Below are 57,671 nucleotides of genomic sequence, written 5' to 3'. Positions count from 1 at the left end.
CCTTTTTCTTTGGAAGAGGAGGTGGCTTTTATCGAAAACTTCCCTGTAAATGGCATTTTTAATTTAGCGATCCATCCAGAAACTCAGCAAGTAGTGGGTTTTCAAGTGATAGAACCCTTTGCAACCTACACCCATGCCTTTGATCATGTGGGAGTCATTGGTAGTTTTGTTGATTCTGGATTTATGCGACAAGGTATTGCATCAAGTTTATTTCTAGCAAGCTTCGAAATAGCGAAAACAATGGGTTATGAAAAATTATTTGCCTATGTCAGACAAGACAATAAAAGGGCACTTGCGACTTATTTAAAACAAGGCTTTGAGCAAATAGGGCTTGCTAAAAAGCACGCAAAAATACGTGGCGAGTACATTGATGAAGTCTTAATTGAGAAGTTTTTGTAATTGATTTTGAAATGTGTAATAGGTCCAAAGCAAGTGAGTGGTGATAGTGTTTATTTTGATAAAAAGCTGATTTTTTCTGAAACAGCAGCGTTAGCCTAAGGATAAAAAATGGTGCGTCACTTTTTGATAATCAACTTTCTACTTTTTCTGTCATTAAGTCTAAATGCCGAAGAAAGAATTGTATTTGAGCATCAGGAAGCCACATTGGCAGGTGTTTATTTACCCCAATTAAATCATGATGAAGCAAAAGCAGTGATTTTGTTTGTTCATGGTGATGGCCCTCTTGCATATGATGCTGAGGGTTACTATGAGTTTGTTTGGCAACCCTTAAGACAATTAGGGTATGCAATATTTAGTTGGGATAAAGCTGGAGTCGGCAGCTCTTCTGGTAATTGGCTTAATCAATCTATGCTAGATAGGCAATCAGAAGTGAATGCCGCAATTCAATTTATCCAAAGTAAATATGGTTATACCAAGGAAACTACAGGGCTGTTGGGTTTTAGCCAGGCTGGATGGGTTCTACCTGCAATTGCTGCACAGCCCAATGACATTGGATTTATGATAGGGATAGGTTTTGCTACTAACTGGAAACAGCAAGGTCAGTATTATTCAAAAGTTAAACACACACTTGCGAATAAAACCTCTAAAGAGATTGAACTTGAATTAGCGAACTATGAACAAGATTTTAGCTTTTTAAAGACTCAGCCTAGCTACGATAAATATGTTGAAAGCAATGAATACGTTAAAGACGATGATAAGCAGGCAATGTCTCCTGACAGATATCAATTTGTCTTAAAAAATATGGATGCTGATGCGTCAAAGGAATACAGCAAAGTCTCTGTACCTAGTTTATTCATGTGGGGGGAGGATGATTTAAATGTTGATGGAAAGTATGAATTTGGGTACTTAGAAGAGATTGATAATAAATGGTTAACCTCGAAGCTTATTCCAAACGCAAGTCATGGCATGCTAGATTCGTCTATGTTTAATACTCAAACCTTTGGGTTAACTCAGTGGTTGAAAATGATGTGGTATGAAGAAGACTCTTTTGCAACTTCATTTTTACCAGAATTAGTTCAATGGTTAGAGGTGGATAGGTTAGAAGTTTATCAACAAAACGTTAATCATAAGGCCAAACATTAAAATATTTGGCCTTATTCATTTATTAACTAGTGATTATCAAGTTAAAAAGGACTGTAAATAGTCTCTTGTCTTTTTAGATAAACTCGCTTTTTCATCTTCACTGATAAAGCTGGCTTCAATAGCATTAAGGGTAAATTGCGTGGCCTCTTCTTTACTCATTGGGTGGGCGTTGGCCACCGCAAGAAAATTATCTGTCATATAACCACCGAAGTAGGCTGGATCATCAGAGTTAATGGTGACACATAAGCCTTTACGCATAAGCTCTATGATGTTGTGGTCTTGCATTTTCTCAAACACTTTAAGTTTTGTATTTGATAAAGGGCAGACGGTAAGAGGAATTCTTGTTTCTGCTAAGGTTTTAACCAGTTCCTCATCATCGGTACAGCGAACGCCATGATCTATGCGGGTGATCTTAAGTAAATCTAAGGCCTCTGTAATCCAGTTTGCTGGACCTTCTTCACCCGCATGGGCGACTGTAAAAAAGCCTTCATTAATTGCTTGATTAAATACTCTTTCAAACTTTTCAGGCGGGTTACCTAACTCAGATGAATCTAGACCGACCCCGATAATTTTATCTTTATGAATAAGTGCAGAGCCGAGTGTTTCAAATGCAGAGGCTTCATCAAGATGACGTAAGAAGCACATAATGAGTTTACTGCTTATCCCTAGATGAGTTTTGCCTTTTTCTAATGCCCTATGTATGCCATTAACCACGATATCAAAATTAACTCCCCTTTGAGTGTGTGTTTGAGGATCAAAGAAAATTTCAGTATGAATGACATTATCTTCTTTACAGCGCAGTAAGTATGCCCAAGTGAGGTCAAAAAAATCTTCCTCTTGGATGAGTACGTTCGCTCCTTGATAGTAAATATCTAAGAATGATTGTAGATTATGAAACTGGTAGGCGTCTTTAACCTCTTCAATACTCTTAAATGGGATGCTAACTTTGTTACGTGTTGCAAGCTGAAACATGAGGTCAGGCTCTAAAGTGCCTTCAATATGTAAATGAAGTTCTACCTTCGGTAGCTTTTCAATAAAGTTTTTCATGACAGAATCCTTAATAAACTAATTTATTAAGCACTTATCTTCTTAGTAAACTGAGGCTGTTTGGTTACAAAGAGAAAAGCGCATAACGCAAGACTCTTCGTAATCAGGAATTATCGGTTCCTGGTAGAGACCCCCAAACCATATCATTGGGGTTATACGAGAGGGCTTAAAACATTTAAGCTTATTTACTATTACCTGATTTTGTTGATGAGTCAATATTTTCAATCCAAATTCATTTCACTAGCTAAGCTTTTCTCTTTATTGATATCCTGATAAAGAGAAGTATTGATAAGGAATTACCATGACTAATGAGATGTTTAACCTATTTTGCCAAGGCTTCACTGGAACTAGCCATGTTGTGCAATGGGGAAATGCTGACGTGTGGAAAGTCGGAGGAAAAGTGTTTGCAGTTGGCTGGCTTAAAGAAGGGAATATGGCAATTACTTTTAAAGTATCCGATACTAATTTTGACTTTTTAGGTCAGCACCCAGATTACCAACCAGCGCCTTATTTTGCTAATCGCGGTATGAAGTGGATACAAATTATTAATAGTCACTCTGATAATGATGACGACTTAAACTACTACTTGTCAGAGTCTTATCGTCTAGTCTCTTTAAAGTTGACTAAGGCAAAACAGAAAGAGTTAGGTTTAAATCAAGTTGCAAAATAGTATCTGATATTTTTTCTATAGTTGAATGCTTATATCTAAGGGAATAAGAATGAAAATAGCGGTTTTTTGTGGTTCAAGTAATGGTAACAATCCAGAATATGTTAAAGCGGCACAAGCTCTTGGACGTTACTTTGCTGAACAAGGCATTGACCTTGTTTATGGTGGCGGAAAAGTTGGCTTAATGGGAGCCATTGCTGATTCAGTTTTAGCTCATGGAGGTAAGGTTTTCGGGGTTATCCCAGAACATTTGAAAGAAAGGGAAATTGCTCATAGAGGGTTAACTGAGCTAAGGGTTGTTGCTGATATGCATGAGAGAAAAGCTATGATGGCGGATATGGCAGATGCATTTGTTGCTCTTCCTGGAGGTGCAGGAACTTTAGAGGAAATTTTTGAGGCTTGGACTTGGGCTCAATTAGGTCATCATACTAAACCTTGTGCGTTTTATAACGTGAACGGTTTTTATGACTTATTGAAAGAGATGATTAACAAGATGAGTTCTTCAGGATTTGTAAAGCCTCATTATGCCGATATGCTGATTCACTGCTCTGATGCAGAATCCTTGGTTAGTTCAATAAAATCGTATCAAGCTCCGCAAAAAAAGTGGCATTAGTCACGGATTAAAGTAGGTGATTTTTAGGGTATGGTGAAGGCTCTTAAGGGTTTAATTTAGCTTTACTTTTGTAGTGGGGGGAATATAGGCGACCATCCTTGATGCGCCATTCGTCGAAGACTGCTTTGATTTAATTAAGGTATTGACGACTATATTTAGACGATTTAGCGAACAGAATTGAGCAAAGTAGGCAAAAAAGTATACCAAAACCATAAACCAGCGCTTCATTCTCTATTAACTGATAAATACTAAAGAACATAACTGAGAAAACAATCACCAAAACTAGACTATGAAGCATTGGGTTATTTTTTGAAAAAATTGCATAACTTCTGAACATACTTTGATCTCATTCTTTAAAACGCGTTGTACTTTTGAAGCACCATCTACTGGCTGTTAATTAATAACAGATATATTAGATGAAAAGTTGTTTGTTTTTTATGCTTTATCTATCAAACTCGCAAATTTTTACATAACTAATTTAAATCGGGCTGTAATATTTCGTAATAATGTTAGTTTTGTATCTTTGTGTAACTTTTATGAGCGTAATATCATGTAATTGATAAGTTGAGTTTTACTCAAGGTTAATTTGAACTCACTTTTAAAATATTTAAATTAAGTTGTTGAATTTAATGGTTTTTATATTTTTTAAAAAACTTATGTTTCTTTGATTAGAGTCATTTTCGTTTTTAATTTTTATATTAATTACCTCTTTACCCCTTGATTTAACGCATGGCTTTAACAATTGTTACATGAAGATATTTATAAAACGCTTTTCGCTTGTTGAAATAATGAACTATGTAAAAATTAAGGAAAAAGCCTCTAAAAAATAATCAATATCTGCTAATTAATCAGATAAATACGTTTAAGAACCGTTTGGTTTGGCATGATGAGAATAGGTACCACTTTAATTTTTGTATAAATATCACACAAAAATATTCAGTATTAAATGTTTAGTATATTAATTTATTACATTTGGTAATTTCTGTTATTCAAAATTTGATATATCTCGTTTTTTTATTTAAAAATTCAATTTAACCACTCTAAGTCTAATCAGTCTCTAAATACTTGGTAACAAGTGCGCTTCCTAAAATGTTACTTAATATCAAGGATGATGATTAAGTAAGTTTCTATAATGATGCTCCTATATTCAATATATCTAATAAGCTCTTTTATTCGTGTTTGATGGGGAGTAGAGCTTGATAATGGCTAGCGAGCAAAACTTGAAATATGAAAATGGAATTTAACTTTAAGGCGGCCGGTCAAGGAAGGTTAGCCATTCAACTTAGTACTATCTCTTTGTTTAGTATATTGGCTGGTTGTGGAGGATCTTCAGATACTGGCACAAGTAACAATGCCTCAAGCTCATCTCAAAGCACAGGGTCCTATATTTTTTTTCGAGATCAAGATAGTGAGGTTGCTGAAATCGGAGGAAATTTACAGCTGTTAGTTCCAGAAAACAGTTCAGAAAAAGTTGAATCAGTTTCTTTGTATTGGGCAGACTTTTCTGGTAACAGATCTGGTGATTCATGGCTAACTGTAACAGTACCAGATAGCGGTGAAATTACTATTCCTGCAAATACCTCATTGCCCAATAAGATTAATGCGTTTCTTGTTTACCCTATCAATGCTGAGGGAGTTGAAGGTAGGTCTAATCTGATAAAATTTCATGACTTTATTGGTAATTCTTTAGTATCTGGCCCTGGTGGGATAGCAGACTCTTTAAATAACTCAGGTGATGACCATCCAGACTCTGGTGACGGGTTAACTAGGAACGGCGCTTGGTATTATGGTGGATTAAGCACTAAAGATAGGCCAAAAATACCCGCTTACAGATCTAACCTAGGTGGTGGTACTTGTGTCTATGACAATGGTTTGGTTGCTATCACTGATATGGCCAATGGCAGAGATGCCTATTGGGAAGCAAACTCGTCTAACGGGAAAGCGAATATTGTGAATGAAGTGGATTTCCCCGCCTTTTCATTCTTATGCGATGAAGTAACACCAACGAACCTTTCATTTGAAGTGCCTAGAATTAAAGATGAGCACGGGGCTTGGAGCTATTCAGCTATAAATGACGCTATGTCATATGGGACTTTTGTTTACGATTTTTTCCTTAAATACCTTGGAGAGCCTCCTCTCGATGACAAAATAAGAATTCGAACCCACTATGGTCCTGAAATAAGCCCAACAGGTTATGAGACAGCCCATTGGGATGGTGCTTATGTCAATATTCATGGAATCATAGATGTAAGTAAAATGGCCACATTAGACATAATCGCACATGAAGTCGGGCATGGCGTCTTAAGTCGTATTTCACAGTTAAAAGCATTTGATAATGAATTAAGCCATGATGCCTATACATTGCATGAAGCTTTTGGTGACATCTCTGGCGTTGTTGCAAAGTTTGAGTTTGCAGGCAAATTAGATTGGGTACATGGTGCTGAATCGAGAGCTAGGGTAAGGCGATTAAATCAAATTAAAACTGAAGCGACAGCAATAGAAAGTTATTTAGATTATGACGATGCTGATAAAAATTATTATTTAAGAATCGGTATGATTACTTATCCATTTTACCTTCTTACAAATAAGTGGGGAATTGATAATAGCTATGCAGTTGTACTAGATGCCGCTAAAGGGTGCTGGACTAGCCGCTCAACATTACCTCATGCCGCAGCTTGTATCGAGCAGGCTGCAATTAACAAAGGCTTATCTGAATCTGATGTAGAGGAAGCATTTAAAACAGTTAAAATTAAGTTGTTTGATGAGGGTGTCTTAAGCCATTTTACTTCGAATAGGAATAACCTCACCATTAATTTTAGTGATAATAGTAAAAGTACAGGCATTGTAAACGCTTGGTTTTGGGACTTTGGTGATGGTCAGAATTCACACCTTATTAACCCAACTCACACTTACACTAACGCAGGAACCTATAAAATTAAACTCACTGTGAGCGACAGCACAGGGGATAATGATAGTTTTGAAAAAGAGATAACAGTGGGGGAATAATCGATGTTAGGTACCTTTTGGTCAGTTAGTAACAGACAAACCTAATGTATGTTTTTAATCAATAGAATCCATAGAGAGTTAGAATGTGTCCTTTGTCCTAATTCGTGAGATCTTAAAGTAAGTTTTGATCTTTACTGAATAATCTCTTTGTTTAATACCTAACATTTAACTTTATGAAAGAGTATTACAAAGCGTAGGGACTCTGTGAAAATGGATTTTTCTTCTTTTCGTTGCAATCAAGCATCATATATTTTAGTCGTTAGTATTACGCTTGTCTCTTGTGGTGGAGGCTCATCAGACAGTGATCCAGTAACGAACACTCCGATTAATTTAATCGCATCTCCTCATTATTTTAGGGATTTAGATTCATCTACAGATGAAATAGGTGGCACATTACATTTGCAGCAAACCAATGTGGCTGATGAACAAGTGACTAGTGTTCGCTTATATTGGGCGGATGCATCAAACCATAAAAATGGTGGTGCTTGGTTAAATTCAGTTGCTTCAAATGATTTTAAAGTCACGATTCCTGACAATACGCCCATCCCAGCTAATACCAGCGCCTTTTTAATGTATCCAATAAATGAGGATGAAGAAGAAGGGACGCCTAGTGTTATTAAATTTCATGACTTTATCGGTAATACACTCGTTTCAGGTCCTGGGGGAATTGCAGATGCTTTAAAAAATACAGGTGATGACCACCCTAGTGCTGGCGATGGTGTCACACGTGATGGCGCATGGTACTACGGAGGCCTGAGTACTAATGATAGACCAAAAATTGAAGCCTTCCGTTCTGACTTAGGAGGAGGCACATGTGTTTATGACAATGGATTAGTCGCTGTTACTGATATGGCGAATGGCAAAGATGCTAACTGGGAAGCAAACTCTAAGAATGGAAAAGCAAATATAGTTAACGAAGCCGATTATCCCGCTTTTTCGTTTTTGTGTGATGAAATGGCTCCTGAAAACTTTTCATTTGAAGTCCCTAGAGTGAGGGATGAACACGGTGCATGGTCATACTCTGCTTTAAACGATGCAATGTTTTATGGAACAGAAGTGTACGATACTTATTTAAAATATCTAGGTGAGCCGCCTTTAGAAGATAAAATAAGGTTAAGAGCGCATTATGGTGAAGAAAATAATCTCATTGATGTTGTTTATTGGGATGGAGTATATGCGAACCTAAATGGAATAATGGATAAAACTAAGATGGTGGCTCTTGATATCATTGCCCATGAGGTTGCCCATGGAGTGTTAAGTAATATCTCTTCACTCAAAGCATTTGAATCAGAATTAAGTACTGATGCATTCACTTTGCATGAAGCTTTTTCTGATATATCTGGCGTGTTAGCTAAATATGAATATACAGGGCAATTAAATTGGATTCATGGAGAAGAGAGTCGCTCTAGCAGTCGTAGTTTAGATAAGATAAAAACAGAAGTTGGCGCTATTGATAGTTTTTTCGATTATGACGATGCAGGTGCTGATTATTATAAACGAATAGGCATGATTTCTTATCCTTTTTATTTATTAACAAGTAAATGGGGGATAGAAGATAGCTATAAAATCATTATTCATGCTGCAAGAAATTGTTGGACGAATCTATCGACTTTAACTCAGGCTGCAACTTGTATTGAGCAATCAGCCGTCAATAATGGCTTTTCTGAATCAGATGTTGAAGACGCTTTTAAAGCGGTAAAAATTAAGCTTTTTGAGGAAGGTGTACTTAGCCATTTTAATACCAATAAAGATAAGCTTACTGTTACCTTTACAGATAATAGCCAAAGTACAGGAACAGTAGATACTTGGTTGTGGGACTTTGGTGATGGAACAAATTCAAACCTAGTTAACCCTGTTCATACTTATGCTGTCGCTGGTGATTATAAAGTGACTTTGACAGTGAGTGACAGTACAGGGGATCAAGATAACTTTGAAAGAAGTTTAACAATCAGTACTGAATGATGCAGGATTACTCAACGTGATTTAGTTTCCGTACCTTGAATGAAAGTAAAAAATCATGTTAAAACTCTCCACCATTAAAGCTTAATAGAGCTTACAAATTAGCTTTATTTAAACCTGTTAGTGTAAAGGGGACGTTTTGTCGGATCAGGGTACTCATAGTAATGAGACTGAAGACGTGAGTAAGCCAATCGGTATTTTGATTTCAATTGGTTTTTGTATTGTTTTTATCGCTTTCTTTGCAGTTGTTATCATAGCAACTCAGTTTGATCTATTTCCTGCTTATGCAGCTGAAGGTTACTATTTTCAACAAACTGGTTTGTTTGTTAATTTCCTTTCAAACATGCTAATTTGCTTAGGGTTAGCTTGCTCTCTATGTCAACTGAAAAAAGATGCCATTTACTGGGCTCTTGGTCTATTTTTATTCGACTTGGTTTCTACTAGTTATTGGGTGTTTACTCATAATTGGTTTGATATTGTCGGTTTTAAAGAGCTTGTTGCAATTTCTATTTTCTGGACAGGAGTCTGTATCATTTTTGTCTACTGTCTGAATCTTAAAAAGAAAAAACTGCTTAGTTAAGCTGTCTATTAAATGTTGTTTCTGTTGAATTTTGCTAAGTCAGTAGCTTCTGATTCTTGCTTATTTTAGAATATAAAAAGCGTGAAGTGATAATTTTAAATATTTGATTTTAGAGAAAATATTATGCCAAAAGCCAGTGAGATTAAAAAAAATACAGCTGTTGAATATAATGGTGAAGTATATATCGTAAGGGACATAGAACGTTCTGTACCTCAGGGGCGTGCCGGTGGAAGCATTTATCGTATGCGTATGTACAATGTGGTTAACAACCACAAAATCGATGAATCTTTTAAAGATTCAGATATGATCAATTTAGCCGATTTAGTAAGACGTGCCTCTGCTTTCTCATACTCTGATGGTAATGAGTATGTCTTCATGGATAACGAAGATTACTCTTCATACAGCTTAGATAAAGATGCAATCGAAGATGAATTATTGTTTATCACAGAAGAGACAGCTGGCATTCAAGTAATTATGGTAAATGATTCGCCTGTTGGCCTTGAGTTACCTATTAATGTTGAGCTAACGATTGAGCAGACTGATCCATCCATAAAAGGTGGTTCAGCAACAGCGAGAACAAAACCTGCTGAATTAACGACAGGTCTTATTGTTCAAGTGCCTGAGCATATTTCGACAGGTGATAGAATTAAAATTAATGTGGAAGAGCGTAAATTTGTTGGTCGCGTAGACGCCAAATAAATTTATTATTCGCATCTTAAAGAGCAGTTTGTAATAAGACTGCTCTTTATTTGAGAGTCATTACTCTCCATCTCGTATTGTATCTTCAAAAAACTGAATAAATACCTGACTTGCTTTAGAAAGATAATGGCTCTTTTTCCAAGCTAACCCGAGTTTGAAACTCATTTTTGGGATGAAAGGAATTGCTTTTATCTCATGTTCACCAACTAGCGTTCTTGCTAAGCAAGTTGTGATGCCGACATCATTTTTAACTAAGCTTTTTTGTAATTCGATTAAGTTCGTCTCCATACGAATATCTAACTTAATTTGATTCTGCTTAGAAAAGTGGCTGACAGATTCTCTGAGGAAATAACCTTCGTGGAATAAGACAAGAGGGTAACGACAAAATTCAGCTAAATTCGTATGAGTGTTTAGGGCAAGCTCATGAGTGATTGCCATTGCTGCTACGACTTCTTCTTCCATTCTTGCTGTATAACGCAATTGATCATTTTCATGATCACATCTGACAAGGGCTAAATCTAACTCACCATTAATTAACATGGTTTCAAGAGCATCAGTGCCCTGATCGATAAGGCGTATCTTAATATCTGGATATTTTTTCTTAAACTTTGTTAGTAGTTCAGGAAAGAAGTAAGAACCCATCATGGCGGATACGCCAAGAGATACCTCGCCTTTCATGCCACCTTTAAGTTCCTCTAGGGCTAAGCTCATTTGCTGAGATTGCTCTAACAGGGCACTTGCATATTGATAAAAAACTTTACCATCTGCAGTAAGGAGCGCATTTTTTTCAGCCCTATTTATGAGTTTTAAACCAACTTCTTGCTCTAGCTTCTGCATAGCAATGGTTAAAGCTGGCTGGGCTATGCCTATTTTTCTGGCTGTACGGGTAAAGTTACCTAATTGAGCAAGTTGGCAGAAATAATCAAGACGTTTTAAGTTCATGAATAGGGCCTAAGTAGATCGAATTTAAATATAATAAATTTATTAAAAATATAAAAACTATATATTATATTTATTTTTTGTAAGTCGGTAGACTCAAACTAAATAAAGATAACATGTCTAATTCAGGAATTAATTATGAGCAAATCACTAACACCTTTTAACTGGCAAGACCCAATGATGCTGGATGCACAACTGACAGAAGAAGAGAGAATGATTCGAGATAGCGCTCATGATTATTGCCAAGAAAAACTCTTACCAAGAGTGCTAGAGGCAAATCGGAACGAACGCTTTGATCGTGAAATCATGAATGAACTAGGTGAGCTAGGTTTATTAGGCGCTACATTGCCTGAAGAGTATGGTGGAAGCGGCATTAACTATGTGAGTTATGGTTTGATCGCAAGAGAAGTTGAGCGAGTCGATAGTGGCTACCGTAGTGCGATGAGCGTGCAATCTTCTTTAGTTATGCATCCTATTCATACCTATGGTAGCGAAGCGCAGCGACAAAAGTATTTACCTAAGTTAGCAAGCGGAGAATGGGTTGGTTGCTTTGGCCTAACTGAGCCAGACTCTGGTAGTGATCCTGCTTCTATGAATACACGGGCTGTTCAAGTGGAAGGTGGTTATCGTCTAACAGGTAATAAAATGTGGATTACTAACTCGCCCATTGCAGATGTCTTCGTCGTTTGGGCCAAACTTGAGGGTGTGATTCGTGGATTTATTCTTGATAAAGGTATGTCTGGTTTATCTGCTCCAAAGATAGAGGGTAAATTTTCTCTGCGAGCTTCTATTACTGGTGAAATTGTCATGGACGATGTTTTTGTACCGGAAGAAAATATCTTCCCTGACATTAAAGGTTTGGCAGGACCTTTTGGATGTTTGAATAAAGCAAGATATGGCATTGCTTGGGGGGCGATGGGCGCGGCTGAATTTTGCTTTGAAGCAGCGCGTACTTATACCCTCGATCGTAAACAATTTAACAGACCACTTGCGGCCAACCAATTAATACAGAAAAAGCTCGCAGATATGCAAACTGATATTAGTTTGGGGCTACAAGGCTGTTTACAGATGGGCAGATTAATGGATCAGGAACAATGCCCTGTAGAGCTCATCTCCCTCATGAAGCGAAATAATTGCGGTAAAGCTCTAGATATCGCACGTGTGTCCCGTGATATGCATGGGGGTAACGGTATCAGCGATGAGTTTGGTGTTATCCGTCATGTGATGAACTTAGAAGCGGTCAATACCTATGAAGGTACACATGATGTGCACGCATTAATTCTAGGGCGTGCGATAACAGGCTTACAGGCATTTTGCTAATGAAAACGCCATTAGAGAATATTCGTGTATTGGATTTGAGCCGAGTCTTGGCTGGTCCTTGGGCATCGCAAATGCTAGCTGATATGGGGGCTCATGTTATTAAAGTTGAGCGCCCTAAAAAAGGTGACGATACTCGTTTTTGGGGGCCTCCATTTATAAAAGAGGCAAGTGCTGATCAGCCGCCACAAGCCGCATACTTTCATTGTGCTAATCGTAATAAAGAGTCGATAGCAATCGACATTCGTACCCAGCAAGGTCAAGCCGTTATTAAGTCTTTGATTGCCTGTTCTGATGTTCTGATTGAAAACTATAAAGTCGGCGGACTGGCTAAGTATGGGTTAGATTATGAGACTGTTCATAAACTCAATCCTAGACTTGTTTATTGCTCTATTACCGGGTTTGGCCAAAGCGGCCCCAGTGCACATAAAGCTGGGTATGATGCCATGATACAAGGCGAGGGCGGCTTAATGAGTCTGACAGGTGAGCCTGATGGTGAACCAATGAAAGTAGGCGTTGCCCTTGTGGATGTGATGACTGGCCTCTACGCCTCAAATGGAATACTTGCAGCGCTAATGGCCCGTCATACTACGCAATTGGGCCAGCACTTGGATATAGCTTTGTTAGATGTACAAATGGCGACATTGGCCAATCAAGGAATGAACTATCTTGCTAGTGGAGAGAACCCCAAACGGCAGGGTAATGGTCACCCGAATATTGTTCCTTATCAAACCTTTGCAACACAAGATGGTAATGTGATTTTAGCCATAGGGAATGATGAACAATTTGCCAAATTTTGCACCCAAGCTAAGCTAGGCTCACTACTCGATAATGATAGGTTTAAAACCAACGAACAAAGAGTCATACATAGGGATAAACTCATTCCTATTATTGCTTCCAGATTAGCTGAAGAAACCATGTCTTTCTGGATTGAGTCCTTAGAGCAGGTTGCTGTGCCCTGTGGTGCGGTTAATACACTTGATAAGGTTTTTAATCATCCACAGTTAAAACATAGAAAAATGGTAAGAGAACTTCCTGATAAAAAAGGGGTAAAGTTTGCCAGTATCGTATCGCCTATTAATTTGTCATCAACGCCCCTTTGCTATAAAAGTGCACCGCCAGATTTAGGGCAAGATAGCCAGAAAATTTTGCAACAAACCTTGGGGTTAGAGCAGGATGAGATTCAAGCCCTGTTTGAGTCTGGCGCAGTGGGTTAATTCAAAACATCTGGCTAGCCTTTATGGTAAGGGTTTAAAGGCTAGCCATAGCCCAAAACTAGCTTAACCAAGGGCTAACGAGATTTATGCTTTTAGTATTAAAGTTATCTAATAAATAGTTTCAATTTGCTTACCACAGCGTTTTTCAAAAAGTCATGGTCATTCTAAATGACACTCGTTTTACCTTGCCTGACATTCATCTTCCTTGTTGAAATCAGTTACCTATGAGAATTGAATTAAAACTTAATTTGCCTGTCTTTATAAGGCTCCATTTTCAATCAACCTCTAGAACAGAGTAATTTATGAAACGCAGGAAAGAATATCCAATGCAAAAAAGACTGATATTTCTATGCTTAATAAAAAGTGTGTTTTTAAGCCAATTAACCTTTGCAGGTAAGCTTGAAAATACCGCTTATACACTTGATCGTGATGACGAATCTAGCATCACTTTTTATCTAAAAAAACAAACTAACCCAGCTGAAAACTTACTCTTACTCATTCAAGGGTCCGACTGTAATAGTGTTTATCACAACAACACTATTAATAACGTTTTCTCTGTGAGTTTGAAGGATAAAGATGTATTAACCATAGAAAAATATGGCATTGATAAGAGTCTTAAGTGGCGAGTTGATAATGAGAGACAAGACTGTCCACAAGACTACATAGATCAAGATTCTCCATCTCAAAGAGTAAAGGATATTAAACACGTTTTAGAGCATGTTATGGCCGCTAAGCAGTATAAAAACTTGGTTGTTTTAGGCGGCAGTGAAGGAGCCTTGGTAGCAAATATCTTATCAGCTCAATTTGAGAAGGTTACTCATACCATTGCCATTAATGGTGGAGGAAGATGGTTTCTAGATGATGTTCTTTATAATATTGAACACACTTCGATGGGTGGAAGTGATGAGTCACAGAAACAGGGCTTTATAGGTTTTACTCAACATATTTTAAATAGCCCTAAATTTGATCTAACAATGAGTGGTCATGGCTATCGCTGGTGGCGTGAAATGCTTGAAATAGATCAAACTGAGGCGATTAGGCAGATAGATAATCCTATATTAATTATTCAAACTGAAGATGACAAAAATGTGTCTCCGAAACTTGCCTTGCAACAAGCTCAAATTTTAATGGCAACCAAGGATAATATCTTATATAAAGCCTATCCAAATTTAGATCATGGTTTTAAACGAGCAAGCGGTGTGTCAGAAGCCCATCGTGTTGTTGCTGATATACAAGCTTGGCTTAATCAAACTCTTGATTGAATAAAAGCAGTTGAAAACAAATTTAAGGATGAAGGAAGTGAAAGAAGGTAAGGCGTTTTTAGAGTCTAAAAGACTGAAACTAAGGCAATGGCAAGAAAGTGATTTAGTCGCTTTTGCCAAACTCAATAGCGACCCTAAAGTCATGGAGTTCTTTCCAAACCCATTAGGCAGAGAGCAAAGTGATAAACTGGCAGAGCGATTAAAGGCGAATATTAGTGAAAATGCTTATGGTCTTTGGGCTTTGGAGCTATTAGAAAGCAATACCTTTATCGGCTTTGTTGGATTAAATAAAGTGGAGGTAGGAACAGGAATTCCAGATGCTCCTATGGTTGAGATAGGCTGGCGTTTAGATGCAAGTCATTGGGGCAAAGGGTATGCACCGGAAGCTGCGAAGTTAGCATTAGATTACGCTTTTAGAGAACTAAAACTTGATGAGGTATATTCCTTTACCAGCTTATTAAATGAACCTTCTCAAAGAGTGATGCAAAAGATTGGTATGCAAAATACGAATCAAGATTTTGATCATGGGATGTTAGAAGAAGGGCATAGACTAAGGCGTCATTGCCTTTACAGAATATCATCCGATGATTGGCTATTAACAAAGTGATTTTTTAGGCTTTAATTGATTTAGAAACAAAATTAGTAAATTAAAACATTAACTTGCCAGCATTGTGCTAGCCTTAGGTGAATCGATTGCTAGGGGGATGTTGATGAAGTACCTATCTTTAGTTTTAATGCTATTTTTTTCTTGGCCACTTTTTGCTCAAACTCATGAAACATTAGATTTAACTCAATCCTGGGTAGGTTATACCGCTCTTGGAATATTTACTTGCGCCTATGTGTTCGTCATCTTAGAGGAGAAACTAGGCTTACGAAAATCCAAACCCGTTTTGATTGCGGCGGGTTTAATTTGGATTCTATTGGCTTATGTATACAAGAATGCGGATAAATCAGAACATATTGAAGATGCCATCCGTCATAATTTTTTAGAATACACTGAGCTATTCTTCTTTTTATTGGTCGCAATGACTTATATAAATGCCATGTTAGAAAGAGGGGTATTTGCCCAACTGCGTAACTGGCTTATTAATAAAGGCTTTTCATATCGGTCTTTATTTTGGGTTACTGGCATACTTTCTTTCTTCATCTCACCTATTGCTGATAATTTGACCACCGCCTTGATTATGTGTGCAGTGGTGATGGCTGTTGGTGAGGGGCATAGTAAGTTTATCGGTGTTGCCTGTGTCAACATTGTTGTTGCGGCAAATGCGGGTGGGGCCTTTAGTCCATTTGGTGATATAACGACTCTCATGGTTTGGCAAAAAGGCGTGATTGCTTTTACGGGCTTCTTTGACTTGTTTATACCATCACTTGTTAACTATCTTGTGCCTGCTTTTATTATGCAGTTTGCAATCGCCAAAGGCTGCCCTATGTCTTCAGTTACCAGCGAAAAGGTAATGAAATTTGGCGGAAGCACAACGGTATTGCTCTTTCTTCTCACCATATTGACCGCTATCTGTTTACATAGTTACCTTCATATTCCACCTGTTTTTGGCATGATGTTAGGTCTTGGCTATTTAAAAATTTATAGCTTTTACTTAATGCGTAAATCGAATCAATGGACACTGCAAACAGCAACGCCACCAGGCTCAGCCGATGATCCATATAACTTTGATGTGTTTGATAAAATTGCGCAATCAGAATGGGACACCCTGTTTTTCTTTTATGGCATTATTCTCGCGGTAGGCGGTTTAGGCTTAATCGGCTATTTAGGCCTTACTTCGACTTTTTTGTATGGTGAGCTGGGAGCAACACAGGCCAATATTCTTGTTGGTATTTTGTCTGCTATTGTTGATAACATTCCTGTCATGTTTGCTGTTCTGACTATGGCGCCAGATATGGCATACAGCCAATGGCAGTTAGTTACTTTGACCGCGGGTGTTGGCGGGAGTTTATTATCGATAGGTTCAGCTGCAGGGGTGGCTTTAATGGGTCAGGCTAGAGGCCAATATACCTTCTATTCCCATTTAAAATGGACACCTGTAATAGCACTAGGTTACGGAGCGAGTATTTATTGTCATTTACTCATAAATGGATAAAGCCCAGTTCGCTGAACTTTATCCATTAGTTTAAGTGGCTTTTATACTTTAAAGCGCATAACAAGCTGGTTTAACGCATGCGATAACCCCGTTAAATCCTGACTACTGTCTGAAAGCCCATTAGCCATATCTAGGCTAGCGTCTACAGAGCTTTGTATTTCAGTTGCATTGCGACTGATTTCATTCACTGCAATAAGTTGCTGCTCCGTTGCCACTGCGACCTGATGATTAGTCTCGTTCATTGATACAATCTGTTCCGCAATCTTATTAAGAGAGGCGGTTGACTGCTGAACTGACTCGGCTCCTTCAACCGCTTTAGAGCGACCATTCTGAGACGCTTTAAGCGCCTTGCTTGCCTCAGCTTGTAATTGATTGATCATCTCTTGGATTTCATCTGTTGACTGTGCCGTCCTTTGAGCTAAGGCCCTTACTTCGTCTGCGACAACTGCAAAGCCTCGTCCTTGTTCGCCGGCACGAGCGGATTCAATCGCAGCATTTAAAGCAAGTAGGTTAGTTTGCTCTGATATGTTTCGGATTACCTCTAAAATGCTACCAATCTGATCTGTCTTTTTAGCAAGCTCTGAAACCGTCTGGTTAATTTGATCACTTTCATCAGCTAAGTTCTCTATGATGTTCTTAGCTTCTGACGCAAGTTTTAACCCTTCGTTTACTTCGGTATTAACTTGACTCGCTGCCTCCGCGGCGTGAGATGCATTATTTGAGACTTCACGTACTGTTGCTTCCATCTCAGTAATGGCTGAGACGACCAATAAGGTTCTATCACTTTGTAATTTAGCATCTTCACGAATTCTGTCAGAAGTGGCAGAAATACCTTGTGATGCTTGGTTTAACTTATCACTATCTTGCATCACTTGTTTTACAAGGTGTTGAATCATTTGCACAAAGTTATTAAAGCCTTTACCTATATTGGCAATTTCTAGCGCACCATCTGTATTTAATCTATGGCTAAGATCCCCATCACCTTCGCCAATTTCTTTTAAGTTGTCTGCAACGGCACCAAGTTGGAAAACTAACTTAGCAGCAATGATTGACGCGGCTAGGGCACTGATAGCACTTAAGGCAATACCAAGTATAAGTAAAATTTGCCCCATACTGGTTACAGGGCCATAAATTGAATCATTGGGGATCTCGGCAATAAGGTACCACCCCATAGAAGGAAGGTAGTTACTCGCAATAACGCTATGGCCATTGTCCAAGATATTAAGCTCATTCTTGCTTAATAACTTGGTGCTGATGCTCGTATCATATAGGCTGGTTAAATCTGCTTTTTCTAGTAGTTGACTGTCTTTATGAACTTTTACTTTGCCGTTTTCATCAACGAGGTAAACAAAGCCTGAATCGCCAATTTTGAAGTTTTCCAAATAATCTGTCATATGGTCTAGCTTCATTCCAAATCCAGCTAAGCCACGTCCATTTAAATTTTGGTAGTTAGCAAATAAAATAACGCTATCACCACTCTCACTTCTATCCACATTCATATTTGAATCAAGACCTGATTCAGTGAAATTGAAAAACCATTGATCTTTATCTTGTCTCATTTTTCTGAGAAAGCCATTCTGATCCCAGTACTTACCAGTTTCTCTATCTGCCCAAGAGGCTACCTCAAGATTAAATTGCTTTTTAATGTCTTCAAGTAAATGAACTAAATTTTGCTCCTCACTTTCTGGAAACCCTCTTTCAACCCAGTTAAGAATGAACCGGTTATTGGCTAAGGTTTCAGCCGTTGCGGTTAGCAGTTCAATTTCGCTGTCTATTTCGCTTTTTATCTGAGCGATTTGAGCAGGTAGTTCTGACACCATAACTCGCTCTAATAGAACGCTTCTTGCTTGATAAAAACTAAGAAGCCCCATTGTCATTGTGGTGATAATAACGGCAAGGACAAAAGCTAAAATTAGTCTGAGTTTTAGGGTCATAATGTGCTCCGAGGAATAAAGAGGCTGACCATAAAAATTCTAATAATCACAAAATCTGATTTAGGTCATTGAAAATTATGGCTGATGAGGTTTTAAAGCATAGCGATAATAATAAATTAAAACAATCTGACCGATTGGTCCAACTTCAAAAGAAAGAGAAAACGAAGCCAATTAAATCTTAAGTAATACATAAATATCAATTGCTTATGTCTAATCTGAAGGCAAAACGTAAGAAAATGTAACTCATCCGAATAGATGTCAAAACGCATAGTATTTTGCTTAGTAAGTAAACTCACTATTTGGAAGGCTTTTCGTGTTTGGAGTTAGCAATATAATTTTTATCTGTAATCAGCTAAGAGTTAAATCGAAGGAGTGTAAGGCAGCTTTGACTCGATTTGATTGATAGGTTTATTCAAATAGTGACTTTTAAAAAGTAAAGGTTTTCGTAAAACATGCTTTTTGTCATACAAAATGAAAACCAAAATGTGAGCTTTTTGCCATCAAAACTGTCTAAATTTTGAGCTTGTTTGATAGTGAGTCCTGTTCAGTAGTAATTCAAAAAACCGTCTTTTAGAGTAATTAGCAGCTTTTTATGGCGACCTTTTTTAGATCTGTTAGATCTTATTCTTCTTTAAGTGAAGAAAGTATTAGGCCATCAGAACAAGCAATTAAGCGAATAAATCTAGATATTCTTTACTCAAAAAGTAAATGGAATTTTGGGTTTAAATATTCAAACCAGATGGATAGGTAGTATCAAATGACACTTAATAAAATAACAGCTGCGATATGTACTTTACTGGCATGTAATCTTTATGCTGAAGAAAAGCAGTCTTGGATTGTGACTGATGGAAGTAATGAAAACACCGTTAAGCAAATGATGATAATGGGTTCAGCGCCTAGTATTCAAAGTATTTCAAGTAATAAGGGTATAAATATTTATAAGATGGCAAGTTCAGAAGTGGCTACATTTTCTGAAATGCTACATGTAAATAACCACAAATGTGGGGGTTATACTAGCCACAACAGTCTAGAAGAAGCTCAGCTAGCCCTAGTCGAAGTACAAGCATCACAAGCAGATACCTTGATCGCAACAAGTTACAGTATTAATAACGCAACAAATGTTAGGCCTATGCTTGAGGCTGTTAATGCTTCTAATATTGCAATGACAATTGAACATCTATCTACTTCATATACTAACCGTTTTTATACAACAAGTTCAGGGTTAGAGTCAGCACAATGGATTCATGATAATTGGGCTTCTATAGCATCAAGTCGTAGCGATATTTCTGTTGAATATTTCGAGCATGCCAGTTGGGATCAACCATCCATCATTTTGACAATTAATGGTACTGACGACACGGATGAAGTGGTTGTACTAGGTGCTCACATTGATTCGACTGTAGGTAGTTCAACCGGTGAAGGTACCTATGCGCCAGGTGCCGATGATGATGCTTCTGGTGTTGCTGTTTTAACAGAGGCCTTAACGGTTCTTGTCGATCAAGATTATCATCCGCAAAAAACTATAAAAATTATGGGTTATGCAGCTGAGGAGGTAGGTCTTTTAGGTTCTGATGCCATTGCCAAAGATTATAAGGATCGCGGCGTAAATGTGATTGGTGTCATACAGTTTGATATGACCAATTTCCATGGTTCGTTTGAAGATATTACCATTTTTACAGATTACACTAACAGTTCGCAAAATAGCTTTGTTGTTGATCTAATTGAAACTTACCAAAACATTGAAGTCGGTTATTCTAGCTGTGGTTATGGTTGTTCTGATCACGCGTCTTGGTATCAGCAAGGTTTTGCTGCTTCCATGCCATTTGAAAGTAGTATGAGTGATATTAACCCTAATATTCATACTTCACGGGATACCTTGGCGAATAGTGATGCGAACGCGACGACCTCTGTGCCATTTACTAAATTAGCCTTGTCCTATATGGGGGAGCTTGCAAAAGGGAGCATTGGTAATAATCCAAACCCTGAAGAGCCAGAGGTTGAAGTCGTTAACTTCTCAGGTTCTGTGAGTCGTAATGAAGAAACTCAGCTAGGTTCAGTTCCAGCTAAAGCGGGCACAGATGTGATTGTTGAAATGACAGGTACCAATGATGCTGATTTGTATGTGGCCTTAGGTAGTGAAGCGTCAACTAGCAACTGGGAATGTCGCCCTTATGCAAGTGGCAGCTCAGAAAGCTGTACTGTGACAGTGCCTGCAAATGGTGATGAGCCATATATCATGGTGAGAGGTTATAGCAGTCGTTCCTCAAGCTACAATATCAGCGCAACATATACACCAAAATAGTTTAACTTATTCGCATTGAGATCTCGCTTTTTAAAGCAATAAAAGACTCTTATAAGCGAAAGTAAAACCTGAAGAGCACCTTATTTTGTAAGGTGCTCTTTTTGTTCAGGTTAAAGACACTTAGCAAGTTCTGATGGTTAGTTTGGCAGAACTGTGAATTGAATTATGTTTAACTTAAACAGGATAATTGAATTAGCTTGACCGAAGTTACAATTGCATGGAGACTTTCTGCAATGAAAATGCAAAATAGGAGCTTGTTTGGTACATAAAGAAACCATTAATTGGGATGATGTTAAATTCTTTTTAGCTTTAAGTCGTTCTGGTAGTGCGAGGGCGGTAGCAGAAGAATTTGGCATGAGTCATTCAACGATTTCTCGTCGTATTGATCAGTTAGAAAAAAGTTTAGGTAGTAAGCTTTTTAATCGTAATGTTTCTGGCTATCAGATGACAGAAGATGGTTTAGCCTTATCTCACTATGCCAAAGAAGCTGAAGAGGCGATGAGAGGTGCAGAACAAGTTCTAATGGGCAAGGATGCCAAACTGGTTGGGAATCTGCATTTAACCACGCCTGATGTAATTGCTAATAAACTTCTTATGCCGGAGCTTGCACGTTTTAGCAAAGAGTTTCCCCAAATCAACTTGAATATCACTGTTTCTAGCAACCGCTTTGATTTATCTCGTTATGAAGCCGATATTGCTATCCGTTTTATTGAAAGAGGTGCTGTACCTCCAGAAAACTTAATAGGACGTAAGTTATCAGATGTTGCAACCTGTTTATATGCAACGCCTGCCTATTTAGCTGAGCATACTTTTCAAGGTGAAACTATTACTGCGCGTTGGCTAGGTTGGACCGCAGAAAAGCAGCCTGATTGGGTGTTGAAGTCACCTTACCCTGATGTTCCTTGTATTCATACATTTAACCAAGGTTTACTTCACCTTGAAGCCGTTAAAGCTGGGATGGGAATGGGGATGTTCCCTTGTTTTTTAGCTGATAAATGTGATGAATTAATACGTATTCCTGATGCTAAACCACAACTTAATTATGAAATTTGGCTATTGTCTCATCCAGATTATCGAGAAGTAGCAAGATTAAGACGTTTTAAGCAGTTTATCTTGGAAGTTTTTGCTAGCAAACAAAACACCTTGGTTAATTACAGCTAATAAACAACTACCTTGGCTTGTTATTTGCTGAGTCCTATAACGTGTAGTTTTTAGGAGAAGTATAATGACAATTTATAATGTGCTGTCAGAGACTAATTATAAGCAAATGGTATCCAACTCATTTGTTTTTGGCTTGGTGAGTGTCACTATTTCGACACCTGTTTTTGCTAGTGATTTTTTAGATGACTGGCAAGATCAACTTAACGTGCGAACTTATACTGATGCTAGAACGGACGATAATGCAAACGAAGATGCGAGTTTATGGAATATAGATTTAGGCGCGGATAAATACAGAAAAGAGCTCTACGAGCGGCCAACCTCATCGATGAATAGCGAATTAGGCGGTTTGCCAGCCGCTGAAACTTATTATGAGTTTTTAGATATTTCAACGGCAAGTGTGGCCCTTGATAAAGAGAATAAGCATGCTTATTTTTCTATCGATTTGGTGGGTGATTCTTCTATTAATTCGGGTGTTTCTACCCTAGAAGGTTTCAATGAAACTTATAGGGTGAGGGTTTCTTCTCGGGATAATTTTGCCGCGTCTAATAATGAATCAGTAACGGGTTATATGTTTGCAGTAAGTGGCGCTGGAGATAGCCTAACTGATTCATTTTTAAGTGAAAATGCTTTTGATAATACACAAGCTTGGTACGACGACCCACTTGATGGAGGGGTGACTGGTACTGGTCTATCTGTCACAGACGAGGGCACGTTTGGCTATGCTGAGATGACAAGTCTGGGTGGAACATCAGATATTAGCGCTCGCTTAGTAGATAACTCGATTCAGTTAGCAATTGATTACGGTAATTTGAATATCGATAAAAGCGTATTTAGGAACCTCTTATTTGAAGCAAATGCAGGTGATACGGATCCTCTGAATGTGTTTTTAAATGATGAGTATAGTGAGATAGAAGCAGGGTCGCCTTATGAGATAATGAATATCCCAGATAGTATTTATGAGATTGATACACTTAAAGGTTCACGAGGAGGTGGCGGGTTAAAAGGTGCTCCAGCAAGCGCAATTGGCTCCGGCTCTACTGTCATTATGTTTTTCATTAGTCTATTTATTTCAGCTCGACTTAGGTTAAAAAAGCTAGGTGTTAAGTGTAAATCTCGTTTTTCAATATGACTCTCATAATGCTACTTAATTTGTATAAGTCTCAATTTGAGCAAAATATGAAGAAAGATTAGCTTAGAGTTATAGTAAGTTTTCTAAATGAAACTAGATTGGATAAATTCAGTGCTATTACATATATTGATGACAGTTTTGTCTCTTTTGCAGCATAAATTAGATAAAACTGATTCATGGTAACTGCACATTATTGATATATGCTTCGAAAATAATCAAAATAAGGTTTTTGGTTTTAAAAATCTTATTTTTTTAGCCACTGATAAATTCATAAATCTGGGGAACCCAATTATGCCGACCACAGGAACAAGCATGACATTAACACCCTTGTATGGCGCTTTGTTAGAAGTGTTTTCAAGCAGCAAGTTGGTGTGTGATGAAAGAACGCCAAGAGAAAAAGTTCAGGAAGAGCTATTACCTTTGGCGTGTGATTTTGGTGGTAAAGTTAACGACTTGTACGATGGCATTAGCAACCTTGCAACCGGAAAAGATGGTTATATAACACAAGGTGTTGACTTAGTTACTGCAATTATTTCCAAAATCAAAGAAAAAATCGTTGCTTATATAGATGTTCTAAAAATCGGTGAAGCATGTGGCGCTTTTCTCGATAGAGTATGTAAAGAAATCTTCAACTTGATTCCCGAAGCTGTTAAAAAAGTAATAGGCGAAATTGCACCAGGGATAGGAGATCTTAAATCAGCAACAACAGAAGTAATAAAAGCACTAGATAAAGTTTTTATTAGAATTAAAACTGAACGTTTATCTGATCTAGCTAAATACCCAGTTGCCAGTGACGTTATTGAAAGAATTCGCTCAGAAATTGCAAGCGTAGCCATTGAATCTGGTGGCAGAGCATTATTTAGTACTGTAAAAGGTGCTGCTGCTATTGCTACTGCAGGTGGCTCTGCTGCTATTTCAGCTGTAGTTACAGCGGTCGTTGAGCTGTTTTTATTTTTTAAAGGCATCATCGACAAAGAGAAAATGCGTGAGAAATTCAGATTATACGTACTTGATTGCAATAAAATGAAAAATAAAAAACTCACAGACAAAGAGTTTAGATTGTGGTTTAGAAAGGCAATTACTGATATGCCAGTTCTTGCTTCTTATGTTGTTTGTATGCCGTCTTTCGGCTCACCATATAATTTTATTAATTTAATTGAAGCGAAAAAAGCTAAACCCACAAGAGCCATGAAAATGGGGTATTCGATTAAAAAAGCGAAAGCTTGGGTAAGACGCAAGAAGGTCGGTAATTTTAATGAGTACTGTCAGAAATCAACTTACAGTGCTTATCGTGATTTACAATCAGAAGCGAAAGCATTTATTGCTGAAGGCATTCAAATTACTAGTAAAAAACCAGGTGCTATGCAGGCTTTAAATGCGGCGAGAGGGGAAACCAACTTTATCCCAGGCACAGACCAAGAAGCATTTGAAGCAGCGGTTAAGAAAATTAATCGTGAGAATTTAAAAAATGGGACAACCATTAAAAACTTTATGGGTGATCAAATCAAAGGGATTCCAGGCAAATTAGCTGGTGCTGTTGCTGAGGGCGTGGGTGATTTGTTAGTACCTGAATAGGCCTTTATCAAAGCTATTTGAGTTTCATCTCTTTTTAGCCCCTTGTTGCGAGTTAAACCGTAACAAGGGGCTTTTTTATATTCTGAAATACGGTTCAGTTTAGTCAAGTTGAGATGCTTTCAAGGTTCGCACCTTAGCTAAGTTAATGTTATCTTTATCATTATTGAGCTGAATATGACACGATATTTAAGGGAGTAAATATTTTGTATTACCGTATTTTCATTGCTATCACTGCGACTTTAGTGATGAACTCACTTGTTCAAGCTAAAACAATACGCCTTGTTACTCTCGAATATCCTCCTTATGAATATACACAAGATGGCCAGCTTAAAGGGCTGGCTGTTGATGTTATTCGACGTACTTTTAAAGAGATGAATCAGCCAATAACCATTGAGGTGTTACCTTGGGCTAGGGCAATGCGTTATATCAAAGAGGGGAGTCGTGATGCCGTCTTTACTGCCTTTAAAACCCCTGAAAGAGAGCGCTTTGCAGATTTCTCAAATCAGGTTTTGATGCAACAGGCCGTGTCCTTATTTGTGAGAAGAGACTCTAAGATAGCATTTGATGGAGACCTTAGGGAATTAGATACCTATAGCTTAGGCGTAGTACGCAAGATAAGTTATGGCTTAAAACTTGATAATGCCATAAAAACTGACACCTTTAGGCGGGTTGAAGAAGCGAATGAAGGTACTCAAAACTTAGGGCTCTTATTGAAGAAGCGAGTTGATATGGTAGCTAGCACCAAGTACGGTGGCTATCACATCCTAAAAAAACTCGATAGGGAAAGTGATGTTAAAGAGCTCACTATTAGTGTTCAAAACTTGCCAAGTTATATCGCTTTCTCTAAGGAGCGTAAACTTACTCAATTAAGAGATGAGTTTGATAAAACATTGGCCCGCTTAAAGCAAAGTGGCGAGTATCAAAAAATCATTGATGATTATTTCGCAAGGCAATTATAGAAGAAGCCTTTCTGTTTATCCTGAGTATCAAGGGCTTACGACTAAATTCTTACACCTTAGTGCGTGAGGTAAAGTGCTTGAACTTATGACGAGATATGCACTTTGATTTTAGGTTCCCCATGTGAAAAGGCTAAGTCTTGTATTATGTTATCGAATCGATAGAATTGTGAACGCATTTAAGCTCATGGGTTGCTCGTTTATTTTAAGTAAACTCCCACCAATCCCATACGAATTTTTTTCCTATTTGATATGACAAAAACATCTCAATCAACCTAAGCGAGTAGCTATGATTAATATAGAAAATACCGGTCTAATTATTGTCGATATTCAGGGTAACCTTGCTGAGCAGATGTATGAAAAGGAATCCTTGTTTAAGCAGACAAGCATTCTAATTCAGGGAGCAAAACTGCTTGATCTTCCTATTATTTGGGTTGAGCAAATACCAGAGAAACTAGGAGCTTCTCATCCTGATATTGCAAAACACTTAACAGGCGTTGCTTATGCTAAATCAAGCTTTAGTGCATTGGGTTCTGAAGAGATAAAAGAGGCAGTTTTAGAAACAAATAAGACGGATTGGATAGTTGCTGGAATTGAGTGTCATATTTGTGTGTATCAAACTGTTCGAGACCTGTTAGCAATGGATTTAAAGGTGCATCTAGCAACCGACTCGGTCAGCTCAAGAACCATGGAAAACAAACAACTTGGGATTAATGCAATGCAAGCGGCAGGAGCAAGATTAACTGGCTCTGAAATGGCTCTGTTTGAACTGCAGCAAAAGGCTGAAGGTAGCGTCTTTAAAGAACTAATTAAGTTAGTCAAATAACCAGTTTTTACTGACAGTAAATAAGATAAACCCGCCCCAGGCCAATGGAGAGCAGCCCTAGCTCTCCATTATTGATATTCCATCTGACATCTAGGTTTAATTTTATTCAAGGGAAAAGGCGATTTGACCCAGTTCTAAAGCTAATTCCAAGAATGAAACTAAGCGTAAATTTTCTGAAATCCCCTTATTAAAACTGGTTAATAGTTCACTTTTTTAATAGAGTTAATGGTGTTTGATCATTTCGTTAGTCTAAGGAAGACCATGACTTAATTCGTCATATAAGCTCGCTACACTATTCTTGTTTTTGAATTACAAAAGGTAAGCAAGATGCATAGAAAGGGAATATTGCTATTTCTTATGTTTGCTCTATCAGCGAATACTTTGTTAGCAGATACGCTTAAAATTATTGGCATTCCAGGTGCACCTTATCGTTTTTACGATGAAGACAATAAGCTAACCGGTTTTGACATTGAAATTCTCGATGAAATTATGGGTAAACTGAATCTAGATTACCAAGTTGAACTTGTTAGTTCTTCAACCCGTTTGACCAAAATGTGGCAAGATTCAGATGTTGATATGGTATTCACCTTATCGAAAAAGCCTCAGCGATTTAACCTATTAACCTATGCTGAAGAGCCTCATATTAATCTCAATTGGAACTTCTTTATCCGTAAGGAAAGTATTGGGAAAATACATTATAACTCTTACACTGATTTAGCTGGTTTGAGAGTGGGGGCTACAAGTGGGTTTGCTTATACTCCTGGCTTTTGGAAAGCTGCCGAAGAGGGAGTATTTACACTAGATACCGTAGTAAATAATAATCTTAATCTTAAGAAACTGGTACATGGGCGCTTTGACACCTATGCCAGCAATACCGTTGAAACCTTGTATAAAGCAAAATTAGAAGGTTATTCAGATGATATTGTCTATTTAGAAAAACCTTTAAAACAAAAGCCCTACTACAACACCTTTGTTAAAGCATCAGATTACAAAGGCTTAGAAAGGGTGATGAAGGGTTACAATCAAGAGCTTAAAGCGATGAAGCAGGATGGTCGCTATCAAGCTATTTACCAGTCATATTTCGGTCAGATTAGTGGCTTACAGTGATAACTAGTTTATATAAAAAACTTCTATACTTTGGACTTTTATTTAGCGCTTCTTTATCTGCACAAATATGGTTTCAAATCGGTCTTGGTAACACTGAACTTAGTTGCCCTGATCAAATTCATATTCAAGGCAATACTTATCAAATCAAAAATGAATGTTACGGAAAAGAAGCTTACGACTTTCTGTTAGAGAAGGGGCTGATAGCCTTATCAAAAGACAGTGTTGAGTTTAGAGAACGCGTTATAACACAGCGTTCTTTTTTACAAGAGAAGTCTAAAACTATGACATTTCGCTTTAAAACATTATCAAGCGGTGAAGTCCAATTAGAACAAGGGCAAAGAGTTTTCTCCTTTATTCCTGTCGATCTTTGACTTCACAGAGAGCGCTTATCTTAAACTTGGACGTTTATGGATGTAGAAATACATTTCAAATGCTCCTACATCCATGGCTAAATAAGCTACTAAGTGCTTTCAGTTTCAGCACTGATTTGCTCTAGTGCTTGTTTAAAGGTTGCAGCCGCTTGACCACCACTAATGGCATACTTGTCATTAATGATAAAGGTTGGGACTGAAGAAACACCTAACTCTCTATATTTTTGTTGCTCACTTCGTACAATGTCCGAGAAGTCACTATTAGCAAGAAGTTGTTTAGCTTCGTTTAGAGGTAAGCCTACCGATTCAACAATTCGTAAGAGCTCAGTCTCATCATTTAGGTAAACCTTGTCACTAAAATGTGCTTTAAAGAGTGCTAGTTTCAGCTCTGTTTGCTTGTTAAAGCCTTTTGCCCAAGTTAGGAGTCTGTGACAATCAAAGCTATTAATCATTATGCTGTTTTCATCAAAGTTAAAATCAAAACCAGCATCTTTACCAAGCTGAGTAAGATGAGCTCTGTTTTCTACGCTTTGCTCCTTAGTTTGACCATACTTTTGCATTAGATGTTCTGATAAGTTTTGACCTTCAGTTGGCATGTCTGGGTTAAGCTCAAACGCTTGCCAGCTAATGTCGGCAGTTAATTTAGGCGATAGCTCTGATAATGCTTTTTCTAAATTTTTATAGCCCACAACACACCAAGGGCACATTACATCTGATACTATTTCAATTTTCAGTTGAGTCATTTTCTTTGCTCCAAAAATTTGCTTTTTGCTTTTTGCTTATAGCCATTGAATGGCCAATATTCTAACGCCAGAAAATGTTGAAGAATTAGATTTAAATATGAATTCTTGTATTACTAAGTGCATTTATATAGGCTTCTTGCTTATTTAGCGGAGCAAATTATGGCAACCCCAGCAAGACGAGATATCCAAATTGGTGCTCAAGTTAATATTGTTCAAAAGCAAGATCAGGGTAGTGGACAACTAACCCAAGGAAAGGTGCAAAACTTACTCACCAAATCTCCTAGTCACCCACATGGCATCAAGGTGCGTTTAGAGACTGGTGAGGTAGGTAGAGTTCAATCTCTTGTTTAAGAGATTAAGCTGGAAAGATAGCCATTTCTCGCTTTAAAGAAGGCCTCTAATCTTTCTGGATAATCCTTAGCTACAGCGGTTTGCACGGACGTTCTTTGTGATAAGGCATGTCGCCATGCACTTATTTTTGGAAGAGCTTCAAAAAAGCGGCAATCAACATATTTCTCTAAGGTATTGAAATACCTAAAGATAGGGCTGTAAACCGCATCTATAACCTGAAATTTATCACCCGAAAAGAATGGCCCTTGGCTTAATTGCTTCTCTACCTGGGACAATTTGGTTTGAATACTCTGTAAGCTTTGCTCAAGCCCTGCTTTGTCTATAGCGTTATACACACCAACAATATCGCCTAAAATACCTGAACCAAACTCTATCCAAGATCTGTGATGTGCTTTTTCGTAGGCATTGTCTGGATGCATACTGGATGTGTTGACTTCATTTAGGTATTCACAAATCACCTGAGACTCGAAAAGGCTGTTTTTACCCTCAAGCATTAGTACTGGCACCTTACCTAAAGGGGATACTTTGGCGAACCAGTCAGGTTTGTTGGCAAGGTCAATATCTAACCTCTGGTAAGAGGTACCTTGCTCCTTTAATAAAATGACTGAGCGTTGTACGTAAGGGCATAAGACATGGCTTATCAAGGTGATTTCGGCATCGCTTACATCTAAGTTTTGCTTATTTAATTCTGCTAAATGCTGAGTCATATTTTTCTCTCCAACTAATGCGTTTTATTCTGGATACTATTTTTGAGTGATATTCTTGAGTGATATTCTTGAGTGATATTCTTGAGTGATATTCTTGAGTGATATTATGTTTAATGCACCATTGCATGAAAACTAGCAAAATATGCAAAACCAATTTGCGCATTTGCACAGAGACTTTGAGTGGTGAGATCGAATACTCTTAAGTTACCTAACTTTAGGCAGGTGTAAGGCACATGTCTTAACTTGAAAGTGTTAGTAAGTCTTTCACTCAAGCCCCGAACCAAGATGGAGTAGTATTAATGGATTGGAATGCATTTAAGGTATTTTTAGCGATTGCCAATACAGGGTCTTTATCTGCAGCAGCAAGACGTTTATCTGTGAATCACTCAACTGTGTTTAGACGCTTAAATGCATTAGAGAAAGAAATGGGCGGTCGCTTGTTTGAGCGTTTTCAACATAGTTACCAACTAACTGGTTTGGGGGAAGAGGTTCTTGTCTTAGCGAAAACAATAGAAAGCGCTTTTGATGATATTGAACGTCATATAGCAGGTAAGGACTATCAGCCTAAGGGAAAGGTAAGTATTACCGCACCTAATAATATTGCTTATCACTATTTACCTAGTTATTTAGCGAGTTTTAATCAGGTTTACCCTGATATTGACGTCGAGGTATTAGTTGGGAACCTTGACTTTGACTTGAATAGGCGAGAAGCCGATGTTGCGATTAGAGCTAATGCGCAACCTCCTGAAAACCTAGTCGGTAAGGTGGTTGCGAATATTCCCTGGAGTGTTTTTTGTGGCGTTAACTATCTTGATAGTAAAGGGGGAAATAAAGTCTCTCCTAGAACAATGCAAGAGATGAAAAATCATTCGATTATAGGTGCTAGTGAGTTCCTAAAAAAAGTAGCGCCTTTTCCATTGTTGGATAAAAGCTTTTCAGAGCAAATTTTTGTACGTGCAAATGACTTAAATAGCATGTCTTATTTGGCAGAAGCAGGGCATGGATTAGCGATTCTACCTAATGATCAGGAGCGACAAGGCTTAATTAAGTTGTTTGAGGTTCAACCTCAAGTTACAAGCAAACTTTGGTTGTTAACACATCCAGACTTAAGGAATCAGACGCGGATAAAATTACTAATTAAGCATTTAACCGATTGTTTTGAAAAAGAAAAACGCTTAATTTAACCTTGATTACTCATTTATAAAACTGAAGGAGAAAGTTTGAGGTCTGTTATAAAGGTCACTCTTGTTGCTGTGGTGGCATTAAACTTAGCTGCATGTGCTTTTGTACCTAAAGTTGAGCATAGCCAAACCTATGCAAAGAGCTGTGAGATGTATACTAAAGAGTTGACCTTAGATGCTATTTCTTTAGGTGGATTGGATTGTGGTGGAAATACCAGTTGTGTTGCCGTTGCAGGCCTCATCCCTGTTACGACATTTTTAGTTTCTGGCAGTATCGTACTGGTAGGCAATACAGTTCATTGGCTTGAATACCAAGGCAGTTGTGATGAAGGATTAGTGCAGTCGGGGATAAATAAATTTATTCCAGAAGATGAAATTAAAACAGACGCTAAAACTCAAACCGAAGAAAAGCCTCTGATACTGTTAGATGACGTTTCTTTCGATCCACCTTTAGTCGATGAAACAAACGCTACTGCAGAAACATCTTCAGAATTAACAGAAGCCGAAGTAGAAGAGCAAGAAAGCGAACCATAAGCTTGATTTATGATTGCCAGCTTTGGTTCAACATGTTAATTTAGCCGCGAAATTGCTTCGTATAATCCCAATGATATGGTTTGGGAGTTTCTACCAAGAGCCTTAAATTCTTGATTATGAAGTCTGTAACTTTATGGCCAATACCTTGCTTATTACTCAAGGGCTTGTGCGTTTGTATTAAAGATAGAGACTCATATGAATTATTTAGACCTGCCAAAAATTGATCTTCACTGTCATCTAGACGGAAGCGTTCGTCCCAGTACTATAATTGATCTTGCTAATAAGCAAGGCATTAGCTTACCTAGCCAAGATATCGAGCAAATCAATCAGCTCATGATAGCGCCAGAAACTTGCCCTAATTTGCCTGAATATCTTAAACGATTTGAGTTGCCACTTTCTGTTATGCAAACAAGTGATGCGTTAGAGCGTATTTCGTATGAGCTATTTGAAGATGCCGCAAAAGAAAATGTTACTTATATGGAAGTGCGATTTGGCCCTCAGCTACACCAAGAAGCGGGTTTGAGCTTTGATGACATAATGGCCAGTGTTGTTGCTGGTATGAAGCGTGCTGAATCAGATTACAATATCAAAGGTAATTATATTCTATCCATACTCAGAACCTTCCCTAAAGATAATATCAAAGCGGTTTTAGATGCAGGGGCAACTTATTTAAATAGTGGCATAGTAGCCTTTGATTTAGCCGGTGCTGAGCTAGAAGGTTTTTGCCAGGAGTTTGTTGAGCATGCCGATTATGCTAAATCGCTTGGTTATCACATTACCATTCATGCGGGTGAGCAGGGCGTTGGCCAAAACGTTGAAGACGCCATACATTTATTAGGCGCAGAACGTATTGGTCATGGCATAGATATAAAAGATCATGAAGTTGCTTATAAAAGTGTTAAACAGGGTGATATTGCCTTAGAAACTTGCCCTAGCAGTAATATTCAAACTAAAGCTGTAAAGAGTCTAGAAGAGCATCCGGTTCGCGATTTCTATCTAGATAAGCTTGCGGTGACTATCAATACGGATAACCGTACAGTCTCTAATACCAGTATGACTAAAGAGGTGCAGAAGGTAATGGAGACATTTAATTTAACGGCAGAAGATTACCAGGGTATTTACCAGATAAGTGTCAATAAAAGCTTTGCAAGCAATGAGATAAAGCGGCATTTATTAGCTCACTTATTGCCTTAGTCAACTTTCATATTCTTTAAATGCTGCTTGAAAAGGGGCATTCAAAACATGATTAGAAGTAAATACAGCTTGGACACCTTGTCCAAACTGTATTTATCTGATGATTTCTGAGCCTCTATTGAATTTCAAAAGTACGGCTTTTGCCTGAATAGCTGTTAATTGAGCCTGTCCAACCACTTTTCCAGTGACCTTCGTGGCGAATACGGTATTTACCTTTTTCCATATTACTCGCTATATTCCAGTCTAATTGAGCATAAGAGCAAGCAAGACAATCAGCATCTGTATCTCTTATCCAAACGAATAGAGTATCTTTGTCATTCTCGGTAAGTACTGTTTCCCAGCTACCATTGACTTCTTTTTGAACTTTGAAAAAAGCATCCATGGTTTTGAAGTTATTTTGTGGGTGTCCCGATCTAAATTTTACAGTAACGGTATCACCTTGTTTATAACTTGAGTTAGCGTCTTTTTCCGTTTCCCCAAAGGACTCCCACAGTCGTTTATCATCATATACGACACCAAGCGCATAAATGACTTGTTCGTTTTCTCGATTCACGGGTGTTGGGCCAGCAGTCACTGGGCTATCGTTTACCATAGCTGTAGCTAAACCAGCATAAATCTGTCGGTAAGCGGCTAAGGTATCGGGGCCATAAATGGTGTGGCCACCTTCATAGTATTGCTTATCAAATTCTTCATTTGTGGTGATATAGCCAGTATAAGCATTTGCCAAACCTGCCATAACAACATGTTCAACACCTTTCGCGGCAAGTATCGTCTCAAGGTCTGCTCTTAATCTGCGTCCAGACATGGTCGTCATTTCACCAGGTATACCTACCAAGGCTAACTTGCCAATTTGGAAGATCTGGAAGGGAAGCGTGTCAGAATATAAATGGAAGGACTCATTTAAGTCAGCGTTCACAAAAGTTGGTTTAGGGTACTGGCATTCATGATGCTCATCTGAGCCTGTCGTAATGTTTGAAAAGGCATCTAATAAACCTAAAAGCGGGTAACCAGCCATCACATTACCAAACAAAGTATCATTCTCGTTCCAATAGGTACCTTCGTTATCCTGTGTCATGCCTTCTAACACACCATCCATGTTAGTTGGGCCATCCCAAGCCGCACCTGCGACAAATGACCAGCCAACCGTTCCTTCACATACTGTTTTATCACCTTCACCTGTATATTGTGATGACACTTGATAACCCGGCATTTTTACATATTGAAAGCGGTAATCTAGGATGCCAGAAAGAGAGTCAGTCGTATTTTCATATAGACTTAAAGCTTTATCGAACTGTTTTGTCGCGGATAGTAAGACGTTTTCTTTAGTGGTTTGCATACAACCATCTTGTGCCCCACATACATTAGGAGACACATCGCCTTCTTCACTATTCGCAAAAGCCGCAACAAAACCAGTATTAAAAGGAGGTTGAGAGCCCTTTAAGCTCTCAAATAACTGGCTTGCCATCCCTTTGTTATCGCCACTGATGTAGCGGTAGCTTTGTGGTGCAGATACATTATGGACAGCAAACCAATCTATCATGCCTATTTCTGTGCCGTCATCCTGTACTAGCTTGAGGACAGTCATAGTGTCATTTACATTAGAGGCATAATTTTTTGCATCCGGGTTAGCATCATAAATGCTAGGGTTACGGTTAATGCTAGCATCCGTCAGCTTGCCTTGTGCAAACTCGATATTACCTTGTGTTCTAGTATTAAAGGCTTTGACTATGGACTGATAAATTCCCTCAACAGCCACTGCGTAATTGTCTTCGTCGTATCCTAAGGCGCTCAGGTTAAGCATGATGTTATGGTCATAGCCCCCAGGCCCTACATGGGTATGAGTGGCTGTCAGCATAATATTTTGCTCGTTTAGATAGGGTGAGAGGCTATCGTCAGCAGCAACTTTTGCCATGACCCCTTGATGGATACTTTGAGTAATGCTTTGTAGATCGGCGCTCACAAAGATAACAAAATTATCACCTGAAGCATTGCCAATCGTAAATGCACGTGACCAAAGCCGAGTAAAAATCCCTTGTGTAGTTTGGCCTGTATCACCATAGCCTACCATGCCACGATCAGCTGCTGGCCCCGTAATGTCATATATACCAGTACCTACCATCCAGTCACCTGCGTGGGCGAGATTTGGTATAAGACTGGTGGTTAGCAGTAAGCTGCTCATTGCGATAGGTTTAATGAGAGAGGGTATTCGATTCATAAATTATCCAAAGGCATTCGCCATTTATTGTTATTAGAATTTGGAGAGAGCGTGATAGCACTTCCAGTGTTGACGCCATTTTCTCGATATGATTTTTAGCTAAAAATTAACCGATCAAATAAATGCTGGCTTTTGGAAAATACGGGACATGAATAGGCTTAGATATTACCTGTTATTACTATTTTGTAATGTGAGTGTCATCACATTATGCATTTAGATGATGTTGTGAAAATTCTTCATTGAGACTTTAGTGATAAAGGAAAGTGACAAAAAATTAGTAAATTGACATGTTACTGGCAACTAAATGGCTTTTTAATACTCTTAACTGACAGAATAGCTAATATTTATTAGCTAAAATTATTAGTTTATATAAGATCAATAGTCTACGGATAACTAAGGTCGATTATGTTTAATTCAATTTCTATTTCACGCTCATTGCAAATTACGTTTTTGGTTTTATTTTTGTCTATTGTTGCTTTGGGGGCTTATACCTCGGGTGCAATCAATCAAGTCAAAAACCAATTTACGAATGTCGTTGAAAGAAACATTACCTTGCTTTCAACTGTTTCTGATTTGCGTTATTACACAGTAACTTATAGACGTTTTGCACTGGACTACGGCTTGACTGAAGAAAAAGCCGAGCATATGAAAATTCTCCAAACCATAGCTGAAAATGAAGCTGCGGTAGACAATGCATTAAAAGACATGATGGGACTAGCAGTAGACCCTTATGTGCATGAATATGTCGAAGAATATAGAGATTTAATAAATAGCTATAAGAAGCAGCAAGAGAATTACATACGTTTAATGGATGAAGGTATGGTAATGGAAGCAAGAGAGTCCATGTTAGGACCTATGCTAGCGCCATTTAATGAAATAGTAGATCTTCTAAGTGATATGCAACTTTATATTGCTGACGATGCCTTTGAAATTCAGCAACAAGAAACGCAGAACCTAGATGATGCCACGAATGTTATATTAATCATTTCTGGTGTCGTGCTTATTTTAGTCTTAGTGCTAGCGAGAAGCATCATCCGTAAAGTGACTCAGCCTTTGAATGTGTTAAACAAACAAATGGAGCAAGTTGAAAAAGGTGATTTAAGCCAGCAACTTGATCTTTCAATCTTTAAAGCGGATGAGTTAGGCCACGCAGCTCAAGCTTTTGTTGCCATGCAGAATGGCTTGATCAATTTGGTTGAAAGTCTTTGCATTAGTGTTGACCAATCAAAGCAAACTTCTATCGAGCTAACGGGTCAGGTGCAAACCACCTTGTCTGGTGTAAAACAACAGGACAATGAAATTTCTACCGTTGTTGTTTCTGTAGAGCAGATTCGCAATAGTGTCGTCGAAGTTGAAGATAATATTTCTCATGCTGCCAATAAGGCAAAAGAGTCTTATGAAGTTGCTACAAATAGCCAAAGCATAGTGCTAGAAAGTGTTGAAGAGTCCAATAGTATGGCCACTTCGATTGCTAAAGCCGCTGATGTTATTGAAGCTTTAAGACTGGATACAGAAAATATCACGAAAATATCAGAAGTGATTATGTCTATTGCGGACCAAACTAACTTGTTAGCTTTAAATGCTGCAATCGAAGCCGCTAGAGCGGGTGAAGCAGGGCGTGGTTTTGCGGTAGTAGCTGATGAAGTAAGACAATTAGCGCAAAAGACCCAGTCTTCAATTGATGAGATCAACACAACGATTTCTTCCTTGCAGGGCCGTTCTTTAGAGGCGGTAAATACCATGACACTCAGTCGTGATCAGGTAAGTCGAGGTGTCGATAAGATTAACACTGTTGCTGAATCTATTAATGACATCATGCAAGCATGTGCTGAAATCTCAGATATGAATGGCACAATCTTAGGTGCAACTCAGCAGCAAAACCTAGCCATAGAAAATTTGTTTAATTCATTTACTGGGATCAAAGGTGCGTCTAAAGAAATCTCTGATAACGCGCATGCGATGGATCATAGCTCCCACAACTTGGATAAAAACAATAACCAACTTGGCGATGTGATGGCTTTCTTTAAACGACCTGTTAAGGTGAATGAAGAAGAGTCAGATTAGGTTTATTGAGTAGAACTTTCTTAAGCTCGGTAACCCTTGGTTATCGAGCTTTTTTGTTGGTAATAAGCAATAGCAGGAGGCAAGATGAAATACTTAATTTTAACGGATATTTTTGGATTAACGCCTTGGACAGATTCACTAAAAAACAAACTTGAAGACCTAGGACATCAAGTTCTAGTGCTAGATCCATTCCAAGGTGAGTACCTCAATCTTGCAGATGAAACCGCTGCTTATGCTGCATTCTGTGAAGCCTCAAGCCATGATGGCTATTATCAAAGCGCTTTGACCTTAGCCAAAACACATTTACCCGATACTTTAATTGGCTTTAGTGCCGGTGCAAGTGCAGCTTGGCGTATTGCCAGCAACAAGGGGTTAAACTTCAAGAGCATACATTGCTTTTACCCGTCACAAATTCGTTATTACCATGATTTAAGCCCTAAATACCCTTGTCAGCTTATCCTGCCTAACTATGAAGGAAGCTTTGATGTGGCCGCAATGGGAGAGTATTTACAGGGTAGAACCAATCTTGAGATAGAGATGAGTCAGTATGGACATGGCTTTATGAACCCATTATCCGTTCACTATAATGAAAAAGCGGAGAAGTTAGTTTTGAGGCAGCTGCTTTCTATAGCTTCACACCAATGAGAAATTATTTTTCATGTGTTATCACTTTCACTCTTAGATATCTAATTATTAGTTGCGTTTTCTTTGCTCCACTTTTAAGCCGAGTTTGATAGCAAACTTGGCTTACTCTTTTCCAAATATTGAATGCTAATTCGATACCTTTTACTCCTTCCAAAATCAAAAATGACAGATCTTGTGAATTTTTAAGAGATTATGGCTAAAATCAAAAAATTACATTAAACTTGTTTTTTGTTACATATAGTTACTTAAGTTAATGAAAGTTCAAAATGTGAGGGTGTATGAATATTCAAATGACACTTATCAGGAAGATAATTTATATAACAACGACTTGTGTAAAATTCCTGCTGTTGATTTTGAGTGTTTCATTTGTGCCTGTTTATGCCAATCAGCTCACATTTGATCCGAGTGAAAAGGTTCATGGTTTGTGGCAAGTATCAGGTACAAAATACTGTGTTTATGATTGTGGCGCCTCTCACCCTGACTACGACCCCGGTATTGGTTGCATTTTAAGCTTTAACTCAAGTTATGCAGACAACGGCGAAGATAATTGTACAGATGTAAACTATTTGGTTCGCTATATAGACAGAGACGCTTGGAAAATGAAGACATTGCCAGTGGCGAAATCATCAAACTCGCTGAAAAACATATTCCAACTGTGACCCTGCATTGCGGAGTGCGAAATGAAAGGTGGGATAAGTTTGGGACTTGGATTACTTTTTTAGACAATAATACTATCCTTTTAAGTTATAAGGGATATGCGATACAGGCAAAGCGTATTTAGTACTGACAGAATGTTTTATACGGAATTAAGTAAAAATGGGTTATAGCCATCTGCAAAAATTAGGGTTTGGCATGGTGCTCGCGCTGCTGACTTTCAATACCTTGGTTGCTCAAGATATTGACGAATTAAAAGTTGAAGTGCTAGCTAAAACAACACAAAGCTGGAACCAAGATACTCTTCCAGCCTACGGAGAAGGACAACCTGAAGTGACAATTCTACGTATTATTATTCCTGCAGGAATGCAATTACCTTTACATAAACACCCAGTAATTAATGCAGGGGTTTTGCTAAAAGGTGAACTAACCGTCATTACAGAGGGCAAAGATAAACTCTATATGAAAGCGGGTGACTCTATTGTCGAGCTAGTAAACAAATGGCATTACGGTAAAAATGAAGGTAAAGAGGCAGCAGAAATTATTGTGTTTTATGCTGGTAATAAAGATAAGGCTATTACCTTAACTCACTGATGCTTTATTCAAAAAACTGTCTAGTCTGACAAATTTTAATGCAGCTACTGACTTGTATGCTTTCTTTGTTTTTATGATAACTCCTTTGTTTTTTTGATAGTCCCTTTGTTTATCTGATAGCTACATAGTCTCTTCTATGGTTGGAAATGCTCATTTTTTATTTCAATACTATTTATCTATGTAAGTCCTTTCTTAAGTATTGATTCTTTTAATAATGTCCCCATAAATCTAGAGAGCCTGCGAATAAGTCCACCCGCCTCAGCGTGTGGATAAAAGCCGCTAGATTTATGGCGAGGTGCGTAACTTAATAGTTATTCTATTGATAAGGTCCTCAACATAGAGATAGGTCTTTTAGACCACGCCCTTCGGGTCTTTGAAGAATACCTAAACGGCATTTCAGAAAAAGTAACACCCTGTGTTGTCACTTCTCGAAAGGTACCTACATTACGTCAAAGTAACGCCTTGTGTGATACTTTTTCCTATATACCTTAGAAGAGCAGACTAAGAAGAGGTGACTTAATCGCAGGTTCCCTAGTCACACTAGCGAGTGCTAATCGTTCTTTTTTTAGCCGTGAGACAAGCTAGTCATTATTAGCTGACATGAAGAAAACAGCCTTATGAATAAAATAGATTTTTCCCCTGTAAATAAAGAAACCAGTAATTCCTTCCATAAACAGAAAAACCTGATAAAAAAAGTATTGGCTGGCAAAAGTGTTGCCTGTGAAGTATGCAAACAACCTCTTTTTTTAGTCCCTAAAAACAAAGAGGGACAGGCTTATATCCAATGTAAGAAAGCATGTACGCATATTGAGCTTGAAGTCGAAAATTAGCCCTGATTAAAAAATGAACTTGGAGTAGTTAGATGTCACACGAAATATTAGTTGCTTTAAATGTCTCTAATGACGAGGTTTATCAGTCTTATCGGGATGCAATGGCGCCAATATTAAACCAATATGGTGGTCGATTCTGTTATGACTTTAAGGTCTCAGATGTATTAAAAGCAGAGCAAAATGAAGAGGTTAATCGTGTTTTTACCTTAAATTTTCCTTCGGCAGAAAATAAAGAGGGTTTCTTTAATGATCCAGCGTATTTATTGGTTAAAAATGACTATTTTGATAAGTCTGTAGCGAGTGTGCATATTTTAGCCGCTTATGATCAAGCATGATGTAAAAGGGTCTGCGCTCAATGTATATCGGTGAAGCATCAAAATTAACGGGGTTAAGTGTTAAAGCAATTCGTTTATACGAAGAAAAAGGCTTGATTAGAGTACCTGCTCGCTCAGGCAGTTATCGTATTTACTCTAAAGCTGATATTGAAATCCTAAACTTGATTGCTGAATCAAAACGTTTAGGTGTCACACTTGCGAGCTTGAAAAATGTAATCGTCTATAACGAAAATGGCGTCGATTGGCATCGTATTAAACTTTTTTTGCAAGAGGTTAAGGCAAAACTTATCGCCGAACGAAAGTTGATTGATGATCGTATACATTTAGTTGAAAACTGTATCAGAGAAATCTAATGCAAAGATAACTCTGATTTATTCTCATCAAGCGGGTGAATCAACTTGCTCTATTATCCCTATTTCTAATTATGCTAATTCAATACAAAAACATCTAGATTTATGATGCACTCAACTAAATAACAGACCCCTAAAGTTTTTAATTCCGTATTTTCCCCATATTTTTACAAGTGTTGTCATCTCATTATTCATACATTAAGTCTTTAATTTTTGAATGAGAATGGTATGAAAACGCATCACTTAGTTGCTTTAAATGTATTCGCCTTAGTCGCTCTAATTGTTGTTTCTTGGCTAAATTTGAGACCGTCGTTGCCAGGTTCTGATGTTACTAGAGGTTTTGATGTGTCCCATTATCAAGGAACAATTCAATGGAATAATATTAATCGATCTGAGTATGATTTCTCGATAGCAAAAGCAACCGGAGGCACAGGATTTATTGATCCAGACTTTAGTGCGAATTGGAATGGCATGAAAGAACGGGAGATGATTAGAGGGGCTTATCATTATTTTTATCCGAATGAGAGTGCACAGCAACAAGCTCAAAACTATTTAAATACAGTTAAGGGGTTACAAGAACGTGACTTACCGCCAATTATTGACATCGAAGTTTCGAATGGACTTGATGCAAAAACAATTGTTCAAGGTTTGCTGACTTGGTTAGAGGAGGTTGAAAAAGCAACTCAACGTCGTCCTATGATTTACTCTGATTTGAATTTTGCACAAACTTATCTCACTGATGAAAGCTTAAGTGCTTATCCCCTTTGGATTGCTGACTATAGCAATGAAGTGGGGGAGTTGCCTAAACCTTGGCAAGCTTCAGGCTGGCAAATATGGCAATACACGGATTCTGGAAGTATTTCAGGTATTGAAGGGGGTGTTGATCAAGATAAATTTCATGGGAATAAGAAAGCCCTAAAGGCATTTATTAAGAGCACAGTACTTTCAAAGTAAAAGGTCAGAAGAGAAAGTCAAAAGTTAAAAGTGTTCGCTCTATCGTAATCTTTAAGGCAAAAATAAAGGAGGTAAAGCTTGGCTTTATCTCCTTTGTTTTTTATGGCTCTGGGCTCTCATTCAAAGTGTGAGAATCACTATTTATTCAATTTGAATGTTGAAATAACTTCTTTCGCCTTGTCCGCAAAACTCACTAAATCTTCACAATGGTGCATGTTAGACTGATTCTGAGACGTGGCAGTTTGCGATAGAGAGGCAACTCTTTCATTCATATCACTTAATTGCTCGATAGAATGGCTTTGAGATGCGACCGAGGTAGAAATCAAATCACCAGCTTTTGAAATATCATCGACAGAGGTAATAATGCTGTACAAAGCTTCAGCCGTTGACGAGATCTCATCTGCTGCCAGCTTAAATTTTTCATGGCCTGAAGTTATACGAGATTCTGCTTCACTTGCGCCTTGTTGCAGTTTATTTATCATGGCTTGGATTTCTTCAGTTGAAGACTGCGTTCTACTTGCTAGTCCACGTACTTCATCAGCGACCACAGCAAACCCTCGACCATGCTCACCTGCACGTGCAGCCTCGATAGCGGCGTTTAGGGCGAGCAAGTTTGTTTGTTCGGCAATACCGCTAATAACATCAAGTACCGCGCCAATGTTTTGCGATTCGCTTTCAAGTTGCACAACAGACTTTACGCTTATTTCCAATTCATCAGATAACTGCTGAGTGGTTTTCATGGTACTTTCGATTGAGCTACGACTTTCCTGAGCTTTACCTTTTGCGTCATTAGCAAGCGATAAAGAGGCAGAAGTGTGCTGTTTAACATCGGTTTCCGTTTCTTTAATTTGTCCTATCATGTCACTAATATCTTGGAAAACCTTTGCTCTTTCTTCAGCAACGCTTAATGCGTTTTGAGCACTCTGTTTAAGATCACAGCTTTTATCATCTACTTTCACAAATAGGCTAGTTGCATGGGTGAGTGTTTCTGATAGGCGTTTGGTGAAACGGTTGTAAGCCCTTGCGATAGAGGTGATTTGATCATTGCCATCCTCTGGTAAGCTTATGGTTAAATCACCATCTCCATCTGCGATACCTATCATGGTGTTTTCGATCTGAGTTAACGGAGACACAATAGATTTTAAGATGAAGTAAGACAGGATTAGCGTTGCAATAACGAGTATCAGACAAACCAAAACAAAGAATTTAGCGGCATCATAAAATTGAGCATCTAGGTCATCTAAATATACGCCAGAGCCTACAATCCATCCCCAGCTGTCAAAACCTTTAACATAGGCAACTTTAGGGACGGCCTCATCACTTCCTGGTTTAGGCCAAACATATTCAATAAAGCCTTCACCTTGTGTTTTGACGATTTGGCCAATATCGAAGAAGATACGCTTGCCATTGGCATCTGTGGTTTCTGATAAATTCTTGCCAATTAAGTCAGGCACAATAGGGTGCATTATGATGGATACTGAATAATCTTGCATGAAGAAGTACTCAACACCACTATAGCGCATATCGTGGATGGTACTTTTTGCTAATTTTTGGGCCTCTTCTTTTGATAACTCTCCTGATTCAGCTAAGCCGTGAAAATATTTAATCACATCATGGGCAACTTCAACAACATTTTGAGTCTTTAAAAACCTTTCATGCTGCATGCCTTCTTTGTTGGATTTCAGGGCTAAAAATAGAATTAATAGAATGCTTAGAAACACGCAGGTAAGCAGTCCAATAAGACGTGCTTTAATCGAAATTAATCGAAGGCTGTTGAAATTCATACTCTTTCCTAGGGGTCTTCTGGATAGGTTTTAATCATCTTTAACTTTAGATGTATCTTGATAAGATTCTTCTAATATTGGAGGAATAATAAAATCTAAGGGCCTTGATTCAAGATGAAATATGTAACCTTCGTTAACTTATATTAATGCCTAATAATCAAAGTAACGTCATAAAAATAAATTTATAACTATGCAAGTTATTGAAATATATGAATTAAATTTATGTATAAATTCTGCTTATTATAAGGCTTTTGTCAGTGTAAAGTTTGTTTGCATAGATGAAAACTCCACATTCTCTGAACCAGAAAAGAAAGCCGTTAAAATAAATTATGAGTTGAAAGGGGATGGTTATTTAAGAAAAGCATGGAATTGAATTACTTTTTTCTTTTAGAAACTCTTTTTAGATATTTAAATTGATTATGTATAATATTCTTTGTGCGTATATGAATCGTGCTTTTAGAAAAAGCAATGTTTAAAGAAAGCTTACTTTAATAAATAAGCTTTCTTATAAATAATAGGAAGGTTTCCTATTCTGTTATGCGGTTTTTTTTGCTTCTTCTAATTCTTTATTCGCCATATACTCATCAAATGTTCCGTGGAAGTTTATGAGTTTTTGATCTTGTACATCAATAATTCGAGTCGCAAGAGAAGAGACAAATTCTCTATCATGGCTTACGAATATTAATGTGCCTTGGTAGTCCTTAAGGGCATTGTTTAGAGCATCAATAGCTTCTATATCCATATGGTTTGTTGGCTCATCCATAATCATGACATTGATGTCCATCATCATTAATTTACCAAACAAAAGACGGTTCTTTTCCCCACCTGAGCAATTACGCGCTTTTTTGTTGATATCATCATCTGTAAAGAGTAAACGACCTAATAAGCCACGAACCATAAGGTCATTGTGCTTGATGGTACGCCACTGTGACATCCAATCAAAGAGATTTAAGTCGTTATCAAAATCTGCGCTACTATCTTGCGGGCAATAGCCAATAGAGGCATTTTCTGACCACTTGATAGCCCCTTCATTATGCTCAAGTTCATTAACTAAGCAGCGAAGTAGTGTTGATTTACCTACACCGTTTTCACCAATGACAGCAAGTTTAGCCCCAGCTTCAAGAATGAGGTCTCCGCCTTTAAATAAGGTTTCTCCATCAAAGCCATGGCCTAACTCTTCTAGAATAAGCGCTTGGCGATGCATTTTCTTACCTTCCTCAAAGCTTAATGACGGCGTCATACGACTAGATGATTTCACCTCGTCTAGCTTTATTTTATCTAGCTTTTTGGCACGAGAGCTCGCTTGTTTTGCTTTAGAAGCATTGGCTCCAAAACGGTTAACAAAGCCTTGTAGCTCTTCAATTTCAGCGCTTTTCTTTGCATTACCTGCTAGTAATTGCTCTTGTATTAATGCAGAGGCTTCAAGGTAATATTCGTAATTGCCAGGGTAAATACGCAGCTCACCATAATCTATATCGGCCATATGGGTGCAGACAGTGTTTAAGAAATGTCTATCATGGGAAATGATAATCATGGTGCATTTACGTTTATTAAGCTCTTTGCCTAACCAGTTAATAGTATGGATGTCTAAGTTGTTAGTCGGTTCATCCAACAATAAAATATCAGGGTTTGAGAAAAGGGCCTGGGCAAGTAACACCCTTAGTTTTCTACCCGGAGCAACTTGTTGCATAGAGCCGAAGTGAAACTCTTCTTCAATACCTGCCTCGATGAGTATTTCACCTGCGCGGCTTTCAGCGGTATAACCATCTAATTCAGCAAACTCACTTTCTAATTCACCTACTTTCATACCATCTTCTTCACTCATTTCTGGTAGTGAATAGATGCGTTCCCTTTCTTGTTTGATTTGCCAGAGCTGAGCGTCACCCATGATAACAGTATCGATTACGCTGTACTGTTCAAATGCAAATTGATCCTGGCTCAAAGTACCCAGTTTCTGACCCGGTGTGATTGACACATTCCCCGACGTTGGCGTTAGTTCGCCACTTAATATCTTCATAAAGGTAGATTTACCGCAGCCATTTGCGCCAATTAACCCATAACGATTGCCGTTGCCAAACTTGGCAGAGATGTTTTCAAAAAGAGGCTCAGGGCCAAATTGCATTGTGATGTTTGCGGTAGATATCAAGGGAATATTCCAGCTGAAAAAGCGGTTAAAGCCATGGCTGCATTAAGGCAATTAGGCTTACTAATAAGAAAATGAGCCGCGAATTATACAGGCTTTAAGGTAAATATCTTGTTCTTTATATTGATAGTTTCATTATATTTTTGCTTTCAATTCACCATCAATTCACTCAGCGCCCGTTATAAATAAAGAAATTGCATTGAGGTGTGTATGTTAAAACGTTTGATAAGCGCAAAAGAGACGGTGATATTTTGCCTGTTTATGCTGGTTTCAGTCGGTTTTATGGCATTTTCAGAATTTTTTTGGTTTGCGTGTAGCTCCCAGTTTTATTACCTAGATAGCCCAGTATTATGGTTTTTGCTCTGCTTTTAATATTATAAGATGCTAATGTTTGGAGCAGTCCTGAGCGATATCTAGGATGAATGGCGCGTATCCAAGGCTAGGTTAATTAGAAAACATTGCATTCTTTGCCTTAAATTAAAGGAAGAGTGCACCATCAAAAGCCAGTCTAGGAGGCTAGTTTAAACTTTATGATAGATGTTCTTTTGGTAGAAGATGACAAAGATCTTGCTTTATCTGTTGCCGATTATCTTAGTTTTGAAAAAATCCATTGTGACCATGCCTATAATGGCGAAACGGGTTTAAACCTTGCCAAACAAAAAAATTATGATGTGATCCTTTTAGATATTAATTTGCCTCGAATTAATGGCTTAACCGTTTGTCATAATTTACGTAGTGAAGGTAAAGATACACCTATTCTCATGTTAACTGCCAAAGATACCCTAGATGATAAAGAAGCAGGTTTTGAAGCGGGTACAGATGATTATTTGGTTAAGCCTTTTGCAATGAAAGAGCTTGCCATGCGGATTAAAGCCTTAGCGAAACGCAAAAGTAGCCAGTCGCGAAAACTCTTTGTTGAAGATTTAGAATATGACTTAGAAGCAAGTCAGGTTACGCGTGCCGGTGAAGCGATTAATCTTACTCGAATCAATTTAAAACTGCTTGAACTCCTATTAAGGAAAAGACCAGAGATAGTCAGCCGTAAAGAAATTGAAGAGACCCTATGGCCAGATGAGACACCAGAGAGTAACAACCTTAAAGTGCAGTTTTATCAACTAAGGCAAAAAATTGATAAGGGTCATGCGGTAAAAATTATTGAAACTGTGGCTGGCCATGGCTTTCGTATTAAAGGTGGTAAATGAAATTCAGCAAAAGCTCTCCTTTAAAAAATAGAATTAGCTATTTTTTCCTCAGTATTATTTTTATCAGTGTTATCGCTTTCGCTTGGTTTATGGATGAATCGTTCGGCTCGGGCCTTGAGAAATCAGCCAAATTGAGGCTTATCTCAGAATATAACGGATACGCCAGAGAATATGAGAAAGACACAAGTACACCTTTCAAAAATAGTTATGTCATTAGTTTTTACTTTGATGAACTGCCTGATATTTGGGTGGAAAACATTCAAGTATTTGATGGCTTTAAATTAAATGATGGTGAATTTGAGGCGGTATTTGTCAACGAACTTTTATTAGAAAGCGAAAATTTTGAGCCAATTTATGTGGTTTATACCAATAAATTGCATGATGGACGACAGCTTTACGTGGTGGCTCTTTATGACTTTGCTTTAGTTGGGGATGATTTTGATGCACTGCAAGTGAGTCAGATAAGCTTTGTATTAAGTGTCGTTTTCTCCTATTTAATTCTGACGATTTTAGCCCTTTGGTACTACAGCAATATTATTGGTAAAAAAACCTCTCATCTTGTGTCATGGGCGGAAGAGACATCCAATAACTTTGTCGAAAAAGACATACCTAATTTTAAGTTTAATGAATTCAATCGTGTGGCAGATTGTTTGGTGAGCTCACTTAAAAATAACGCTAGATTGATAGATCAAGAGAAGCGTTTTTTGGCTCACGCTAGCCATGAGTTAAGAACACCAATTGCTATCATTAAAGCCAACTTAGAAATTTTTGAAAAAATTGAAGTCAGTGACCCTGCCAAAAGACCCTTAATGCGTTTAGAAAGGGCGAGTGCGAACATGCAGCTGATTACAGAAACCTTGCTTTGGTTAGCAAGGCAAAGTGAGTGTAAGCCAACAGAATCATGGGTCGATTTCCCTCACTTGCTTACTCAGCTTATTGATGAGCAGAAATATTTGATTCAAGGCGAAGATGTACAGGTAATTACCGAGTTTGACGAAGTAGATAGCCAGCTTGTGCCTTTATCTCCCTTGATGATAGTGCTCAATAACTTGATTAGAAATGCCTTCCAATATACTCACAATGGCTGGATAAAAATTAGCTTTAAAGATAATCGTATCCTCATTGAAAACTATGATACGGATAAAGTTGATGAGCCATCGGTAGATGGTTTTGGCTTGGGTTTAGAGCTTACCCAGCGAATTTGTAAAAAACTTGATTGGAAACTTGGTATTCATTTCCAAGAGAAGGGCGTGTTAGCAACACTTTATCTTCCTTAGACTCTTTATCAATATAAAAATAGTAAGAGGGTGTGGGGAAGGTCACCCTCTACTAATTTCAATCTCAGTAACTTGTTTGATAAGTGACCGGATTAAAATGCGTAGCTTGTGCCAACGCCAATCATGTAACCACTTTCATTATAGAAATCGATATTCGAATCGACTTCATCATAGCTAACCATCACTCTTAGTTCTAAATTCTGGTTACCCATTAGGTTTTCTTTGCTATAGCCAAGGCTAATGCTAGAACTGGTATCTTCTTGGGTTTGATTAAAAATAGGGTTAGTTTTGTCATACTCAGCACTAGAGTAGTCATACCCTAAAGACACAGCATGTTCGCCAAACTTGTTTAATAACATTAAGCCAAATCCATAGGCTGTGTAAGACATGGCATCACCATCTGCCGAAAACTGATCAAGATGGATAGATGGCATAAGAAAAGTGGTTTGGCTAATAGGTAGGCCAGTTGAAAGGCTGGCATAAATACCATCACCATCACGCTTTAATAGTGATTGTGCGCTTGTTGAGTAAGTAGAGCCAGAGAGTTCGTTATCAACATCTGTCTCGTAGTAGACAAGGTCTGCATCTATGCCAATGTTAAGCATGTTTAGGTATTGCAGACGATAACCATTGGTTGTGACATCTGTTTCAGTTCTTGCTGTATTTACTAGGTAAGGGTCTGCCCAGGCTTCACCATCAAGAACGGGTAATAAATAAGAAAACATCAATGCAGACTGGTCAGCCAATTGAAAGCCGTAACCAAGCTCTAGCGCTGCATCAACCGCATCAGATTCACCCATGCCTAAGAATACTTTTTGTGTTCCAAAGGTGTAGCTCACTTCGCCTAATGGCAAAACTAACGCATCAGACTCAGAGCTGCCTTCGGTATTTAAGCTGCCTGTCTTGGTTTTAGTTTCGGTATCAAGATTGCTTTTGCCACTGCTAAATCCAGCAAAAAGGCTAACAGAGCCACTGAAGCCTTGCTGCTCAAACGGGTCATCACCTGGGCCTGCATAAGCGAGGCTAGTAAGGGGGAGACAGACTAGGGGGATAAGATAGTTTTTCATTTTTCACCTTTAGGTTAGTTTTAAACCAGAGTTTGATGGCTCAAGGGTGAATTAGGGGTGAATTAGAAAGTTGATAATTGACAAAAAGTTGGGTGAATACTGACAAAATTAAGATGGTGACAGATAAGCATAAAAACCTTATAAAATAGCTGTTTTTCAGATATTTATAAATAATTGAGTTAATGTCAGATTAAGGAAAAGATACTTGTTACAATAGCCAAATACATAAGGTGAATGCCTCTATTTAAGTCAGGTTTTACTTAAGTAAGGCTCAAGCGTCTTAATAACTTTTTTGGTAATTGGAACACACATGATTGAAGAACAACAAAACAACCCATTACATGGCCTCAAATTGAAAACCATGATAACCGAGCTGGTGGACTTTTATGGCTGGGATGTTTTAGATGCGGCTTTGCGTCTAGATTGTTTTTACCACAATCCGAGCATTGAATCCTGTCATAAATTCTTAAAAAAGACAGAATGGGCCAGCGAAAAAGTAGAAAACTTTTACCTCTATAAATTTAAGCGAATGCCAAAAGCAAGTGCTTATCAATATGAGCTAAAGCCCAGAGAACGTGGCTTTGCTGACGGTGTACTACCAAAAGAGCCTTTACCTCTTACAGTCGAATTAGTCGAAGAAATGCGAGAGACCGCAGCGGCTAATTATGAGGCTAAGAAAAAACGTGGTCGTATACAAAATTATAAACGTAATGAGAGATAGCTAACTTAAGCTTTGCATTGAGAACTCCTTACCAAACTTAATTGGTAAGGAGTCGAACACTGGCTTTCATTGTTGGATGATAGAGGCAATAGTAGGCTAGGTCTGCTTCAGTATGAAAAGAAACTGATTTACTTTCTCCTGCTAAAATTTCCCCCGTATCCCAGCTCTTATCTAACGCTGTGGCAGTGTGAGGAACGATATCTTTATTTGTCCAAACAATTGAATCACCAACTTCTATATCAACTACATCAGGTACAAACTTGAACTGATAAATTTCAACCTGATGGACTGTTCCTGCATGTGAGATGGAAGTGGTAAGTGAAGCGAACATAATCCATACGCATGTTGATAGCATGGTGACTTGTCTTGTTAAACGACTTAACATCAAAGTGCTCCAACCATATGCTCTGCATGCCCCTCATGTGCTTTAAAAATTTGTAAACCTGCTTCAAATAATGCTTTCACCTCTGCATTTTCAATATTAGGTATAAAAGCATTCTCGACTAAGTCATTAACTGCTTTATGGTAGGCCAGCTCATTTGCAGCATAGCGTTTATCAAACTCAATGCCACGAAGTTGGCTCATCTCATTAATGAGCTTTTCAGCGTTTTTGTTTAATGCTCTACTTAAAAAGTTATCTTGAGGCTGTGCTTTTAGTTTTTTGAGCAAGGCTAATGCTTGTTCATTGACTGCGGTATGGTCTCGAATCATAGTTTTTGCAAAAGCATGAATCTCAGGGTTCGTTGATATTGCCAGTGCAAGGTGTGCATAACGAATATCAATATTGTCAGCGATGTATGCAACGTGTGCAATTTCTAAATCATTTAAATCTGCTGGGTCGTTAGCTATTGCTTGACTCGTATTTAAAGCAAAAATCATCGCAAAAAAGAAAGGTGTATATTTAATTTTCATCTTCAATTCCTCAAATATTATTTAATTTATGGTTTATAGAGAAAAACCAATAACTTAATTTAAGTGGAATTATGAAAATTATTAATGATCAAAAAAGCTTAAAAATTGATCATTAGTACATTAATAAGTTTTTTTAGGCTCTATGCTGTTATCGTAAAGCTAGTTACTAAGGAGACTTGCATGGACATTTTGAGCGATATCTTATCTCAGTTGAAATTAAGCGGAACGTTATATTTCCGCACCTCTTTTACTTCGCCGTGGAGTGTAAAAGTACCCTCATTCGATGATGTGTCGCGTTTCCATTTTGCACACAGAGGGCGCTGCTTGGTAAGAATTAATCACGATGAGGACCCTGTGTTACTCGATCAAGGTGATTTGATTTTGATCACAAGAGGGGCTTCTCATACCTTGTTTTGTGATCCATCGACTGAAAACCAAGCAGTACAGTTAGATAAAGTCATTGCTGATTCTGGATTTACTGGAAAAGGGGCACTCGTTTACGGTGAGCAAGGTACAAATCACGAAACACAATTAATATGTGGTCACTTTGCTTTCGACAAAGATGCCAAACATCCTTTGATCGACGCTTTACCATCTTATATTCATGTTAAAAACTATGGTGAAGCAGCCGGTAACTGGATGGAAAGTACCCTTAAGGTGATTGGTGCTGAAGCAGGGCAGGATAATATGGGAAGTGATCTGATTGCTTTGAAAATGTCTGAGATCATATATACCCAATTGATACGGAATTACCTCGAATCGAACAGCCATGCAGGGACTGCTCTTGCTGGCTTTTCAGATCCAGCTATTAGAAAAGTGCTGCAAGCCATTCATCAAACACCACAACATTCATGGGCATTAGTTGAATTATCGAGTATTGCGGGGCTTTCTAGAACAGCGTTACTAAACCGTTTTATTAACTACCTTGGTGTTAGCCCAAACGCCTATATTACACAGTGGCGTATGCAGCTAGCACAACAGCGTTTATTGGAAGCAAACACCAGCATGATTGATGTTGCTGAAAGCGTGGGATATCAATCTGAAGCGGCATTTGGACGGGTATTTAAAAAACATTTTTCGATTGCTCCAGCAGCTTATAGACGATTAAAAAAATTGGAGAACTAAGAAGACTACTTTCCTCACTTTGTCAGCAATCCATCTGTATTAGCAAATGAATGAGGAGTGCGAGTAAGAGGCTTTTAGCTTTTGAATAGAATTGTTAAAAATGTGAAATCGATCCAGTTGAACTAGATCGATTTGCTATCTATTAGCTGCTTGTAACGATTATTTTATTGTTGCTTTAACTAAATCAGTAATAGGAATTACTTTTTTATCCACTGGAAGTGGATAATGGGTTTTATCAAGGGCATATAGTCCTTCGTTCTTGGCTAATTCGTTTAAATCTATGCTATAGACACTGGGTGATTGATACATACGAATGTTAAAAATTCGATTGGTCAAATCGCATGCGGTAATCCATTGCGGGTAATCACTAATCGGCTCACTTTTTCCTGTTTCAGGTTCTAGAGACTCACGGCTAGTACCTTTGGGAATATCAACCGTGTTGAGTATATGAAAAGCGAGATTTGTCGCTTCAATGCCGTCAGCAACTGGATAAGCATAGTTTGTCATCATTGAGGCTCGCACAAAGCGGTCAATCGGTGTTGAACTTCCAGGTAATCCATTAAACCCTGATCCCTGACCTATCAACTGATTAGAAAAATTATTGCCTTGAAGGCCTAAATTAACAGGGTTAATAAAGGCGTAGTTTTTAAGCACATTTTCTTGTTGCCATGCGATGACAGGGTCATTCGTTAAAACACCAATCGGTTTCATATCAGAAATGTGTAATTTCCCATCAACAAATTCAAGCACTATGCTATTTCCTTTGGCATCTTGAACAGGAAAATGGAATTTAAAAGCGGGGTTTATCTCGTCAAAAGGGTCAATGACGATTAATTTATCTTTTGCCGCGTTTTGAGAAGCCAGTGTCAGAGTCGAACTGGGCGCTAGGGTGAGCTCATCAACCGTTAAGCCATCAATGACATCTTGACAGTCTTGGCAGTTAGAGAGAATCCAAGTGGAAAGAAACGGGTAATAAATCGCATTTTTTCCATCTGGTTTACCATCAAATTTGGGTACAGCTTGGTATTGGCTAAGGGCAAGTACCATGGTGCCTGTCGTAAGACCTTCGGTATTCATACCGTTTGCTGCCACTATGTCACTATGAAAAGCATTCATTGCCATAAAACCGTATTTACCTTGCCAAGCATGCATGTTTTCAGGCGCTGGAATTTCATTAAGGCTTTTTAGTTTTAAACCTTCTTGAGCTTTCAATGCCGTTAGCTCATTTTCGCTTAAGCATTGATCATATTCATAATGAGGTGAGCGGAAAAACAACTCTGAATTAAGTTCAATACCTAATTCCATTGAGCGTCCAATGATAATATCGCCGTTATTAGCCTTGATTGAAAAGTCAGTACACATGATGAATTCCTTTTATCTTGAGTTTATTTGAGGTTTGAGTGATATATAGATTTAAGCCAGTCAAACCAAGATAGATTCTCATACTATTAAGCGTTATTACACCTAATAACAGACGCATTGATTTTATAAATAAGCCGTGTGAGCGACTGACAAGTAGTAGAAGGAGCCACAATGTTATAAATCATGTTTTTCATTGTCTTTGATGTTAAGATGCGCCCGCATTTTTCCCCTGTTTACTTATACATCTCTATTAGGAATTAGATAAGTTGGAAGCTTTCGAACGTCATATTAAAGTCGATAATTCAGAATCGAGCATTCTTTCTTTGCTCAGTGATAGTTGCGATTTATCTGCTGCTGAAATTAAAAGCGCTATTGCTAAAGGGGCTTTATGGATAGGGCGTGGTAAGCAGGTTCAGCGATTAAGGCGAGTTAAAAAACCATTAAAAGCCAGCGAAGAATTACACTTTTATTATAACCCTAAAGTGTTAGATCAAATCGTGCCTGAAGCTAAGCTGGTGGCTGATTTAGAAAGCTATAGTGTTTGGTACAAGCCCTATGGCATGTTATCTCAAGGTTCAAAGTGGAGTGATCACACCACCATTAGTCGCTGGGCTCAAACGCACTTAACGCCCGAAAGACCTGTTTTTATCGTACACAGGCTTGATAGAGCGGCGACAGGTTTAATTATTATCGCCCATACGAAAGCGGCAGCTCGCGCATTATCAGGCATGTTTGAGCAGCACGCATTAGAAAAGCACTATCAAATTATTGTTCATGGCAATCACACTGAGCATGATCAACCAGAAGTTATTACACAAGAAATTGATGGAAAAAGTGCTAAAAGTGCCTTTAATTGTTTAGAACATGATAGAGATGCAAACCTTTCTCTTATCGATGTGAAAATTGATTCGGGTAGAAAACATCAGATTAGATTACATGCTGCAGGCATAGGTTTACCTGTTGTGGCTGATAGGCTTCATGGCGATAAAAACCAACAATATGCTGATGACCTAAATCTTCAACTGTGTGCAGTGACGCTAGATTTTACCTGTCCATTAACGGGCGAGACACGCTCTTTTAAACTTGATGAAACACTAAGACCTAACCTCAAGGCAGTGGCGGCTAAACTCGCATAGCGCTTCTTAATAGCAGTTTGACTAGTACTTTAAATAGAACTTTAAATAACACTTAAAAAAGCATTTAGGCATCGAGCTCTTTTTTAGATTTTCAAAGACTCACTTGTAACCCTTGACTCTCCCCCTAGGGGAAGACTTTACACTCTTATTTTTCATTCAATAAGAGACGCTAACTATGTCAAATGTTCTGATTTTAAATGGCAATCCAAAACCCTCACAAAAGCAAAAAAGTTTAAGTCACTCGCTTGCCGATACCTATGAAATTGAAGCAAGGGAAATTGCTCAGGTACGTCGTTTCAACTTAGCGGACATGGTGTTTAATCCAAGTCTAGAGCAAGGATATGATGAAATTCAGCCATTAGAGCCTTGTTTAGTTGAGTTTCAAGAGTCACTTATGTGGGCTGACCATATTGTCATTGTGTCTTCCACTTGGTGGGGTGGACTTCCGGCGAAAATGAAAGGCCTTATCGATAGAGCATTTATCCCAGGTGTGACCTTTAAATTTGAAGGGGATGACCCAAATCCTGTGCAACTCATGAAGGGTAAAACGGCCCGTATTCTATTAACCATGGATATGCCTGATGAATTTGTAGAAGATCAAGCCGCGCCTGTTTTAGGACAATTAAACAAATATACACTGGAGTTTTGTGGTGTATCGCCGGTGAAAACGAGTTTATTTGGTTCTGTTATCATGTCTGATGATTCTCAGAAAGCGCAATGGTTGGCGCAAGTAAGCCATCTAGGAAAGAAACTTATCTAAACTCATTTCTTTAAAGTCGTAGGTTAATTTAAGCGCTAACCTACGACTTTATCTTTCTTTTTTCTATTACATCCAGCCTTATCTAAGCATTATTTTTCAAGCTAACTTAATGATGTTTATACACATTTCTAATTGATAGATTTTATATTAAACCTTTTGGTTGAATATAAAATATTTAAGCTTATACTTCTTTTAACGCTTGCTTCTATTCTTGAGCAATCAAATGCAAAACACAGCAACAAAATATTAAATGAGATAGACCCTTTGCCAAATTTGAAAAGTGACCCGTTAGATTTAGTTTTTATGGCACTCGCCGATGCAAGTCGACGCAAGATAGTGCATTTACTGACATCAGGTGAAATGCCGGTTTCAGACATAGCAGCAGAATTTGATGTCTCTCTTCAGGCCGTTTCTAAACACATCAAAATGCTAGAGAAGGCCAAGATAGTTCAAAGGAAAGTGGAAGGACGAACCCACTACCTGTCTTTAGTGCCTGAGCAGCTAGCCGGAGCCTTGGATTGGATCAGTATCTATCGAAACTTTTGGCAGAATAGGATGAATACCTTAGCCAACTTAATTGAAACCCCAGAGGAGTAAACAATGTATAGCTTAACAATTTCACAGGAATTTAATGCGCCAATTGACGCCTTGTTTAATGCTTGGACTAAACCTGAAGTGATTAGCCAATGGTTTGCGCCAGGCGCTATGACAGTGCCGGAAGCAAAAGTGGATTTCAAAGTGGGTGGTAGTTACCGTTTTGTCATGCAAAACCAAGAGGGTGAGCAATTTGTTGTGGGTGGTGAATACACGGAAATAGCGCAGCCTGACAAGCTAGTATTCAGCTGGCAGTGGGAATCAAGCCCGCATGCCACTATGGTTACTGTGTTATTTACGTCGGTTTCAGAGAACAAATCCAAGCTTGAATTGATTCACAGCGAATTCCAAGAGCAAGATGCTTGCGATAAGCACAATGAAGGTTGGTTGGGTTGCTTAGCCAATTTACCCCGCGCTTTGGTCTAAAATTGGCTTTTATGCTTTGCAATCATTTAAAGGAGTGATGTCATGGGTGAATTGATCGATGGTGTAAATTGGTTAGCCGTTATCCTAGGTTTCTTTTTATCTTTTTTGTTGGGTTGGCTTTGGTTTAGCCCTAAGTTATTCGGCAAAAAATGGGCGCTTGGAGTGGGTGTCGAAATGAATGAAGACACCAAACCAGCGCCTTTAAGTATGGCGCTTCAAGCCAGTGGAACCTTTATGCTGGCATGGTTAGTTGGTATAACCGCTGTGTCTAATGCCTTATTGACTATTTTACTCATCATGTTCGCCTTTATTTGCTTGCAAGCAGCTAACGGTTTGTTCTGCCAAAAAAGCAAATATGCCATCTTGGTAGAAGCAGGCTATATCTTCACTATGACCCTTATCATGATAGTGTGCCAAGGTGTTTTCTGAGTAACCACTTTTTTGATTAAACGAGTCTAACAACAACCAGTTGCTTATTAACCTAGGCAGCTGGTTGTTGTTAAAAATTATAGAAGTAGGTCTAGCTAGAGCAAGCCACCTATTATTTTGGGGTTGAAGTTTCTATTACTTCCATTTCTTTTTTTATCATCTCAGCGTCATTCGTTAACTCAGCATAAGCCCTTATATCCCCATTCCTTTGGGCTAAAAAGGCTTCCTCTAGTTTTAGGTCATAGTCTTTATTTAGCTTTTTCAGCGTGTCACGTTTAAAGAGTGAGAACATATCAATAGCCTTCATGTGAATTAATCTTGTTCCATTAATACGTTAGCTTGCCTGTTTTGGTTCTCTTACTGGCCAAATAAAGAGTTTAGGCTCAAAATACGTGTGAAATAAACTTTCGCTAGACCACGCAACATCTTACTTATCAGTTGCTTTTACCAATAATGGAAAGGATTTCAGACTAGCAAATAGGTAACTCTTAACAATTTGCTTTAGCGTTATTGCTATCAATAATATGGCACGCTTTATCATTGTGTCTGATTTACAAAAATGTAAAATCAATGAGTTACGAGATGAGTCAAAATAACCATACCCGAAAAATAATTTTAGGAATCTAGATAACGTGTATGCGCGTTTAGCCAGGAAGGTTTTCAGTTAATAAGTAGCCTTTCTTCAAAATAATTAATAAGATGTGACGTTTTGAGTGCGGTAGATAAGTCGGACAAATCGAGCGTGGGCATTATTAAAATAATGAAATGGACACCCCTTCTATACTGAGTTAGTTCTTCAGTTTAGGAGGTTAATATGGAATGTATTCAAGTAGCAGGTATTGATCTTGCTAAATCGATATTTCAAGTGTGCGCCATTAATAGCGCTGGCAAACCAATTTTGAATCGATCATTTAGGCGTAATCAGTTACTTAAATTTTTTAGTAACCTAACGCCCTGTTTAATTGGTATGGAAGCTTGCGGTAGTGCGCATTATTGGGCTAGAGAACTTCAAAAATTAGGTCATGAAGTTAAGTTGATGCCACCACAATATGTAAAGCCTTACGTTAAAACGAA

The 57,671-nt window shown here is 38.2% G+C and carries 56 protein-coding genes and 2 riboswitches (1 of these 58 running past the window's edge); of the genes, 43 read left to right on the top strand and 13 right to left on the bottom strand.

Features of this window, described 5'->3' with window-relative positions:
* On the top strand, window positions 1-399 hold the 3' portion of the coding sequence (locus OA91_RS10455) for a GNAT family N-acetyltransferase (RefSeq protein WP_231870348.1). 132 nt of this gene lie to the left of the window's left edge; only the last 399 of its 531 coding nucleotides appear in the window; its start codon lies off the left edge, out of view; it ends in the stop codon at window positions 397-399.
* Window positions 400-507: 108 nt separating this feature from the next.
* Window positions 508-1,542, top strand: a complete 1,035-nt coding sequence (locus OA91_RS10450; protein WP_063338174.1) for an alpha/beta hydrolase family protein — start codon at window positions 508-510, stop codon at window positions 1,540-1,542.
* 36 nt (window positions 1,543-1,578) lie between these two features.
* On the opposite strand, the gene OA91_RS10445 is transcribed toward OA91_RS10450, so the two are convergent.
* On the bottom strand, window positions 1,579-2,589 hold the full coding sequence (locus tag OA91_RS10445; protein ID WP_063338173.1) for an adenosine deaminase: 1,011 nt from the start codon (window positions 2,587-2,589) through the stop codon (window positions 1,579-1,581).
* A gap of 80 nt (window positions 2,590-2,669) precedes the next feature.
* Window positions 2,670-2,769: riboswitch (purine riboswitch) on the bottom strand.
* 121 nt (window positions 2,770-2,890) lie between these two features.
* Here OA91_RS10445 and OA91_RS10440 point away from each other — a divergent pair.
* From OA91_RS10440 to efpL, 6 genes are all read left to right on the top strand, one after another.
* The gene (locus OA91_RS10440) at window positions 2,891-3,259 is read left to right on the top strand and encodes an MmcQ/YjbR family DNA-binding protein (protein ID WP_046018398.1); all 369 of its coding nucleotides are present in this window, start codon (window positions 2,891-2,893) and stop codon (window positions 3,257-3,259) included.
* 49 nt (window positions 3,260-3,308) lie between these two features.
* Entirely contained in the window at window positions 3,309-3,869 is a 561-nt protein-coding gene (locus tag OA91_RS10435) for a TIGR00730 family Rossman fold protein (protein ID WP_063338172.1), read from the top strand.
* Between the two features lie 1,233 nt (window positions 3,870-5,102).
* Complete coding sequence (locus tag OA91_RS10430) at window positions 5,103-6,875, top strand: PKD domain-containing protein (protein WP_063338171.1); 1,773 nt, start codon at window positions 5,103-5,105, stop codon at window positions 6,873-6,875.
* A 210-nt stretch (window positions 6,876-7,085) separates the two neighbouring features.
* A complete protein-coding gene (locus tag OA91_RS10425; RefSeq protein WP_063338170.1) occupies window positions 7,086-8,837 on the top strand; it encodes a PKD domain-containing protein in 1,752 nt (583 codons plus the stop codon).
* Between the two features lie 136 nt (window positions 8,838-8,973).
* Window positions 8,974-9,414, top strand: a complete 441-nt coding sequence (locus OA91_RS10420; RefSeq protein WP_063338169.1) for a hypothetical protein — start codon at window positions 8,974-8,976, stop codon at window positions 9,412-9,414.
* Window positions 9,415-9,537: 123 nt separating this feature from the next.
* Entirely contained in the window at window positions 9,538-10,113 is a 576-nt protein-coding gene (gene efpL, locus OA91_RS10415) for an elongation factor P-like protein EfpL (RefSeq protein ID WP_009835867.1), read from the top strand.
* Between the two features lie 60 nt (window positions 10,114-10,173).
* Here the strand turns inward: efpL and OA91_RS10410 are convergent, their stop codons facing one another.
* Window positions 10,174-11,055, bottom strand: coding sequence for a LysR family transcriptional regulator (locus tag OA91_RS10410; protein ID WP_063338168.1), 882 nt, complete (start codon window positions 11,053-11,055; stop codon window positions 10,174-10,176).
* 135 nt (window positions 11,056-11,190) lie between these two features.
* Between OA91_RS10410 and OA91_RS10405 the strand changes: the two genes are divergently transcribed.
* The 5 genes from OA91_RS10405 to nhaD all read left to right on the top strand — a co-directional run bounded on the left by OA91_RS10405 (window position 11,191) and on the right by nhaD (window position 16,947).
* Window positions 11,191-12,372 (top strand): acyl-CoA dehydrogenase, encoded by a 1,182-nt coding sequence (locus tag OA91_RS10405; protein WP_063338167.1) that lies wholly within the window; start codon window positions 11,191-11,193, stop codon window positions 12,370-12,372.
* Window positions 12,372-13,586 carry a CaiB/BaiF CoA transferase family protein gene (locus OA91_RS10400; RefSeq protein WP_063338166.1) on the top strand — a complete coding sequence of 405 codons (1,215 nt, stop codon included), beginning with the start codon at window positions 12,372-12,374 and terminating at the stop codon, window positions 13,584-13,586. Before OA91_RS10405 ends, OA91_RS10400 begins: the two co-directional genes overlap by 1 nt.
* 326 nt (window positions 13,587-13,912) lie before the next feature.
* Window positions 13,913-14,848 carry an alpha/beta hydrolase family protein gene (locus tag OA91_RS10395; RefSeq protein ID WP_063338165.1) on the top strand — a complete coding sequence of 312 codons (936 nt, stop codon included), beginning with the start codon at window positions 13,913-13,915 and terminating at the stop codon, window positions 14,846-14,848.
* Window positions 14,849-14,876: 28 nt separating this feature from the next.
* The gene (locus OA91_RS10390) at window positions 14,877-15,455 is read left to right on the top strand and encodes a GNAT family N-acetyltransferase (protein WP_063338164.1); all 579 of its coding nucleotides are present in this window, start codon (window positions 14,877-14,879) and stop codon (window positions 15,453-15,455) included.
* Window positions 15,456-15,552: 97 nt separating this feature from the next.
* On the top strand, window positions 15,553-16,947 hold the full coding sequence (gene nhaD, locus OA91_RS10385) for a sodium:proton antiporter NhaD (protein ID WP_082827879.1): 1,395 nt from the start codon (window positions 15,553-15,555) through the stop codon (window positions 16,945-16,947).
* A 41-nt stretch (window positions 16,948-16,988) separates the two neighbouring features.
* Here nhaD and OA91_RS10380 read toward each other — a convergent pair whose 3' ends face one another.
* Window positions 16,989-18,881, bottom strand: a complete 1,893-nt coding sequence (locus tag OA91_RS10380; protein WP_063338162.1) for a methyl-accepting chemotaxis protein — start codon at window positions 18,879-18,881, stop codon at window positions 16,989-16,991.
* Between the two features lie 757 nt (window positions 18,882-19,638).
* On the opposite strand from OA91_RS10380, the gene OA91_RS10375 reads away from it, so the two are divergent.
* From OA91_RS10375 to OA91_RS10340, 8 genes are all read left to right on the top strand, one after another.
* Complete coding sequence (locus OA91_RS10375; protein WP_063338161.1) at window positions 19,639-21,183, top strand: M20/M25/M40 family metallo-hydrolase; 1,545 nt, start codon at window positions 19,639-19,641, stop codon at window positions 21,181-21,183.
* Window positions 21,184-21,441: 258 nt separating this feature from the next.
* A complete protein-coding gene (locus tag OA91_RS10370; protein ID WP_082827878.1) occupies window positions 21,442-22,344 on the top strand; it encodes a LysR family transcriptional regulator in 903 nt (300 codons plus the stop codon).
* Between the two features lie 64 nt (window positions 22,345-22,408).
* Window positions 22,409-23,473, top strand: coding sequence for a hypothetical protein (locus OA91_RS10365; RefSeq protein ID WP_063338160.1), 1,065 nt, complete (start codon window positions 22,409-22,411; stop codon window positions 23,471-23,473).
* Window positions 23,474-23,812: 339 nt separating this feature from the next.
* Entirely contained in the window at window positions 23,813-25,048 is a 1,236-nt protein-coding gene (locus OA91_RS10360) for a hypothetical protein (protein ID WP_157203822.1), read from the top strand.
* Window positions 25,049-25,251: 203 nt separating this feature from the next.
* Entirely contained in the window at window positions 25,252-26,007 is a 756-nt protein-coding gene (locus OA91_RS10355; RefSeq protein WP_082827877.1) for a substrate-binding periplasmic protein, read from the top strand.
* A 286-nt stretch (window positions 26,008-26,293) separates the two neighbouring features.
* The gene (locus OA91_RS10350) at window positions 26,294-26,830 is read left to right on the top strand and encodes an isochorismatase family protein (protein ID WP_063338158.1); all 537 of its coding nucleotides are present in this window, start codon (window positions 26,294-26,296) and stop codon (window positions 26,828-26,830) included.
* A 327-nt stretch (window positions 26,831-27,157) separates the two neighbouring features.
* Entirely contained in the window at window positions 27,158-27,937 is a 780-nt protein-coding gene (locus tag OA91_RS10345; RefSeq protein WP_082827876.1) for a substrate-binding periplasmic protein, read from the top strand.
* Window positions 27,934-28,308, top strand: coding sequence for a hypothetical protein (locus tag OA91_RS10340; RefSeq protein ID WP_063338156.1), 375 nt, complete (start codon window positions 27,934-27,936; stop codon window positions 28,306-28,308). Before OA91_RS10345 ends, OA91_RS10340 begins: the two co-directional genes overlap by 4 nt.
* Window positions 28,309-28,397: 89 nt before the next feature.
* Here OA91_RS10340 and OA91_RS10335 read toward each other — a convergent pair whose 3' ends face one another.
* A complete protein-coding gene (locus OA91_RS10335; protein WP_063338155.1) occupies window positions 28,398-29,051 on the bottom strand; it encodes a DsbA family oxidoreductase in 654 nt (217 codons plus the stop codon).
* 159 nt (window positions 29,052-29,210) lie between these two features.
* Between OA91_RS10335 and OA91_RS10330 the strand changes: the two genes are divergently transcribed.
* The gene (locus tag OA91_RS10330) at window positions 29,211-29,402 is read left to right on the top strand and encodes a YwbE family protein (RefSeq protein WP_046018380.1); all 192 of its coding nucleotides are present in this window, start codon (window positions 29,211-29,213) and stop codon (window positions 29,400-29,402) included.
* On the opposite strand, the gene OA91_RS10325 is transcribed toward OA91_RS10330, so the two are convergent.
* Window positions 29,399-30,109: a glutathione S-transferase family protein gene (locus OA91_RS10325; RefSeq protein ID WP_063338154.1), complete on the bottom strand. Its 711-nt coding sequence runs from the start codon at window positions 30,107-30,109 to the stop codon at window positions 29,399-29,401. The two genes, OA91_RS10330 and OA91_RS10325, sit on opposite strands and share 4 nt — an antisense overlap.
* 299 nt (window positions 30,110-30,408) lie before the next feature.
* On the opposite strand from OA91_RS10325, the gene OA91_RS10320 reads away from it, so the two are divergent.
* From OA91_RS10320 to add, 3 genes are all read left to right on the top strand, one after another.
* Window positions 30,409-31,293: a LysR family transcriptional regulator gene (locus OA91_RS10320; RefSeq protein ID WP_063338153.1), complete on the top strand. Its 885-nt coding sequence runs from the start codon at window positions 30,409-30,411 to the stop codon at window positions 31,291-31,293.
* 36 nt (window positions 31,294-31,329) lie between these two features.
* Window positions 31,330-31,824 (top strand): hypothetical protein, encoded by a 495-nt coding sequence (locus OA91_RS10315; protein WP_063338152.1) that lies wholly within the window; start codon window positions 31,330-31,332, stop codon window positions 31,822-31,824.
* Between the two features lie 37 nt (window positions 31,825-31,861).
* Window positions 31,862-31,961: riboswitch (purine riboswitch) on the top strand.
* Between the two features lie 58 nt (window positions 31,962-32,019).
* Complete coding sequence (add, locus tag OA91_RS10310) at window positions 32,020-33,018, top strand: adenosine deaminase (protein ID WP_063338151.1); 999 nt, start codon at window positions 32,020-32,022, stop codon at window positions 33,016-33,018.
* 115 nt (window positions 33,019-33,133) lie between these two features.
* On the opposite strand, the gene OA91_RS10305 is transcribed toward add, so the two are convergent.
* Window positions 33,134-35,233 carry a neutral/alkaline non-lysosomal ceramidase N-terminal domain-containing protein gene (locus OA91_RS10305; RefSeq protein ID WP_082827875.1) on the bottom strand — a complete coding sequence of 700 codons (2,100 nt, stop codon included), beginning with the start codon at window positions 35,231-35,233 and terminating at the stop codon, window positions 33,134-33,136.
* Between the two features lie 405 nt (window positions 35,234-35,638).
* On the opposite strand from OA91_RS10305, the gene OA91_RS10300 reads away from it, so the two are divergent.
* The 8 genes from OA91_RS10300 (at window position 35,639) to OA91_RS10265 (ending at window position 41,659) form a co-directional block, all read left to right on the top strand.
* Window positions 35,639-37,297, top strand: a complete 1,659-nt coding sequence (locus OA91_RS10300) for a methyl-accepting chemotaxis protein (RefSeq protein WP_063338150.1) — start codon at window positions 35,639-35,641, stop codon at window positions 37,295-37,297.
* A gap of 84 nt (window positions 37,298-37,381) precedes the next feature.
* Window positions 37,382-37,942, top strand: a complete 561-nt coding sequence (locus OA91_RS10295; RefSeq protein WP_063338149.1) for a dienelactone hydrolase family protein — start codon at window positions 37,382-37,384, stop codon at window positions 37,940-37,942.
* 353 nt (window positions 37,943-38,295) lie between these two features.
* Window positions 38,296-38,601, top strand: a complete 306-nt coding sequence (locus OA91_RS10290) for a hypothetical protein (protein ID WP_157203821.1) — start codon at window positions 38,296-38,298, stop codon at window positions 38,599-38,601.
* Window positions 38,602-38,794: 193 nt separating this feature from the next.
* Window positions 38,795-39,190, top strand: coding sequence for a cupin domain-containing protein (locus tag OA91_RS10285; RefSeq protein WP_046018450.1), 396 nt, complete (start codon window positions 38,795-38,797; stop codon window positions 39,188-39,190).
* Between the two features lie 617 nt (window positions 39,191-39,807).
* Window positions 39,808-40,020 (top strand): hypothetical protein, encoded by a 213-nt coding sequence (locus OA91_RS10280; RefSeq protein WP_063338147.1) that lies wholly within the window; start codon window positions 39,808-39,810, stop codon window positions 40,018-40,020.
* A gap of 32 nt (window positions 40,021-40,052) precedes the next feature.
* Window positions 40,053-40,355 carry a DUF1330 domain-containing protein gene (locus OA91_RS10275; protein ID WP_063338146.1) on the top strand — a complete coding sequence of 101 codons (303 nt, stop codon included), beginning with the start codon at window positions 40,053-40,055 and terminating at the stop codon, window positions 40,353-40,355.
* A 20-nt stretch (window positions 40,356-40,375) separates the two neighbouring features.
* Window positions 40,376-40,708, top strand: a complete 333-nt coding sequence (locus OA91_RS10270; protein ID WP_063338145.1) for a MerR family transcriptional regulator — start codon at window positions 40,376-40,378, stop codon at window positions 40,706-40,708.
* Between the two features lie 225 nt (window positions 40,709-40,933).
* Window positions 40,934-41,659, top strand: coding sequence for a glycoside hydrolase family 25 protein (locus OA91_RS10265; RefSeq protein WP_063338144.1), 726 nt, complete (start codon window positions 40,934-40,936; stop codon window positions 41,657-41,659).
* Between the two features lie 137 nt (window positions 41,660-41,796).
* Here the strand turns inward: OA91_RS10265 and OA91_RS10260 are convergent, their stop codons facing one another.
* Together OA91_RS10260 and OA91_RS10250 are read right to left on the bottom strand one after the other, a co-directional pair.
* Window positions 41,797-43,443: a methyl-accepting chemotaxis protein gene (locus OA91_RS10260; RefSeq protein WP_063338143.1), complete on the bottom strand. Its 1,647-nt coding sequence runs from the start codon at window positions 43,441-43,443 to the stop codon at window positions 41,797-41,799.
* Window positions 43,444-43,978: 535 nt separating this feature from the next.
* Window positions 43,979-45,589 carry an ABC-F family ATPase gene (locus OA91_RS10250; protein WP_063338141.1) on the bottom strand — a complete coding sequence of 537 codons (1,611 nt, stop codon included), beginning with the start codon at window positions 45,587-45,589 and terminating at the stop codon, window positions 43,979-43,981.
* Window positions 45,590-46,116: 527 nt separating this feature from the next.
* On the opposite strand from OA91_RS10250, the gene OA91_RS10245 reads away from it, so the two are divergent.
* Window positions 46,117-46,788 (top strand): response regulator transcription factor, encoded by a 672-nt coding sequence (locus tag OA91_RS10245; RefSeq protein WP_046015040.1) that lies wholly within the window; start codon window positions 46,117-46,119, stop codon window positions 46,786-46,788.
* Window positions 46,785-48,065, top strand: a complete 1,281-nt coding sequence (locus tag OA91_RS10240) for a sensor histidine kinase (protein ID WP_063338140.1) — start codon at window positions 46,785-46,787, stop codon at window positions 48,063-48,065. Before OA91_RS10245 ends, OA91_RS10240 begins: the two co-directional genes overlap by 4 nt.
* A gap of 92 nt (window positions 48,066-48,157) precedes the next feature.
* Here the strand turns inward: OA91_RS10240 and OA91_RS10235 are convergent, their stop codons facing one another.
* A complete protein-coding gene (locus OA91_RS10235) occupies window positions 48,158-49,132 on the bottom strand; it encodes a DUF2860 family protein (protein ID WP_046015042.1) in 975 nt (324 codons plus the stop codon).
* A gap of 310 nt (window positions 49,133-49,442) precedes the next feature.
* Between OA91_RS10235 and OA91_RS10230 the strand changes: the two genes are divergently transcribed.
* Window positions 49,443-49,853: a VF530 family DNA-binding protein gene (locus OA91_RS10230; protein WP_063338139.1), complete on the top strand. Its 411-nt coding sequence runs from the start codon at window positions 49,443-49,445 to the stop codon at window positions 49,851-49,853.
* Between the two features lie 37 nt (window positions 49,854-49,890).
* Here the strand turns inward: OA91_RS10230 and OA91_RS10225 are convergent, their stop codons facing one another.
* Together OA91_RS10225 and OA91_RS10220 are read right to left on the bottom strand one after the other, a co-directional pair.
* Window positions 49,891-50,238 (bottom strand): plastocyanin/azurin family copper-binding protein, encoded by a 348-nt coding sequence (locus OA91_RS10225; RefSeq protein ID WP_063338138.1) that lies wholly within the window; start codon window positions 50,236-50,238, stop codon window positions 49,891-49,893.
* The gene (locus OA91_RS10220) at window positions 50,238-50,765 is read right to left on the bottom strand and encodes a DUF4142 domain-containing protein (protein ID WP_063338137.1); all 528 of its coding nucleotides are present in this window, start codon (window positions 50,763-50,765) and stop codon (window positions 50,238-50,240) included. The genes OA91_RS10225 and OA91_RS10220 overlap by 1 nt, the downstream gene beginning before the upstream one ends.
* Window positions 50,766-50,945: 180 nt before the next feature.
* On the opposite strand from OA91_RS10220, the gene OA91_RS10215 reads away from it, so the two are divergent.
* Complete coding sequence (locus OA91_RS10215; protein ID WP_063338136.1) at window positions 50,946-51,890, top strand: AraC family transcriptional regulator; 945 nt, start codon at window positions 50,946-50,948, stop codon at window positions 51,888-51,890.
* Window positions 51,891-52,049: 159 nt separating this feature from the next.
* Here the strand turns inward: OA91_RS10215 and OA91_RS10210 are convergent, their stop codons facing one another.
* Window positions 52,050-53,252: a linear amide C-N hydrolase gene (locus OA91_RS10210; RefSeq protein WP_063338135.1), complete on the bottom strand. Its 1,203-nt coding sequence runs from the start codon at window positions 53,250-53,252 to the stop codon at window positions 52,050-52,052.
* Between the two features lie 266 nt (window positions 53,253-53,518).
* Here OA91_RS10210 and OA91_RS10205 point away from each other — a divergent pair, with 266 nt between their 5' ends.
* The 5 genes from OA91_RS10205 to OA91_RS10185 all read left to right on the top strand — a co-directional run bounded on the left by OA91_RS10205 (window position 53,519) and on the right by OA91_RS10185 (window position 56,597).
* Window positions 53,519-54,388 (top strand): RluA family pseudouridine synthase, encoded by an 870-nt coding sequence (locus OA91_RS10205; RefSeq protein WP_063338134.1) that lies wholly within the window; start codon window positions 53,519-53,521, stop codon window positions 54,386-54,388.
* Between the two features lie 175 nt (window positions 54,389-54,563).
* Entirely contained in the window at window positions 54,564-55,148 is a 585-nt protein-coding gene (locus tag OA91_RS10200) for an NAD(P)H-dependent oxidoreductase (protein ID WP_063338133.1), read from the top strand.
* Between the two features lie 264 nt (window positions 55,149-55,412).
* Window positions 55,413-55,745 (top strand): ArsR/SmtB family transcription factor, encoded by a 333-nt coding sequence (locus OA91_RS10195; RefSeq protein WP_231870347.1) that lies wholly within the window; start codon window positions 55,413-55,415, stop codon window positions 55,743-55,745.
* 3 nt (window positions 55,746-55,748) lie between these two features.
* Entirely contained in the window at window positions 55,749-56,168 is a 420-nt protein-coding gene (locus OA91_RS10190) for an SRPBCC family protein (protein WP_063338132.1), read from the top strand.
* A gap of 42 nt (window positions 56,169-56,210) precedes the next feature.
* On the top strand, window positions 56,211-56,597 hold the full coding sequence (locus OA91_RS10185; RefSeq protein ID WP_063338131.1) for a DUF1761 domain-containing protein: 387 nt from the start codon (window positions 56,211-56,213) through the stop codon (window positions 56,595-56,597).
* Between the two features lie 112 nt (window positions 56,598-56,709).
* Here the strand turns inward: OA91_RS10185 and OA91_RS10180 are convergent, their stop codons facing one another.
* Complete coding sequence (locus OA91_RS10180; protein WP_331709778.1) at window positions 56,710-56,904, bottom strand: DUF6435 family protein; 195 nt, start codon at window positions 56,902-56,904, stop codon at window positions 56,710-56,712.
* Between the two features lie 507 nt (window positions 56,905-57,411).
* Here OA91_RS10180 and OA91_RS10175 point away from each other — a divergent pair.
* The coding region (locus tag OA91_RS10175) for an IS110 family transposase (RefSeq protein WP_157203820.1) at window positions 57,412-57,671 on the top strand (260 nt) is incomplete at its 3' end.

The organism is Marinomonas sp. SBI8L (assembly GCF_001624705.1).
In the GTDB taxonomy this organism is placed as follows: Bacteria; Pseudomonadota; Gammaproteobacteria; order Pseudomonadales; family Marinomonadaceae; genus Marinomonas.
The sequence above is the reverse complement of the archived record's forward strand: the minus strand, read 5'-3'. Positions and strand labels throughout refer to the sequence as shown.

Coding starts and splice junctions, on each gene's coding strand:
- OA91_RS10450 (WP_063338174.1), top strand. CDS start 508: ATGGTGCGTCACTTTTTGATAATCAACTTTCTACTTTTTCTGTCATTA.
- OA91_RS10445 (WP_063338173.1), bottom strand. CDS start 2,589: ATGAAAAACTTTATTGAAAAGCTACCGAAGGTAGAACTTCATTTACAT.
- OA91_RS10440 (WP_046018398.1), top strand. CDS start 2,891: ATGACTAATGAGATGTTTAACCTATTTTGCCAAGGCTTCACTGGAACT.
- OA91_RS10435 (WP_063338172.1), top strand. CDS start 3,309: ATGAAAATAGCGGTTTTTTGTGGTTCAAGTAATGGTAACAATCCAGAA.
- OA91_RS10430 (WP_063338171.1), top strand. CDS start 5,103: ATGGAATTTAACTTTAAGGCGGCCGGTCAAGGAAGGTTAGCCATTCAA.
- OA91_RS10425 (WP_063338170.1), top strand. CDS start 7,086: ATGGATTTTTCTTCTTTTCGTTGCAATCAAGCATCATATATTTTAGTC.
- efpL (WP_009835867.1), top strand. CDS start 9,538: ATGCCAAAAGCCAGTGAGATTAAAAAAAATACAGCTGTTGAATATAAT.
- OA91_RS10410 (WP_063338168.1), bottom strand. CDS start 11,055: ATGAACTTAAAACGTCTTGATTATTTCTGCCAACTTGCTCAATTAGGT.
- OA91_RS10405 (WP_063338167.1), top strand. CDS start 11,191: ATGAGCAAATCACTAACACCTTTTAACTGGCAAGACCCAATGATGCTG.
- OA91_RS10400 (WP_063338166.1), top strand. CDS start 12,372: ATGAAAACGCCATTAGAGAATATTCGTGTATTGGATTTGAGCCGAGTC.
- OA91_RS10395 (WP_063338165.1), top strand. CDS start 13,913: ATGCAAAAAAGACTGATATTTCTATGCTTAATAAAAAGTGTGTTTTTA.
- OA91_RS10390 (WP_063338164.1), top strand. CDS start 14,877: ATGAAGGAAGTGAAAGAAGGTAAGGCGTTTTTAGAGTCTAAAAGACTG.
- nhaD (WP_082827879.1), top strand. CDS start 15,553: ATGTTGATGAAGTACCTATCTTTAGTTTTAATGCTATTTTTTTCTTGG.
- OA91_RS10380 (WP_063338162.1), bottom strand. CDS start 18,881: ATGACCCTAAAACTCAGACTAATTTTAGCTTTTGTCCTTGCCGTTATT.
- OA91_RS10375 (WP_063338161.1), top strand. CDS start 19,639: ATGACACTTAATAAAATAACAGCTGCGATATGTACTTTACTGGCATGT.
- OA91_RS10365 (WP_063338160.1), top strand. CDS start 22,409: ATGACAATTTATAATGTGCTGTCAGAGACTAATTATAAGCAAATGGTA.
- OA91_RS10350 (WP_063338158.1), top strand. CDS start 26,294: ATGATTAATATAGAAAATACCGGTCTAATTATTGTCGATATTCAGGGT.
- OA91_RS10345 (WP_082827876.1), top strand. CDS start 27,158: ATGCATAGAAAGGGAATATTGCTATTTCTTATGTTTGCTCTATCAGCG.
- OA91_RS10335 (WP_063338155.1), bottom strand. CDS start 29,051: ATGACTCAACTGAAAATTGAAATAGTATCAGATGTAATGTGCCCTTGG.
- OA91_RS10330 (WP_046018380.1), top strand. CDS start 29,211: ATGGCAACCCCAGCAAGACGAGATATCCAAATTGGTGCTCAAGTTAAT.
- OA91_RS10325 (WP_063338154.1), bottom strand. CDS start 30,109: ATGACTCAGCATTTAGCAGAATTAAATAAGCAAAACTTAGATGTAAGC.
- OA91_RS10320 (WP_063338153.1), top strand. CDS start 30,409: ATGGATTGGAATGCATTTAAGGTATTTTTAGCGATTGCCAATACAGGG.
- add (WP_063338151.1), top strand. CDS start 32,020: ATGAATTATTTAGACCTGCCAAAAATTGATCTTCACTGTCATCTAGAC.
- OA91_RS10305 (WP_082827875.1), bottom strand. CDS start 35,233: ATGAATCGAATACCCTCTCTCATTAAACCTATCGCAATGAGCAGCTTA.
- OA91_RS10300 (WP_063338150.1), top strand. CDS start 35,639: ATGTTTAATTCAATTTCTATTTCACGCTCATTGCAAATTACGTTTTTG.
- OA91_RS10295 (WP_063338149.1), top strand. CDS start 37,382: ATGAAATACTTAATTTTAACGGATATTTTTGGATTAACGCCTTGGACA.
- OA91_RS10285 (WP_046018450.1), top strand. CDS start 38,795: ATGGTGCTCGCGCTGCTGACTTTCAATACCTTGGTTGCTCAAGATATT.
- OA91_RS10280 (WP_063338147.1), top strand. CDS start 39,808: ATGAATAAAATAGATTTTTCCCCTGTAAATAAAGAAACCAGTAATTCC.
- OA91_RS10275 (WP_063338146.1), top strand. CDS start 40,053: ATGTCACACGAAATATTAGTTGCTTTAAATGTCTCTAATGACGAGGTT.
- OA91_RS10270 (WP_063338145.1), top strand. CDS start 40,376: ATGTATATCGGTGAAGCATCAAAATTAACGGGGTTAAGTGTTAAAGCA.
- OA91_RS10265 (WP_063338144.1), top strand. CDS start 40,934: ATGAAAACGCATCACTTAGTTGCTTTAAATGTATTCGCCTTAGTCGCT.
- OA91_RS10260 (WP_063338143.1), bottom strand. CDS start 43,443: ATGAATTTCAACAGCCTTCGATTAATTTCGATTAAAGCACGTCTTATT.
- OA91_RS10245 (WP_046015040.1), top strand. CDS start 46,117: ATGATAGATGTTCTTTTGGTAGAAGATGACAAAGATCTTGCTTTATCT.
- OA91_RS10240 (WP_063338140.1), top strand. CDS start 46,785: ATGAAATTCAGCAAAAGCTCTCCTTTAAAAAATAGAATTAGCTATTTT.
- OA91_RS10235 (WP_046015042.1), bottom strand. CDS start 49,132: ATGAAAAACTATCTTATCCCCCTAGTCTGTCTCCCCCTTACTAGCCTC.
- OA91_RS10230 (WP_063338139.1), top strand. CDS start 49,443: ATGATTGAAGAACAACAAAACAACCCATTACATGGCCTCAAATTGAAA.
- OA91_RS10225 (WP_063338138.1), bottom strand. CDS start 50,238: ATGTTAAGTCGTTTAACAAGACAAGTCACCATGCTATCAACATGCGTA.
- OA91_RS10220 (WP_063338137.1), bottom strand. CDS start 50,765: ATGAAAATTAAATATACACCTTTCTTTTTTGCGATGATTTTTGCTTTA.
- OA91_RS10215 (WP_063338136.1), top strand. CDS start 50,946: ATGGACATTTTGAGCGATATCTTATCTCAGTTGAAATTAAGCGGAACG.
- OA91_RS10210 (WP_063338135.1), bottom strand. CDS start 53,252: ATGTGTACTGACTTTTCAATCAAGGCTAATAACGGCGATATTATCATT.
- OA91_RS10200 (WP_063338133.1), top strand. CDS start 54,564: ATGTCAAATGTTCTGATTTTAAATGGCAATCCAAAACCCTCACAAAAG.
- OA91_RS10190 (WP_063338132.1), top strand. CDS start 55,749: ATGTATAGCTTAACAATTTCACAGGAATTTAATGCGCCAATTGACGCC.
- OA91_RS10185 (WP_063338131.1), top strand. CDS start 56,211: ATGGGTGAATTGATCGATGGTGTAAATTGGTTAGCCGTTATCCTAGGT.
- OA91_RS10180 (WP_331709778.1), bottom strand. CDS start 56,904: ATGAAGGCTATTGATATGTTCTCACTCTTTAAACGTGACACGCTGAAA.